At 58.7% G+C, this 42,204-nt stretch carries 41 protein-coding genes (1 of these 41 only partly in view); 19 read left to right on the forward strand and 22 right to left on the reverse strand.

Annotated elements, in window-relative coordinates; all coding sequences use genetic code 11:
- The 18 genes from prmA to IEX40_RS06935 form a co-directional block, all read left to right on the forward strand.
- A protein-coding gene (prmA, locus tag IEX40_RS06850) for a 50S ribosomal protein L11 methyltransferase (protein WP_188746568.1) crosses the window boundary here: on the forward strand, positions 1–598 show its 3' portion. The gene continues 311 nt to the left of window position 1, outside the view; 598 of the gene's 909 nt are visible here — the last part of the coding sequence; its start codon lies beyond the left edge, outside the window; the stop codon is at positions 596–598.
- Positions 595–1,566 carry a DUF3426 domain-containing protein gene (locus IEX40_RS06855; protein ID WP_188746569.1) on the forward strand — a complete coding sequence of 324 codons (972 nt, stop codon included), beginning with the start codon at positions 595–597 and terminating at the stop codon, positions 1,564–1,566. Before prmA ends, IEX40_RS06855 begins: the two co-directional genes overlap by 4 nt.
- Positions 1,567–1,748: 182 nt before the next feature.
- Positions 1,749–2,723 carry a tRNA dihydrouridine synthase DusB gene (dusB, locus tag IEX40_RS06860; protein ID WP_188746571.1) on the forward strand — a complete coding sequence of 325 codons (975 nt, stop codon included), beginning with the start codon at positions 1,749–1,751 and terminating at the stop codon, positions 2,721–2,723.
- Between the two features lie 16 nt (positions 2,724–2,739).
- Positions 2,740–3,036 (forward strand): DNA-binding transcriptional regulator Fis, encoded by a 297-nt coding sequence (gene fis, locus IEX40_RS06865; RefSeq protein ID WP_188746573.1) that lies wholly within the window; start codon positions 2,740–2,742, stop codon positions 3,034–3,036.
- A gap of 32 nt (positions 3,037–3,068) precedes the next feature.
- Positions 3,069–4,652: a bifunctional phosphoribosylaminoimidazolecarboxamide formyltransferase/IMP cyclohydrolase gene (purH, locus tag IEX40_RS06870; protein WP_188746575.1), complete on the forward strand. Its 1,584-nt coding sequence runs from the start codon at positions 3,069–3,071 to the stop codon at positions 4,650–4,652.
- 17 nt (positions 4,653–4,669) lie between these two features.
- Positions 4,670–5,959 carry a phosphoribosylamine--glycine ligase gene (purD, locus tag IEX40_RS06875; RefSeq protein WP_188746577.1) on the forward strand — a complete coding sequence of 430 codons (1,290 nt, stop codon included), beginning with the start codon at positions 4,670–4,672 and terminating at the stop codon, positions 5,957–5,959.
- A 75-nt stretch (positions 5,960–6,034) separates the two neighbouring features.
- Positions 6,035–6,649 (forward strand): LysE family transporter, encoded by a 615-nt coding sequence (locus IEX40_RS06880; RefSeq protein WP_188746579.1) that lies wholly within the window; start codon positions 6,035–6,037, stop codon positions 6,647–6,649.
- A gap of 34 nt (positions 6,650–6,683) precedes the next feature.
- Complete coding sequence (locus IEX40_RS06885; RefSeq protein ID WP_188746581.1) at positions 6,684–7,490, forward strand: tetratricopeptide repeat protein; 807 nt, start codon at positions 6,684–6,686, stop codon at positions 7,488–7,490.
- 273 nt (positions 7,491–7,763) lie between these two features.
- Positions 7,764–8,810: a Leu/Phe/Val dehydrogenase gene (locus IEX40_RS06890; protein ID WP_188746583.1), complete on the forward strand. Its 1,047-nt coding sequence runs from the start codon at positions 7,764–7,766 to the stop codon at positions 8,808–8,810.
- A 50-nt stretch (positions 8,811–8,860) separates the two neighbouring features.
- Positions 8,861–9,940, forward strand: coding sequence for a pyruvate dehydrogenase (acetyl-transferring) E1 component subunit alpha (gene pdhA, locus IEX40_RS06895; protein ID WP_188746585.1), 1,080 nt, complete (start codon positions 8,861–8,863; stop codon positions 9,938–9,940).
- Complete coding sequence (locus IEX40_RS06900; RefSeq protein ID WP_188746587.1) at positions 9,937–10,953, forward strand: alpha-ketoacid dehydrogenase subunit beta; 1,017 nt, start codon at positions 9,937–9,939, stop codon at positions 10,951–10,953. Before pdhA ends, IEX40_RS06900 begins: the two co-directional genes overlap by 4 nt.
- Positions 10,922–12,055, forward strand: coding sequence for a dihydrolipoamide acetyltransferase family protein (locus IEX40_RS06905; protein WP_188746589.1), 1,134 nt, complete (start codon positions 10,922–10,924; stop codon positions 12,053–12,055). The genes IEX40_RS06900 and IEX40_RS06905 overlap by 32 nt, the downstream gene beginning before the upstream one ends.
- Positions 12,056–12,212: 157 nt before the next feature.
- The gene (locus tag IEX40_RS06910) at positions 12,213–14,135 is read left to right on the forward strand and encodes a PrkA family serine protein kinase (RefSeq protein WP_188746591.1); all 1,923 of its coding nucleotides are present in this window, start codon (positions 12,213–12,215) and stop codon (positions 14,133–14,135) included.
- A 66-nt stretch (positions 14,136–14,201) separates the two neighbouring features.
- Positions 14,202–15,488, forward strand: coding sequence for a YeaH/YhbH family protein (locus tag IEX40_RS06915; protein ID WP_188746592.1), 1,287 nt, complete (start codon positions 14,202–14,204; stop codon positions 15,486–15,488).
- Positions 15,485–17,011 (forward strand): SpoVR family protein, encoded by a 1,527-nt coding sequence (locus tag IEX40_RS06920; RefSeq protein WP_188746594.1) that lies wholly within the window; start codon positions 15,485–15,487, stop codon positions 17,009–17,011. Before IEX40_RS06915 ends, IEX40_RS06920 begins: the two co-directional genes overlap by 4 nt.
- Positions 17,012–17,071: 60 nt before the next feature.
- On the forward strand, positions 17,072–17,437 hold the full coding sequence (locus IEX40_RS06925) for a histidine triad nucleotide-binding protein (RefSeq protein WP_188746595.1): 366 nt from the start codon (positions 17,072–17,074) through the stop codon (positions 17,435–17,437).
- A 123-nt stretch (positions 17,438–17,560) separates the two neighbouring features.
- A complete protein-coding gene (locus IEX40_RS06930) occupies positions 17,561–18,508 on the forward strand; it encodes a bifunctional enoyl-CoA hydratase/phosphate acetyltransferase (RefSeq protein ID WP_188746597.1) in 948 nt (315 codons plus the stop codon).
- Positions 18,509–18,512: 4 nt separating this feature from the next.
- The gene (locus tag IEX40_RS06935; RefSeq protein ID WP_188746599.1) at positions 18,513–19,697 is read left to right on the forward strand and encodes an acetate/propionate family kinase; all 1,185 of its coding nucleotides are present in this window, start codon (positions 18,513–18,515) and stop codon (positions 19,695–19,697) included.
- Here IEX40_RS06935 and IEX40_RS06940 read toward each other — a convergent pair.
- The 20 genes from IEX40_RS06940 to rpoE form a co-directional block, all read right to left on the reverse strand.
- A complete protein-coding gene (locus IEX40_RS06940) occupies positions 19,694–19,912 on the reverse strand; it encodes a hypothetical protein (protein ID WP_188746601.1) in 219 nt (72 codons plus the stop codon). The genes IEX40_RS06935 and IEX40_RS06940 overlap by 4 nt on opposite strands.
- 30 nt (positions 19,913–19,942) lie before the next feature.
- Positions 19,943–20,695 (reverse strand): 23S rRNA (guanosine(2251)-2'-O)-methyltransferase RlmB, encoded by a 753-nt coding sequence (gene rlmB / locus IEX40_RS06945; protein ID WP_188746603.1) that lies wholly within the window; start codon positions 20,693–20,695, stop codon positions 19,943–19,945.
- Positions 20,696–20,897: 202 nt separating this feature from the next.
- Positions 20,898–21,551 (reverse strand): adenylate kinase, encoded by a 654-nt coding sequence (gene adk, locus IEX40_RS06950; protein WP_188746605.1) that lies wholly within the window; start codon positions 21,549–21,551, stop codon positions 20,898–20,900.
- Positions 21,552–21,821: 270 nt separating this feature from the next.
- Positions 21,822–24,431, reverse strand: coding sequence for a phosphoenolpyruvate carboxylase (ppc, locus tag IEX40_RS06955; protein ID WP_188746607.1), 2,610 nt, complete (start codon positions 24,429–24,431; stop codon positions 21,822–21,824).
- Positions 24,432–24,508: 77 nt separating this feature from the next.
- Entirely contained in the window at positions 24,509–24,892 is a 384-nt protein-coding gene (locus IEX40_RS06960) for a hypothetical protein (RefSeq protein ID WP_188746609.1), read from the reverse strand.
- An 8-nt stretch (positions 24,893–24,900) separates the two neighbouring features.
- Positions 24,901–25,707 carry a nucleoside triphosphate pyrophosphohydrolase gene (gene mazG / locus IEX40_RS06965; protein WP_268235768.1) on the reverse strand — a complete coding sequence of 269 codons (807 nt, stop codon included), beginning with the start codon at positions 25,705–25,707 and terminating at the stop codon, positions 24,901–24,903.
- Positions 25,704–27,971, reverse strand: coding sequence for a GTP diphosphokinase (relA, locus tag IEX40_RS06970; protein WP_188746611.1), 2,268 nt, complete (start codon positions 27,969–27,971; stop codon positions 25,704–25,706). Before relA ends, mazG begins: the two co-directional genes overlap by 4 nt.
- A gap of 235 nt (positions 27,972–28,206) precedes the next feature.
- Entirely contained in the window at positions 28,207–29,103 is an 897-nt protein-coding gene (gene cysM / locus IEX40_RS06975) for a cysteine synthase CysM (RefSeq protein ID WP_188746613.1), read from the reverse strand.
- A 209-nt stretch (positions 29,104–29,312) separates the two neighbouring features.
- On the reverse strand, positions 29,313–29,693 hold the full coding sequence (gene acpS / locus IEX40_RS06980) for a holo-ACP synthase (protein WP_188746615.1): 381 nt from the start codon (positions 29,691–29,693) through the stop codon (positions 29,313–29,315).
- Positions 29,690–30,463, reverse strand: coding sequence for a pyridoxine 5'-phosphate synthase (gene pdxJ, locus IEX40_RS06985; RefSeq protein WP_188746617.1), 774 nt, complete (start codon positions 30,461–30,463; stop codon positions 29,690–29,692). Before pdxJ ends, acpS begins: the two co-directional genes overlap by 4 nt.
- Before the next feature lie 3 nt (positions 30,464–30,466).
- On the reverse strand, positions 30,467–31,150 hold the full coding sequence (gene recO / locus IEX40_RS06990) for a DNA repair protein RecO (protein WP_188746619.1): 684 nt from the start codon (positions 31,148–31,150) through the stop codon (positions 30,467–30,469).
- Positions 31,151–31,159: 9 nt separating this feature from the next.
- Positions 31,160–32,083, reverse strand: coding sequence for a GTPase Era (era, locus tag IEX40_RS06995; protein ID WP_188746622.1), 924 nt, complete (start codon positions 32,081–32,083; stop codon positions 31,160–31,162).
- A complete protein-coding gene (gene rnc / locus IEX40_RS07000; protein WP_188746623.1) occupies positions 32,080–32,769 on the reverse strand; it encodes a ribonuclease III in 690 nt (229 codons plus the stop codon). The genes era and rnc overlap by 4 nt, the downstream gene beginning before the upstream one ends.
- Entirely contained in the window at positions 32,766–33,143 is a 378-nt protein-coding gene (locus IEX40_RS07005; protein WP_188746626.1) for a DUF4845 domain-containing protein, read from the reverse strand. The genes rnc and IEX40_RS07005 overlap by 4 nt, the downstream gene beginning before the upstream one ends.
- Before the next feature lie 11 nt (positions 33,144–33,154).
- Positions 33,155–33,967: a signal peptidase I gene (gene lepB, locus IEX40_RS07010; protein WP_188746628.1), complete on the reverse strand. Its 813-nt coding sequence runs from the start codon at positions 33,965–33,967 to the stop codon at positions 33,155–33,157.
- 8 nt (positions 33,968–33,975) lie between these two features.
- On the reverse strand, positions 33,976–35,775 hold the full coding sequence (lepA, locus tag IEX40_RS07015) for a translation elongation factor 4 (RefSeq protein ID WP_188746630.1): 1,800 nt from the start codon (positions 35,773–35,775) through the stop codon (positions 33,976–33,978).
- 140 nt (positions 35,776–35,915) lie between these two features.
- Positions 35,916–37,283 (reverse strand): DegQ family serine endoprotease, encoded by a 1,368-nt coding sequence (locus tag IEX40_RS07020; protein ID WP_308421594.1) that lies wholly within the window; start codon positions 37,281–37,283, stop codon positions 35,916–35,918.
- 99 nt (positions 37,284–37,382) lie between these two features.
- Positions 37,383–37,820, reverse strand: a complete 438-nt coding sequence (locus IEX40_RS07025; protein WP_188746635.1) for a SoxR reducing system RseC family protein — start codon at positions 37,818–37,820, stop codon at positions 37,383–37,385.
- A 4-nt stretch (positions 37,821–37,824) separates the two neighbouring features.
- Positions 37,825–38,658 carry a MucB/RseB C-terminal domain-containing protein gene (locus IEX40_RS07030; RefSeq protein WP_188746636.1) on the reverse strand — a complete coding sequence of 278 codons (834 nt, stop codon included), beginning with the start codon at positions 38,656–38,658 and terminating at the stop codon, positions 37,825–37,827.
- Between the two features lie 67 nt (positions 38,659–38,725).
- Positions 38,726–39,313 carry an RNA polymerase sigma factor RpoE gene (rpoE, locus tag IEX40_RS07035; protein WP_188746638.1) on the reverse strand — a complete coding sequence of 196 codons (588 nt, stop codon included), beginning with the start codon at positions 39,311–39,313 and terminating at the stop codon, positions 38,726–38,728.
- 245 nt (positions 39,314–39,558) lie between these two features.
- Between rpoE and nadB the strand changes: the two genes are divergently transcribed.
- Positions 39,559–41,166 carry an L-aspartate oxidase gene (nadB, locus tag IEX40_RS07040; protein WP_188746640.1) on the forward strand — a complete coding sequence of 536 codons (1,608 nt, stop codon included), beginning with the start codon at positions 39,559–39,561 and terminating at the stop codon, positions 41,164–41,166.
- On the opposite strand, the gene IEX40_RS22260 is transcribed toward nadB, so the two are convergent.
- Together IEX40_RS22260 and IEX40_RS07045 are read right to left on the reverse strand one after the other, a co-directional pair.
- Positions 41,139–41,693, reverse strand: coding sequence for a protein YgfX (locus IEX40_RS22260; protein WP_373286475.1), 555 nt, complete (start codon positions 41,691–41,693; stop codon positions 41,139–41,141). The genes nadB and IEX40_RS22260 overlap by 28 nt on opposite strands.
- The gene (locus IEX40_RS07045; protein ID WP_188746641.1) at positions 41,581–41,835 is read right to left on the reverse strand and encodes an FAD assembly factor SdhE; all 255 of its coding nucleotides are present in this window, start codon (positions 41,833–41,835) and stop codon (positions 41,581–41,583) included. The genes IEX40_RS22260 and IEX40_RS07045 overlap by 113 nt, the downstream gene beginning before the upstream one ends.
- Positions 41,836–42,204: the final 369 nt, after the last annotated feature.

A 42,204-nucleotide genomic window follows, 5' to 3' on the forward strand; every position in this document is an offset into this window, starting at 1 on the left:
ATGGATGGAGAACTACCATCCGATGCAGTTTGGCAAGCGACTCTGGGTCTGCCCCAGTTGGCGCGAAGCCCCTGACCCCAATGCAGTCAACATGATGCTCGACCCAGGCCTCGCCTTTGGCACTGGCACACACCCGACCACCTCGCTCTGTCTGGAGTGGCTCGACAGCCAATCCCTCGACGACCAGCTGGTGGTGGATTACGGCTGTGGCAGCGGCATTCTGGGCATCGCCGCGCTATTGCTGGGGGCCAACAAGGTGGTGGCCGTCGATATCGATCCCCAGGCGCTGACCGCGACCCGCGACAACCTGGAGCGTAACCGGCTCGATTCGTCACGTCTCAGCGTCAGCCTGCCCAACGCGACACCTGCGGTTAAGGCCGATACCCTGGTCGCCAATATACTGGCCGGCCCGCTGGTTGAGCTGGCTCCGACCCTGGAAGCCCTGGTACGCCCCGGTGGACGTATACTGCTGTCCGGCCTGCTCGCGGACCAGGCGGACAGCGTTTCGACCGCCTACTCGCAGTGGTTCAAGATGGAGCCGGCCGTGGAAAAGGACGGCTGGATCAGACTCACCGGCACTAAATACCAGGACGCATGAACGAGCCGCTAATTACCGAGTGCCCCGGATGCCATTCACGCTTTCGCGTGACTGAGGGGCAGTTGAATCTCGCCCAGGGCCAGGTGCGCTGCGGCGCGTGCCTGATGGTGTTTGACGCCCGCGTCGAGGCACGTCGTCTCGAGCGTCATCAGCAAGAATTACATACTCAGCAGCAAAAGCCGGCTATCACCGAGCCCGACCATAAACTTGCACCTGCACCTGCACCTGCACCTGCACAGATTACCGCCAGCAAGGTTGCCGATACCGATGAGTTGGCCGAGCGCTTGCTCGCGGCCGCCGAAAAACTCAAGGCGAGACCCGTTGCCAAAGATCAGCCAGCAAAGCCAGCAAGCGCCCGCTCTGCCCTTGAGGATAAGGACGCTCCCTCCGTTAAGGAAGAGACCGCCAGCTCGGCTGTAGAGGCGTCAGCGGACAATATCCCCCATCTCTACGCCGAACCGATTCTGCTGGAGATAAGCCGGGAGCGAAACGATCCCTTTGCCGCCACCGGCTGGGCCCTGGCATCGCTGATTGCACTGCTGGTACTGGGCGGCCAGTACCTGTGGTTCGAGCGCGCAACGCTGGCACATAATGAAGATCTGCATCCGATCTACGCCCTCGCCTGCGATTCCCTGGCTTGTGAACTGGGACGCGGGGCCTACCGCTCGATCACCAACCAACGCATGGTCGTACGCCCTCACCCGGCGTTCGCCGACGCCCTCAGCGTGGATATACAGTTGCGCAACGATGCCGCGTTTGCCCAGCCCTTTCCGGCGTTGTCACTCACCTTTACCGACCTTAAGGGCCGGCTGGTGGCGAGCCGGGTCTTTCAGCCCCGAGAGTACATGCCGTCCAACCGCGTCGGCGAGTTGATGCAGCCGATGACGCCTGTGCAGCTGCAACTGGAGATTACCGACCCCGGCGTACGTGCCGTCAGCTACCAGCTGGAACTGCGCCCGGCGAGTTGAAATCCCGCTTCCAGGAAGCTCAAAAACACCCTTTGGTCAACCCCGAAATCGATCAAAAAATCAACAAAAACAGGTTGGAGCCCCCCTCCCGAAAGAGTATCATTGGCCGCCTTCCAATAACGAACCCGGACCTAAGCCGAACGGCTTGGGCCAGTATTTTTTTCCCTTTTGGCAGGTGTGTGATGTTCCAAATCGGCCCTTACACCATTGACAGTCAGGTTGTGCTGGCACCGATGGCTGGGGTCACGGATCGTCCCTTCCGCCAACTCTGCAGACGTCTGGGCGCCGGCCTGGTGGTCTCGGAGATGGTCACCTCCGATACCCGCCTGTGGAACTCACGCAAATCGGCCCTGCGCCTCGACCATACCGGTGAAGCCGAGCCACGCTCGGTACAGATCGCCGGTGGCGATCCGCAGATGATGGCCGATGCTGCACGGATGAACGCCGAGCGGGGCGCACAGATCATCGATATCAACATGGGCTGCCCGGCGAAGAAGGTCTGTAACAAGGCCGCCGGGTCCGCTCTGTTGCGCGATGAGGTGCTGGTCGGCGAGATCCTCGATGCCGTTGTCGACGCCGTCGAGATCCCGGTCACCCTGAAGATCCGTACCGGCTGGTCACCCGAACAGCGCAACGGTGAACGGATCGCCGAGATGGCGGAACAGGCCGGTATCGCCGCACTGGCCGTGCACGGCCGCACCCGCGCCGATCGCTATCAGGGCAACGCGGAGTACGACACCATCGCCCGTATCTGCCAGCAGGTTTCCATCCCGGTATTCGCCAATGGCGATATCGACTCGGCGCGCAGCGCGCGCGACGTGCTCGATTACACCGGTGCCGCCGCTGTGATGATCGGGCGTGCAGCTCAGGGCCGCCCCTGGCTGCTGCGTGAGATCGACCACTATCTGCGCACGGGAAAAGAGCTGGCGGAACCGGAGACAGACGAAGTTCTGCAGATTCTGACCGGCCACCTCGAAGCGCTATATGCCTTCTACGGTGACTATATGGGCGTGCGTATTGCGCGCAAGCATGTAGGCTGGTATCTGCAGCAACACGCGCAGGCTGCCGGGTTCAGGAAGCATTTCAATCAACTAGAAACAGCAAGCGATCAGGTTAATGCCGTTACTGCCTTGTTGGCAGGTTCGGCCGCCGCCTGAATCCAGGATTGGGTACATGAGTACAGTGGAAAGCAAAGATTTGGAACAGTATGCACACACCACCCAGCCGCAGTCTGGCATGCCGGCGCAGACCCTGCGCGACACCGTGCACCAGTCGCTGACCAGCTACTTCAAGCAGCTGGACGGTCAGCCGGTTACCGACGTGTACCAGATGGTCCTGTCAGAGATCGAAGCGCCGCTGTTTGAGAGCGTGATGGCCTATACCAAGGACAACCAGACCAAGGCGTCTGAGGTCCTGGGCCTCAATCGCGGCACCCTGCGCAAAAAACTGAAGCAGTACGGCCTGCTGTAATCGAGCGAACTGAGAGAAGCGAACCCGAGATTATGTCTGAGCAGAACACTACCCCGATTCGCCGCGCGCTGATCAGCGTGTCGGACAAAACCGGTATTGTAGACTTCGCCCGTGCGCTGAACGCACGCGGTGTCGAGATCCTCTCCACCGGCGGCACTTTCAAGCTGCTGCGCGAGAGCGATATCCCGGCCACCGAGGTTTCCGACTACACCGGTTTCCCGGAGATGATGGCAGGCCGTGTCAAGACGCTGCACCCGAAGGTTCACGGCGGCATCCTGGGACGTCGCGGCACCGACGATGCGGTGATGGCGGAGCACGGTATCGATCCGATCGATATGGTCGTGGTCAACCTCTACCCCTTCGCTCAGACCATCGCGCGTCCCGATTGTGACCTGCCGATGGCGATCGAGAACATCGATATCGGCGGCCCGACCATGGTCCGTTCAGCAGCGAAAAACCACAAGGACGTTGCCATCGTCGTCAATGCTTCAAGCTACGAGCCGATCCTGAAGGAGCTTGAGCGCGATGGTGGCCTGAGTCTGAAGACCCGGTTCGACCTCGCCGTGCAGGCGTTCGAACATACTGCCGCCTACGACGGCATGATCGCCAACTATCTCGGCGCCGTTATCGAAGGCGACGAAGAGGTACCGGCCGACTTCCCGCGTACATTCAACACCCAGTTCATCAAGGCGCAGGATATGCGCTACGGCGAGAACCCGCACCAGCGCGCAGCCTTCTATGTCGAAACCAACCCAGCCGAGCCCAGCGTCTCCACCGCGCGCCAGCTGCAGGGCAAGGCGCTGTCCTACAACAACGTGGCCGACACCGACGCCGCGCTGGAGTGCGTCAAGCCGTTCCAGGAACCCGCCTGCGTCATCGTCAAGCACGCCAACCCCTGTGGCGTTGCGATCGGCAGCGACATTCTGGAAGCCTATAACCGCGCCTTCCAGACCGACCCGACCTCTGCCTTCGGCGGCATCATCGCCTTCAACCGCGAGTTGGACGGCGAAACCGCCAAGGTGATCGTCGAGCGTCAGTTCGTCGAGGTGATCATCGCTCCGAAGGTGACCCAGGAAGCTTCCGATATCGTCGCCAGCAAACCCAATGTACGTCTGCTCGCCTGCGGTGAGTGGGATGCCCAGCGCGCCAAGGGCTTCGACTACAAGCGCGTCAATGGCGGCCTGCTGGTGCAGGATCGCGATCTGGGCATGGTCGACGCCTCCCAGCTCAAGATCGTCAGCAAGAAGCAGCCCAGCGAACAGGAGATCCGCGATCTGCTGTTCTGTTGGGAAGTGGCCAAGTTCGTCAAATCCAACGCCATCGTCTACGCCAAGAACGGCCAGACCATCGGTATCGGCGCCGGCCAGATGAGCCGAGTGTACTCGGCCAAGATCGCCGGTATCAAGGCCGCTGACGAAGGTCTTGAGGTGAAGGGCTCGGTGATGGCTTCCGACGCTTTCTTCCCGTTCCGTGACGGTATCGACGCTGCTGCCGAAGCCGGTATCAGCGCGGTAATCCAGCCGGGCGGGTCCATGCGTGACCAGGAGGTGATCGACGCCGCCGACGAGCATGGCCTGGCGATGGTCTTCACCGGCATGCGCCACTTCCGTCACTGATACAGGGATAGAGGCAGATGAAAATTCTCGTAATCGGCTCCGGCGGGCGCGAACACGCGCTGGCCTGGGCCGCCGCCCGTGACGAGGCGGTCGAAACCGTCTTCGTCGCCCCCGGCAACGCCGCCACTGCGCAGGAGAGCAAGCTGCAGAACGTCGATATCGATGTACTGGCGCTGGATCAGCTCGCCGCGTTCGCCAAGGAGAACGCCATCGACCTGACCATCGTCGGTCCGGAGGCGCCGCTCGTGGTCGGCATCGTCGACAAGTTCACCGAACAGGGGCTGCGCGTGTTCGGCCCCACCGCCGGTGCTGCTCAGCTGGAGGGATCCAAGGCGTTCACCAAGGACTTCCTGGCTCGCCATGCCATCCCCACCGCCGAGTACCAGAACTTCACCGAGGTGGAGCCTGCACTGGCCTATGTGCGTGAAAAAGGCGCTCCGATCGTGGTCAAGGCCGACGGTCTGGCCGCCGGCAAGGGCGTAATCGTGGCAATGACGCTCGCGGAAGCCGAAGACGCGATCCGCGATATGCTCGCTGGCAACGCCTTCGGTGATGCCGGTCACCGCGTGGTGGTCGAGGAGTTCCTCGATGGCGAGGAAGCCTCCTTCATCGTCATGGTCGATGGCGAACACGTGCTGCCGATGGCCACCAGCCAGGACCATAAGCGAGTCGGCAACGGCGACTCCGGCCCCAACACCGGCGGTATGGGGGCTTATTCACCGGCCCCGGTGGTCACCGCTGAGATCCATGACCGCATCATGGCCGAAGTGATCCTGCCCACCGTGCGCGGCATGGCCGCCGAAGGCAATGAGTACACCGGCTTTCTGTATGCCGGCCTGATGATCATGGCCGACGGTACCCCGAAAGTGATCGAGTACAACTGCCGCTTTGGCGATCCGGAAACGCAGCCGATCATGTTGCGCCTCAAGTCCAGCCTGGTCGAGCTGTGCAACGCCGCCCTCGACAAACGTCTGGACCAGGTGCAAGCGGACTGGGATCCGCGCCCGTCGGTGGGCGTGGTAATGGCCGCAGGCGGTTATCCCGGTGATTACGCCAAGGGCGACGCAATCAGTCTGCCAAGCGAAACGCCGGCCGACAGCAAGATCTTCCATGCCGGCACCAAACTGCAGGATGGCAAGGTGGTCACCGCTGGCGGTCGTGTGCTCTGCGCTACAGCCCTGGGAGACAGCGTCACCGAGGCACAGCAGCGTGCCTACGAGCTGGTCGACCTGATCAGCTGGAAGGATGCCTACTACCGCACCGATATCGCCTACCGCGCCATCGCACGCGAGCAGGCTGAGCAGTAAGACACACTCGGTCGATTGCACTACAACAACAGCCGCCTTTGGGCGGCTGTTCTGATTTTTGAAAGGAACTCATCAATGTCGATCGAGATCTGGCTGGCGCTGCTCAGCGCCGCCATTTTGATCAGCTTATCGCCTGGCGCAGGAGCAGCCACCGCGATGAGCTACGGACTCAACCACGGCGTGCGCGGCGCCGCGCCTGCGGTCGCAGGCCTGATCGCCGGTTACGGTACCCAGCTTCTGGTCGTCGCCGTGGGGCTGGGGGGACTGGTGGCGGCCTCTCCCAGGCTGTTCCTGACCATAAAATGGATAGGAGCGGGCTATCTGATCTGGCTTGGCCTCTCGCTCTGGCGCTCCGACACCGGACTCAGACTTGGCCTGAGCAACGCCCCAGGCGTGCGCCAGCGTTTCGTCAGCGCCTATCTGGTCAATATCACCAACCCCAAAGGGATCATCTTTCTGATCGCACTGGTTCCCCAGTTCATGGATCCGGCCCTGCCCCGGCTGCCCCAGCTGCTGGTGATCGCCACCACACTGCTGATCGTCGACTGGAGCGTGATGACCGGTTACAGCGGTCTCGCCTCGCGTCTGCGCTACCTGATGCAGAGTCCAAGGGCGGTGCGTTGGCAAAACCGGCTCTCCGGCAGTGCACTGATCCTCGCAGGTCTGGTACTCTCCACAGCTACACTCTGAGTCGCATCCGGTTAGGGAGAGGGAGATTCGCATCATGTGGTTTGGCCGCGGCTTTTCGGGACAGTTCGAGCGCCCCCTGTCCACTCTGTTCCTGGTCTCGATACTCAGCGGCTGTAGCGCGTTTCTGGACACCCCGAGCAAAACCGAAAACTTCTGTCTCAGTGCCGGTAAAGACCAGTCCTACGACTGCGATAATCCCCCTACTGAACCCTATACCGGCCCGTTGCGGATCCGTGACCTGCCAATCGACGATGAAACCCTGTACGCCCGGGTCGAAGAGATCAAGTTATGGCTCGCTCATCAGCGCGCCCTGCTCTCGGGCGAACCGGTGGCCCAACCACTGGAGGGCAGCGACTCGGCCCTGATACCGCCGGCGCCCGAGGCGCTGGTAACACCGAACGTCACCAGCGACCCCGAAGAAACCCTGGCGGCCGCTCTGGCGCTTATCGAACGCGGCGACTACGACACTGCGCTGTCATTGATCGACGAATATAAAGTGCTCAATCCGGACGATCTGTCCGCCTCATTGATCGAGTCCCGCATCCTGGTCCTGAGCGGGCAGCTGCAAAGCGCCGAGCAACTGCTGCGTTGGAAGATCAAGCAGAACCCGCACATCCCGGAGCTTTACAACAATCTGGCGGCGGTCCAGGCGGCGAACGGTAAGGTGGGGGAGGCGATCTCCACCCTGCAACAGGCCTTCACCACCGACCCGAGTTTTGCCCGCATCCAACAGAACCTCAAGACCCTCTACACCACCTCGGCCAATCAGGCGCTGATGCCCGATCTGGCACCCGTGCCGCCAAAACTGAATATGATCGACCTGGTTCCCGAACGGAACTAGGAATGTTGCCAAGGCGAAACATTTTTTCACTTTAGCTGCATTGCACAACTACAGCGATCCAAAATCTCGCCTCGGCCATATCAGCATCCGATACAGCACTTTTAACGCACCTGCACAACGGCAAAGCCATGCGCATAATTAGTGCGTCCGAGCCCTGAACTTTATCCAACTCTGTGCTATCCAGAAGATAAACGAGAACCCGGTTTACCTACCGGTCTCAGACACTTGGCTCAACCGTTTTCCCTGATCTAAACCGTAACGGAGGATCCCGTCATGTTCAGACAGCTGGAAGACGCAGGCCTGACCGACATCCATATCGGCCTGGACGCTGCGACCGGGATGCGCGCAATCGTCGCTATCCATTCCACTGCCCGCGGCCCCGCTATTGGTGGTTGCCGCTTTCTACAATATGCCAATGAGCAAGAGGCGATGACCGATGTCATCCGGCTCGCCCGCGGCATGAGCTACAAAGCCGCGCTGGCCGACCTGCCTCATGGTGGCGGCAAGGCGGTTTTGCTGCGCCCCGACCGCCCCTTCGACCGCAAGGCGCTGATGCAGGCGTTCGGTCGTTTCGTCGATACCCTGGGTGGACGCTACATCACGGCAGTGGATAGTGGCAGCGAAGTCAGCGATATGGATATCATCGCGCAGGAGACCCGTTGGGTCAGTTGCACCAGTCGCAGCGGTGATCCCTCGCCCTATACGGCGATCGGCGTGCTCAGCGGCATCCAGGCGTTCGTCAAGGTCGGCCTGGGACGCCAATCGCTCAGCGGCCTGCGCGTGGCCTTGCAGGGCCTGGGTCATGTCGGCATGGATCTCGCGCAGAAACTGCATGCAGCGGGGGCCCAACTGGTGGTTAGCGATCTGGAACAACCTCACCTGGACACCGCGGTACGCGATTTTAACGCCGAGGTCGTCGAGCCCGATGCGATCTACGCAGTCGACTGCGACCTCTTCTGCCCCTGTGGTCTCGGCGCCATCCTGAACGAAAACACCATCCCCCGCTTGCGTTGCAAAATTGTCGCCGGTAGCGCGAACAACCAATTGGCTCGGGAGGAGGACGGTGAGCGTTTACGTGAGCGCGGTATTCTCTATGCGCCGGACTACATCATCAACTCCGGCGGCTTGATTCAGGTGGCGATGCAGCACGCCGGCGCCCCGGACGGGGCGATCATCGACAAGATCGTCGGCATGGGTGCAACACTGGAGCGCCTGCTGGAGGATGCCCTGCGCCTGAATCTGCCGATCGAGAAGTTGGCGGACCGGCTGGCTGAGCAGCGCCTGCACGCACGCCATGCCTCGCAACACCATGCGGCCTGAACCCGCCCGCTTCCTGGACTTGATCGTCTTGTACTTAAGAGAGGTACACCATGCGTGAAGCCGTGTTCAAAACCGAGATCAGTCTGACCCGTTATCTACGCGCGGACGGCAAGCCGCTGGACGAGCTGCCAGGCTGGAGCCATGAACCGGAGCCGCTTACCAGCTACTACCGCTGGATGGTGCTGGCGCGTCAATTTGACCAGAAAGCGGTTGCGCTGCAGCGTACCGGTCAGCTTGGCACCTACCCCTCGTCGCTGGGCGCGGAGGCGATCGATGTCGTCACTGGGCACCTGATGAGCCATGAGGATATCCTGGTACCCTATTACCGTGACCATGTCCTGCAGATGATCCGCGGTACGCCGATGCGCGACGTGCTGCTCTACTGGGGTGGCGACGAACGCGGCAACGCCGGCGTTGGCATGGCGCGAGACCTGCCCAATGCGGTACCGATCGCGACCCAGACGTTGCATGCTGCCGGTGTCGCCGCATCGCTGAAATACCGCCACCAGCCCCATGCCGTGGTCTGCCTGTGCGGCGATGGTGCCACCTCCAAAGGCGACTTTGCCGAAGCATTGAACCTGGCCGGGGTCTGGCATCTGCCGCTGGTGATGATCGTCAACAACAACCAATGGGCGATCTCGGTACCGCGCCATATGCAGTGCGCGGCCCCCACTCTGGCGCAGAAGGCGCTGGCCGCCGGTATCCCAGCCGAGCAGGTCGACGGCAATGACCCGATCGCGCTGCATGAGGTGATCGGCCATGCCCTGCAGCGCGCACGCGCCGGCAAGGGGCCCTGCCTGATCGAGGCGCTCAGCTATCGCCTCAGCGATCACACCACCGCGGATGATGCCAGCCGCTACCGGGCCCCTGATCAGCTCAAGGAGGCCTGGCAGAACGATCCGCTACGGCGGTTGCGCCAGTATCTGGTCGATCTGGGTTATTGGGATGAGTCGCGCGAGCGCCAGTGCCTGGACGAAGCCCAACAACAGATACAGCAGGCAGTCGAGGACTACCTCGCAACACCACCGGAACCGGTAGAGAGCATGTTCGAGTACCTCTATGCCGAACTGCCTGAACAACTGCGCACTCAGATCGAAATGGCCCGCGTACGCGGGGGAGGTGACCTATGAACGAGCCGATCTGCCTGCTGGAAGCGGTGAATCTGGCACTGGCACGTGCGCTGGACGATGATCCGGAGGTGATCCTGTTCGGCGAGGATATAGGTCACAACGGCGGTGTATTTCGCGCCACCGACGGGCTGGCGAAACGTTTCGGCGCGCACCGCGTCGTCGATACCCCGCTGGCTGAAAACATGATCGCCGGTACTGCGGTCGGCATGGCCTCCCAGGGCATCCGCGCGGTAGTTGAGATCCAGTTCATGGGCTTCATCTTTCCGGCCCTTGAGCAACTGATCGCCCACGCTGCGCGCCTGCGTCACCGTACCCGTGGCCGGCTCAGCTGCCCCATGGTGCTGCGCGCGCCCTATGGTGGTGGCATCCATGCCCCGGAGCACCACTCGGAAAGTACCGAGGCGCTACTCGCCCACATCCCGGGTCTGCGCGTGGTGATCCCCTCCTCACCGGCACGGGCGTACGGGCTGCTGCTGGGCGCAATCCGTTGCGATGATCCGGTGATCTTTCTGGAGCCCAAGCGCATCTATCGCGCCAGCCGCACCCTGGTCGAAGACAGCGGCGCGGCGTTGCCGATCGATCGCTGCTTCACGTTACGTGAAGGGGCGGACCTGTCGCTGATCAGCTATGGCGCGATGATTCCAGAGTGCCTGGCGGCGGCAGACAACCTGGCCGAGCGTGGCATCGATAGCGAAGTGATCGATGTCGCCAGCCTCAACCCCATCGATTATGACACCCTGCTGGCCTCGGTAAGCAAAACCGGTCGTGCCGTCATCGTGCACGAAGCTCCGGGCAAGGGCGGCGTCGGCGCCGACATCTCGGCGGTGCTGAACGAACAGCTCTGGGGCCAGATGCGTGCCCCGGTCATGCGGGTCACCGGACTGGATACCGTGATGCCCTACTATCGCAATGAGCAGCACTACCTGCCGGGCGTCAGCGACATATTGGATGCCGTGGATAAATCACTGGAGGCTGGCCGCAATGAGATACTTCAAGCTACCGGATCTGGGTGAGGGTCTGCCCGAAGCGGAGATCCTCGAATGGCACGTCAATGAGGGTGATCAGGTCAAGGTTGATCAGATACTGCTGTCGGTAGAAACCGCAAAAGCGATCATCGAAGTCCCTTCGCCCCAAGACGGTACAATTGAGCACCTTTTCGGTGCACCCGGAGATACGATTCATACCGGTGAACCGCTGCTCGAATTCGCCGGCGAAAAGGAGCTGGACAGTGGTACCGTCGTTGGCGAGTTGAAACAGCAGACCACGGCGGTCAGTGCGGCCGGAGAGCAGTTTTTCATCGGCGCCTCACCCAGTAGCCGCCAATATCGGGACCGCCATATCAGCCCTGCAGCGAGGGCGTTGGCGCAACGTTTGGACATCGACGTCAACACGGTGCCGCACCGAGACGGTCGCGTCACGGCACAGGAGGTGGAAGCCGCCGCAGACAGGGTGCAACGCCTCGGACCGTTCGAGCCATTGCGTGGTGTGCGCAAACAGATGGCACGCACCCTGGCCAGCGCCTGGGAGCAGGTGGTTGCGGTCACCATTCACGACGATGCCGATATCGAGCACTGGCCTGCTGGTACCGATATCACGCTTAAACTGATCGATGCGCTGGCCTATGCCTGTCAGCACGAACCCTCACTGAACGCCTGGTTCGACGGCGAGCGCCTGGCGATTCGCCAGCATCCACAGTTGGATCTGGGCGTGGCGGTGGACACAGAGCAGGGCCTGTTCGTACCGGTGCTGCGTAATGTCAGTGGCCGCAGCTCAGAAGATCTACGTGCCGGACTTAACCGGCTGCGCGAGGATGTGCGCCGGCGTTCCATCCCGCCGTCAGAGATGCTTGGTGCAACCCTGACACTGAGTAATTTCGGCATGTTTGGTGGCCGCTACGCGACCCCCACCGTGGTTCCGCCCCAGGTCGCCATTCTTGGTGCCGGCAAGATCGTCACTGAAGCCGTTGTTTCTGAAGGTGTAATCGAACCACGGCGCCGACTGCCCCTGTCCCTGACTTTCGACCATCGTGCGGCAACCGGTGCGGAAGCGGCACATTTCATGCAGCTTGTCGTAACAAGGTTGCAAGATTCGTCCGTTTCAAGCCCGGCAACCTAAGCAGAAGGAGATTGTCAAAGAAGTTGTAAAACGGCCATTCCCAGGCACGAGCTTTGGACTACACTGAAACAGGAAGGCGGCGTAGTACGCAGCGACAACAACTTTTAAATCAGGTTGTTAAGCGAACATCCAGCGTCCGAGTACAGGAAGGTGAGCAATGAGTATCTTTGATCATTACAAAGCGCGTTATGAGTCGATCCAGCAGGAGGAGATGAGCCTGCAGGAGTTCCTTAGCCTGTGCAAGGAGGATCCTATCGCGTACGCCAACTCAGCCGAGCGCATGCTCAAGGCGATTGGCGAGCCGGAACTGGTCGATACCTCAATGGAACCGCGACTGAGCCGTATCTTCTCCAACAAGGTGATCAAACGCTACCCGGCCTTCAGCGAGTTCTACGGTATGGAGGAGGCGATCGAAGCGATCGTGTCCTACTTCCGCCACGCAGCACAAGGCCTGGAAGAGAAGAAACAGATCCTCTATCTGCTTGGTCCGGTCGGCGGGGGTAAATCCTCCCTGGCGGAACGCCTGAAAGCACTGATGCAACATATCCCCTTCTACGCGATCAAGGGCTCGCCGGTATTCGAATCCCCGTTGGGATTGTTCAACCCGAAAGAGGATGCCGAGATCCTCGAGCAGGAGTACGGCATTCCCGCTCGTTACCTGCGCGGCATCATGTCACCCTGGGCGGTCAAGCGCTTGCATGAGTATGGCGGTGATATCTCCCAGTTCCGTGTGGTCAAGCTTCATCCGTCGATCCTGAATCAGATCGCCATCGCCAAAACCGAACCGGGTGACGAGAACAACCAGGATATCTCCAGCCTGGTGGGTAAAGTGGATATCCGGAAACTGGAAGAGTATCCGCAGCACGACCCGGATGCCTACAGCTTCTCCGGTGCCCTGTGTCGGGCCAACCAGGGCCTGATGGAGTTCGTCGAGATGTTCAAGGCACCGATCAAGGTGCTGCACCCGCTGCTGACCGCGACCCAGGAGGGCAACTACAACAGTACCGAAGGGATGGGCGCGATCCCGTACGACGGCATCATCCTGGCGCACTCCAACGAGTCCGAGTGGCAGACATTCAAGAACAACAAGACCAACGAAGCGTTCATCGACCGTGTCTACATCGTCAAGGTGCCCTACTGCACCCGGGTCACCGAAGAGATCCACATCTACGAGAAGCTGCTCGAGAACAGCTCACTGAAAGAGGCGCCCTGTGCACCGGACACTCTCAACATGCTGGCACAGTTCACTGTGCTGTCACGCCTGAAGGTGCCGGAAAACTCCAACGTCTACTCCAAGATGCGTGTCTATGACGGTGAAAACCTGAAGGATACCGATCCCAAGGCGAAGTCGATGCAGGAGTATAAGGATGCCGCTGGCGTCGACGAGGGGATGGAGGGTCTATCCACCCGCTTCGCGTTCAAGATCCTGTCCAAGGTGTTCAACTTCGACGCCGCCGAGGTCGCCGCCAACCCGGTGCACCTGCTCTATGTACTGGAGCGTGAGATCGGTCAGCAGCAGTTCCAGACGGAGATTCAGGACCGTTACCTGGGCTACCTGAAGGAGTACATCGCGCCGAAGTATATCGACTTCCTCGGCAAGGAGATCCAGACCGCTTACCTGGAATCCTACTCCGAGTATGGCCAGAACATCTTCGACCGCTATGTCACCTACGCCGACTTCTGGATTCAGGATCAAGAGTACCGTGACCCCGAAACCGGCGACATTCTCGACCGCCAGGCAATCAATGAAGAGCTGGAGAAGATCGAGAAACCAGCCGGAATCAGCAACCCGAAAGACTTCCGCCACGAGATCGTCAACTTCGTACTGCGTGCCCGCGCCAGCAACATGGGCAAGAATCCGAAGTGGAACAGCTATGAGAAGATGCGCACCGTGATCGAGAAGAAGATGTTCGCTAACACCGAAGATCTGCTGCCGGTAATCTCCTTCAATCCGAAGGCTTCCTCCGACGAGCAGAAGAAACATGGCGAGTTTGTAAAACGGATGATCCAGCGCGGCTACACCGAGAAGCAGGTTCGCCTGCTCTCTGAATGGTATATCCGCGTACGTAAGTCCCAGTAAGCAGCAACATCGGTGTAAGCCGGGCTCAGGGCCCGGCTGGGTCACCGACTTTGGGAGTCTTTCGGTATGAGCTATATCATCGATCGCCGCCTGAACGCCAAGAAGAAGAGCACGGTCAATCGACAGCGCTTTCTTCGCCGCTACAAACAGCACATCAAGCGTGCTGTGGAGGAGGCTATCCATGACCGCTCGATCTCCGATATCGAGCGCGGCGGCGAGGTTACCATCCCACGCCGCGACATCTCGGAGCCCACCTTCCACCACGGCAAGGGCGGACGGAATACCCGTATCTATCCCGGCAATAAGGAGTTCGTTACCGGCGATGAGTTCCAGCGCCCGGAAGGCGGTGGCGGCAGCGGCTCAGGCCAGGGCAAGGCCAGCAATCAGGGTGAGGGGGAAGATAACTTCACCTTCACTATCAGTCAGGATGAGTTTCTCGACTTCATGTTCGAGGACCTGGAGCTGCCCTATCTGGTGCGTAAGCAGCTGAAGGATGCCACCTCGTTCGAAACCCGTCGCGCCGGTTTCAGCACCAGCGGCTCTCCGGAAAAACTGCACATCGTGCGCTCACTGCGCGCCGCCCACGCGCGCCGCATCGCGCTCGGCGGGGAGGAGCGAAAAGAGATCCGCGAACTGCGCAAGCAGCTGTGGGCACTTGAGGCACTGCCGGCAGCAGAGACCTCCAAAGAGGAGATGCAGGCACTGCGGGAGAAGATTGCGGAGCTGGATAAAAAGGCACGCCGCCTGCCCTTCATCGATGATTTCGACCTGCGTTACAACAACCTGATCCGGGTGCCCGTACCCTCGAGCAAGGCGGTCATGTTCTGCGTCATGGACGTGTCCGGATCGATGACCCAGACCATCAAGGATATTGCCAAGCGCTTCTTCATCCTGCTGTATCTGTTCCTGGAACGGAACTACAAACAGATCGAGCTGGTGTTTGTGCGCCACCACACCCACGCCAAAGAGGTCGACGAACAGGAGTTCTTCTACTCCCGGGAAACCGGCGGCACCATCGTCTCCAGCGCCCTGCAGCTCACCGCCGACATCATCGACGCCCGCTACTCACCGGCGGACTGGAACATCTATGTCGCCCAGGCCTCCGATGGCGACAACTGGGATGGCGATTCCGCCACCTGCTCTGACCTGCTGATGAAACGCATATTGAAGAAGGTGCAGTATTTCGCATACGTGGAGATCACCACCGGGCCGCACCAGAATCTCTGGTACGAGTACGAGCAGGTACATCAAGCCTTCCCGGATGAGTTCGCCATGCAGCATATAGCCGATGCCGGCGAGATCTATCCTGTTTTCCGCAAGCTGTTCGAGAAGCGAACGGAGGGTGCCGCATGAGCGCGACCAAGAAACGCAGTCCGATCTCCACAGGGTCCGAATGGACCTTCGATCTGATCGAAGAGTACGACCGCGAGATTGGTCGCGTCGCCAAAAACTTCGGCCTGGATACCTACCCCAACCAGATCGAGGTGATCACCTCTGAACAGATGATGGACGCCTACGCCTCCATCGGCATGCCGCTGAACTACAGCCACTGGTCGTTCGGCAAGCAGTTCGTCGAGACCGAGCAGAACTACAAGCGCGGCCGTATGGGACTGGCCTACGAGATCGTCATCAACTCCAACCCCTGCATCGCTTACTTGATGGAGGAGAACACCATCACCATGCAGGCGCTGGTGATTGCACACGCCTGTTACGGACACAACTCCTTCTTCAAGGGCAACTATCTGTTTCAGACCTGGACCGATGCCTCGGCGATCATCGATTACCTGCTGTTCGCGAAGAACTACATCAGCCAGTGCGAAGAGCGTTATGGTGTCGACGAGGTCGAGTCTCTGCTCGACTCCTGCCATGCATTGATGAACTACGGCGTCAACCGCTACAAACGCCCTCGGCCGTTAACCGCATCCGAAGAGCGCGAGCGGCAGATGGCCCGGGAGGAGTACATTCAGCGCCATCTGAACGACCTCTGGAACACCATTCCGCGCAAGGAGATTTCGCCGGAGGAGAAGGTGATTCACTATCCGAAAGAACCGGAAGAGAACCTGCTCTACTTCATCGAAAAGAATGCGCCTCTGCTCGAACCCTGGCAGCGCGAAATCATCCGCATCGTGCGCAAGATCGCCCAGTATTTTTATCCACAGAAGCAGACCCAGGTGATGAACGAGGGGTGGGCGACCTTCTGGCACTATACGCTGCTGCACCAGTTATACGATGAGGGCCTGGTTACCGACGGCTTCATGATGGAGTTTCTGCACTCCCACTCCAGCGTCATCTACCAGCCACCGTTCGACAGCCCCTACTTCAGCGGTATCAACCCCTATACCCTGGGCTTCCACATGATGAGCGATATCCGTCGTATCTGCGAAAAGCCGACGGCTGAAGACCGCGAGTGGTTCCCCGACATCGCTGGCAGCAACTGGATCGAGACCCTCGACACCGCGATGCGCAACTACAAGGATGAAAGCTTTATCATGCAGTACCTGTCGCCACGCCTTATGCGCGAGCTGCGCCTGTTCGCCATCCTCGATGATGCCGAGCGCCCCACCCTTCGCGTCGATGCCATCCACGACGAGATGGGTTACCGCGCGCTGCGCGAGCAACTCTCGGCACAGTACAACCTGGGTAACCGTGAACCCAACATCCAGGTATACAACGTCAATGTCCGCGGTGACCGCAGTCTGACGCTGCGCCACTACATGCACAACCACCAACCGCTGGGCGAATCCACCGAAGAGGTGCTGAAGCATGTACATCGTCTCTGGGGCTTCGACGTGCTGCTGGAGTCGGTGACGCCGGATAACAAGGTGAGTCAGGCCTATCACTGCCCGCCCAAGGAGATCTCGATCGAGCTTGCTTGAGCTGGCGCAACGGCGCTGGCTATACTGGACCCTTTCAAATCAGCAACCCGAGAGATAACGATGGACTGCTTGTTCTGCAAAATCGTCGATGGAGAGATCCCGGCCGAGATCCTGTATCAGGATGACCAGGTAATCGCCTTCCGGGACATCAACCCTCAGGCCCCCTTCCACGCCTTGGTCATACCGCGTAAACATATTGCCACGGTCAACGACATTGCCGACAACGACCGCGAGCTGGTCGGCCACCTGGTGCAGGCGGCGGGCAAGATCGCCCAGCAAGAGGGTTTTTCTGAGGATGGATTCCGTACCGTACTGAACTGCAACAGCCATGGCGGACAAACCGTCTTCCATCTGCACCTTCATCTTCTGGGTGGCAAACCGATGGGCTGGCCGCCCTATCAGGAGACGCTCAAGACTCCGGTTTGACCCTCCTACCCTGACCCGGGGATCTCACACCCGGGTTCCGTCTGCCCTTTGCTGCATCGCACTATAATTCAGTAATATCGTACGACTACACTAGCGCTCAGCACTGATCAGGGAGAGCACCGCATGGCGACCATCACCACCGGCCAACCACCGGCACATGACCAGCTGGAGTTTTACATCGAGCAGGCCCGGCGCGCCCGTCCGATCCGTACCGCCGTGGTGCATCCGGTCGATCACAACAGCCTGCGTGGCGCCATTGAAGCGGCCGAGCAGGGTCTGATCGAGCCGCTATTGGTGGGTCCCGCACACAAGATACAAGCCGCCGCCGACGCCGAAGGGATTGACCTTTCACCGTACCGGATCATTGCCACCGAACACAGCCATATGGCGGCCGAACGCGCCTGCGAGCTGGTACGCATGGGCGAAGCCGAAGCGCTGATGAAGGGCAGCCTGGGTACGTCGGAGCTACTCGGCGCGGTGGTACACAAGACCCGGGGCATACGCACGGAACGCCGCTTGAGCCATGTATTCGTGTTCGATGTACCCAACTATCACAAACCACTGGTCATTACCGACGCCGCGATTAATGTGGAGCCGGACCTGATAACCAAGCGTGATATCGTGCAGAACGCGATAGAGTTTTGCCGCTCGCTTGGCAATACCGAGCCGAAAGTCGCGGTACTCGCTGCGGTGGAAAAGGTGAAACCCAACATGCCCAGCACCATCGATGCCGCCGCCCTGTGCAAAATGGCCGATCGCGGCCAGATCACCGGCGGTATCATCGATGGCCCGCTGGCCTTTGATAACGCTATCTCCCGCCAGGCAGCCCTCGACAAGCATATTAACTCCCCGGTCTCCGGCGAGGCCGATATCCTGCTGGCCCCCGACCTGGAATCGGCCAACATGATCGCCAAACAGCTGATCTACCTGGCCAATGCCAAGTCAGCCGGTATCGCCGTGGGAGCGCGGGTCCCGATCATCCTGACCAGCCGTGCAGAGGGAACCCTGGGGCGCTTGGCATCCTGCGCACTGGCGTCCCATATGGTACTGCACTTAGAGCGGGAGGTCTGAACCGATGGATACCATCCTGACCGTGAACGGGGGCTCCTCGAGTCTTAAGTGTGGCCTTTACACCCTCAAGCACGATGGCCTGCACTGCCTCTACCATCTGAAGCTGGGTAACCTGCTCGGCGACGCGGCGCGTTTCGACATCATGGACGAGGTCGATGCACCACTGGAGCATCAGGATCTGGACTTCAGCACCATCGATCTGGAACAGCGCCACCAGGCGGCACTCAAGCATGTATTGAACTGGCTCGATCAGCACTTGAGCGAAGTGCGCCTGATCGCCACCGGCCACCGCATCGTGCATGGCGGCGACCAGTACAGCGCGCCGATCGAGATCGGCGACGCCGAGCTGGAACAGCTGCGCCGCTATATTCCGTTGGCCCCGTTGCACCAACCCTATAATCTGCGACTGCTGGAGGCCTGTGGTTCACTGGCACCGGATATACCGCGGATCGGCTGTTTCGACACCATGTTCCACAGCCGGCAGCCCCGGCTCGAGCGCCTTTATGCCATCCCGCGTGAGTTGAGCGACGCCGGTGTGCACAAGTATGGCTTCCACGGCCTCTCCTACGACTACATCCAGCATCAGTTGCAGACTCGCGGCTGCGGCCAACTGAACACCGTGGTCTGCCATCTCGGTGCCGGCGCCAGCATGTGCGCGATCAAGGAGGGGCGCTCCATTGCCAGCTCCATGGGTTTCACCGCCGTGGACGGACTGCCGATGGGCAGTCGCTGCGGCAATCTGGATCCCGGTGTGCTGCTCTACCTGATGCGCGAGCAGCAGATGGATCTGGACCAGATCGAAACCCTGATCTACAAGCAGAGCGGCTGGCTCGGTGTGTCTGGAATCAGCTCCGACATGATCGCTCTGCATCAGTCCGACTCACCGGCCGCAGAGGAGGCGATCGACCTGTTCTGCTACCGTGCCGCACTGGAAATCGGCCGGTTGAGTGCGGCGCTGGAGGGGCTGGAACAACTCGTTTTCACCGGCGGTGTCGGCGAAAACGATGCCGATGTCCGCGCGCGTATTCTTGCTCGCTGCAGCTGGCTAGGTGTGGCTATAGACTCCGCAGCCAATGCGGCCCACGCCGAGCGTATTGACGCGAGGGGATCACAGGTACAGGTAAGGGTGATACCCACCAATGAGGAGGCGATGATCGCCCAGCGTGTCGCCGAACTGCTGAACAGCTAATCCATCGAACCGGGCGGCACGGCCTGACCATGAACATTGAGGCTCCAGCCGGAACGGCTGTCAGCGGGCGCGGTAGCAAATGCACCGCAGTGGCGACAGCGATAGAGCCAGCCCCCCTCCAACTCAAGCATCGGTCGCAGACCGCTGTGCGCAGGCAGCGGCTGCGCCCTTGCACTCAAGCTGCGGCACTGGTCACAGAGAAATCGGCTGGGCATATCTGACATCCTGTCGATTGATAAGGCATCCTAGAGTGACGTTCGCCTTCTGCGAACAATCTCGAATAAGCACACGCCGGTCGCAACGGAAACGTTCAGGCTACTGACATCGCCCGCCATCGGTATGCGGATCAGCTGGTCGCAGTGCTCTCGAGTCAGCCGGCGCATCCCCTTGCCCTCCGCGCCCATCACCAGCGCCAGCGGTCCGGTCAGATCCGCTTCATACAAGTCTGCATCGGCCTCGCCCGCAGTACCGGTTATCCAGACACCGTATTGCTGCAGCAGCTGCAGGGTACGGGCCAGATTGGTCACCTGGATATAGGGCACCGATTCCGCTGCCCCGCAGGCCACCTTGATCGCGGTGGCGTTGAGTGGTGCCGACTTGTCGCGCGGTGCGATTACCGCCTGCACACCGGCAGCATCGGCGGTACGCAGGCAGGCGCCCAGGTTATGCGGGTCCGTAACTCCATCCAGCACCAATAGCAGAACCGGTTTGCCCAACCCTTCCAGCCCGTCGAGCAGCCGCTCCAGATCCTGCTCATTGCCGGCCTGCAGCGCAGAGGTTTCCGCGACCACCCCCTGATGCACACCCTGGGCAAGTTCGTCGAGCTTGGCGCGAGGAACCTGCTTAATCGGGATTCCCGCCTGCTCCGCATCGCTCACCAACGATTGCAGTCGCTTATCGAGCCGGCCCTGCACCAGCAATAAGCGACGCACCCGTCCTGGATCCTGTTTGAGCAGTGCGCTGACGGCGTGGATGCCGAAGGTGATATCCGCTTTCATGACAACCCCGTGACGGTCGGTGAGCCCAAAATAAAGGCGCACATTATCACTAAAATGACATCGAAATCCCAGCGCCCTATCTACCTGTCGGTAGCCGACAGGCTTAGGCGCGGTTTGTCACACCAGAGGCTGAAATAGCCCGAAACGAAAACAGGCCGTCGTTGCGGCCTGTTTAACTGAGAAAGGTTTAAACGACTGAGCGTTAAGCCAGACCGTCAAATACCTTGTCGCGGATATCGTCAACACTACCGACACCCGGCACATAGATATACTTGGGTGCGCTGGCCGGATCCTCTTCGGTCCAACCACGGTAGTAGCTGATCAGCGGCTCGGTCTGGTCATGGTAGACCTTCAGACGCGCGCGTACAGTATCTTCCTGATCGTCATCACGCTGTACCAGATCATCGCCGGTGACATCATCCTTGCCTTCCACCTTGGGCGGATTGTAGATGACGTGATAGGTACGTCCGGAACCGGGGTGAACACGACGGCCGCTCATGCGCTTGATGATCTCTTCATCAGCAACATCGATCTCGACCACGGCGTCGATGATCACGCCGGCGTCCTTCAGCGCATCTGCCTGAGGGATGGTGCGCGGGAAGCCGTCGAACAGAAAGCCCTTGGCGCAATCCGCTTGCGCAATCCGCTCCTTCACCAATCCGATGATGATGTCGTCGGAGACCAACCCACCCTCATCCATCACCTTTTTAGCCTGCAGACCCAGAGGGGTGCCCGCCTTGACGGCAGCGCGCAGCATGTCACCGGTAGAGATCTGTGGAATGCCGAACTTTTCGGTGATGTACTGAGCCTGAGTCCCCTTACCGGCACCTGGAGCGCCAAGAAGAATAATACGCATGAGAGGGTTTTCTCCTGATAATTGCTGTAAGCCTGTGAAACTGAATTCGTGAACCTGACTGTGTTGCCCAGAGCCGCCCGTCGCCCGGCCACAGATGCGGTTGCTATATTGTTATTGTCTCAGTCTTTCTTTTAGATAGAGACCTTAGCCCGACCCTAAGCCTGCCACAATTCGACATTAGCACTAACAATCCGGCTGCGTTGGTCAGGCCGAAACGACCAGAGTACGCCATCAAGCACTAGCAGTTCAACTTATCCTGTCCGCCCGCCTCTATCCGGTGTTTCGCATGCCGGCGGAAATCCCCGCCATCGTCACCATCAGCGCCTGTTCCAACCGCTGATCCGGCTGATTACGGTCACGGTACAGAAGCTCAGCCTGCAGGAAGTGCAGCGGATCGATATAGGGGTTACGTACATCAATCGACTGACGAATAACCGGGTTTTGATCGAGCAGCTGCTTGACACTCTTGACCTGCTTAACCTGCTCTACCGCGTTAAGCAGGCGCGACCTCAGGTTTGACCCCAACGTGGCCAGTTCAGGGGAAACCAGGCGATGTTCATAGTATGCCGAGATGCTGATATCGCTTTTCGCCAACACCATTTCCAGCATATCGATATAGGTGCGGAAAAAGGGCCAGTTGCGATACATATTCTGCAAGCGGGGCAGCTCCCCCTTGTCGATAGCCGCGCCCAGGGCGCTATCCGATCCTAACCAAGCCGGCAACATCAGCCGAATCTGGGTCCAGGCGAAGATCCAGGGTATCGCACGCAGCGACTCGACTCCGCCATCGGCCCGTCGCTTGGCCGGACGGGAACCCAGCGGCAGCTTGGCCAGCTCCTGCTCCGGGGTCGCACTGCGGAAGTAGGGAACAAATTGGGGATCCTCCCTGACCACGGCACGATAGGAGGTCAGTCCTGCGGCGGCCAGACTGTCCATCTCCTCCCGCCACTCGCCATCCGGCGCGGGATCGGGCGCCAGCGTTGCCTGCAGCACAGCGCCGGTGTACAGCTCCAAGTTGCGAATCGCCAACTCCGGTACGCCAAACTTGAACCTTATCATCTCGCCCTGCTCGGTCACGCGCAGGCTGCCGGCAACCGAACCCGGCGGCTGCGCCAGGATTGCGGTATGGCTGGGACCGCCGCCACGCCCCACCGTACCGCCGCGACCGTGGAACAGGGTTAGCTTTACCTGGTATTTGGCACAGACAGCGGTCAACGCTTCCTGCGCACGGAACTGCCCCCAGGCTGCTGCCAACTGGCCGGCATCCTTGGACGAGTCGGAGTAGCCGATCATCACCTCCTGCTCGCCATTGGCATAGCTGCGGTACCAATCGATTTCAAACAGCGCTTCCATGCAGGTGCTGGCGTTGTCCAGGTCATCCAACGTTTCGAACAGCGGCACCACCTTTAGATTATGGTCTATACCCTGCTCTCTAAGCAGTAGTATCACCGACAGTACATCCGATGGCTGACTGGCCATGGAGATGACGTATGAACCCAACGCCAACGGATCGGTGTCAGCGACGACACGGCAGGTGTCCAACACCTCCTGTACCTCCGCGCTGGGGTCCCACTGCCTCGGCAGCAACGGCCGTCGGGAGTTCAGCTCACGCAGCAGGAACGCCTGCTTGTCGGCTTCACTCCATTGGGTATATCGGCCCAGGCCGTAAAATCCGGTGAGTTCATCCATCACCGCCGCATGGCGCTCGGCGTTCTGGCGGATGTCCAGACGCACCATGGTCAATCCGAAGCAGGCTACCCGGCGGATCAGGTCTTCCAGTTTACCGGCGGCGATGCTGGCCATGCCGCACTCGATCAAGGAGCGGTGGCACAGCTGGAGAGGCGCCAACAGTTGCTCCCGCCGCATGATTGGCAGAGGCGACTCAGGGACATAACCGTCCAGTTGCGACTCCATCCCCTCCCGGGTGATCAGCAGATCATGCTTGAGAGAGCCAAGCAGTGTGCGGTAGGGCTCATCCACCTCGCCGACCACCGCCTTCATCTCGGCACTGGCCCTGAACATCGACAGCTCGCTGCGCAGTTCGTCGACGGAGCGGATATACAGATCAAGCGCCTCCCAGCGCGCCAGCAACAGCACTTCCCGGGTCACCTCGGCGGTGACATTAGGATTGCCGTCACGATCGCCGCCCATCCAGGAGGAGAAACGCACCGGGCAGCAGTCCAGCGGCAGCCCCCGGCCAAGGGAGGCACGAAGCTCGGTATCCAAGCGTCTGAGGAAACGGGGAACCGCCGACCAGAGCGAGTTTTCGAGCACCGCGAAGCCCCACTTGGCCTCATCGACCGGCGTCGGCCGCTGTTTACGAATCTCGTCGGTATGCCAGATCTGGTTGATCAACTCATCGACACGGGTCTGACAGGGCGCGCCACGGTCAAGCTGCTTCAGGCACTCCGTAATGCCGTCATATTTCTGGATCAGGGTACGACGATTGACCTCGGTGGGGTGGGCGGTCAGGACCAGATCGATATTGAGCGCCTTCAGCGTCTCGATCAAATGATCGGCGCTATAACCCTGCTTTTGCAGACGGGTAAGGAGATCCTGCAACTCATCGGGAGTTTCCTGAATGGCGGCATTGTCCAGGCGACGGCGTACCCGGTGGTGCTCCTCGGCGATATTGGCCAGGTTCAGAAACTGAGTGAACGCACGCGCCACCGGCAGCACCTCATCCTCATGCAGCTCACCGAGCGCGTCGAGCAGTTGCTGGTGCTCAGGCCGCTCCTGATTACGACCAGCCTTGGCCAACTGGCGTATGTGCTCTACCTGTTCGAGAAATTTCGGCCCCAAGTCGCTGGAGATGGTTCGCCCCAGACTCTCACCGAGCATGCGTACGTCATCACGCAGGTCTTCGTGCAGATCACTCATGGATGGCTCCCTTCATCAAGAGGTTTCCTGCCATCCTACCCCAAAGAAGCGCGCTGCCAACCCCTGCTATAGTTCCGTCACGGGGCGTTCACAATGCGCTGCAACCTTTCCAGCGCCTGCCGCGCTTCCCACTCGGAGCCGAATTTTACCTGCCGCAGGCGGCTTTCGCGCAACATAAGCTCGATACGGAAGTTGTCCTCGGTCTCGCGATGGGCATCGAAACCGAGCTCGGTACTGTGGAGCTCACTGAAAGGGAACTCTTCGTATCCCCCGGGACCGACCAGTGCCAGTCGTCTGCCCTTGCCATCAATCAGCAACTGCGGACTGCCGCCCAGCCTCTCGGAGATATGGAAACCGTTTTGTTCCAGTTTCGCGGTCTGCTCACCGATACGCTGCCAACTCAGCGCTGCCAGTGCCAGAATCAGTGACAGCGCGACTGTGAAGATCAGCTTACGCGACACGGCAATCCTTAGAGTCCCCTCGCCTTAGCCTCGTCCCACCAGCTGTCTAGCTGCTCGAGACTGAAACCAGACCAGTCACCGCCGGCGTTGTTGACCTGCTGTTCGATGTAGCGAAAACGGCGTTCGAACTTGGCGTTGGTGGCACGGATCGCCTGTTCGGGATCCACATTAAGGTGGCGGGCCAGGTTGACCTGCACGAACAGCAGATCGCCCATCTCGGAGGCGATCTCCTGCTGTTTACCGGCCAGAATCGCCTCGCGCAGCTCGGCGATCTCCTCCTCGATCTTATCCAGTACCGGCAGCGCTTCACGCCAGTCAAAGCCGACCTTGGAGGCGCGCTTCTGTAGCTTGGCGGCACGGCTCAAGCCCGGCAGCCCCAGGGGGATCTCATCGAGCACACCCGGGCGAGCCTTGGCATCACGCTCCTGCTGCTTGATCGACTCCCAGCGCTCACCGATCTCCGCCGTGGCGATCTCCCCCTGTCGCCGCCCGCCACGCAACGTCCCATCCGGAAACACATGCGGGTGACGACGCAGGAGCTTGGCCACCAGCTGGTCGACGATGGCATGAAAATCGAAGCGCTGCTCCTCCTCGGCCAGGCGGGCGTAGAAGATCACCTGGAACAGCAGATCACCGAGTTCATCCTGCAGGTGGGGCCAGTCCTCGCGCTCGATGGTGTCGGCCACCTCGTACGCCTCTTCCAGTGTATGCGGCACGATCGACGCATAGCTCTGTTCGAGATCCCAGGGACAGCCCGACTGGGGATCACGCAGACGCTGCATCAGAAAGATCAGGTCGTCGAGGCTGTAACTCACGAGCGGCTACCCCGCCGCTCCCTATGTACATCCATCACGTTCTGGATCTGGTTGATCTTGTCCATCACCCGCCCGAGCAGATCGAGACGGGCGATCTCGATCGTCAACGACAGCCGGGCCACATTACTCTTGCGGTCGGTGGCAGTATTGGCCGCCAGCACGTTGATATGCTCATTGGCCAGCACCATCATCACGTCGCGCAGCAAACCGGAGCGATCGAACGCCTCAATCGAGATATCGACCGGGTATTTCGTACTCTCTTCATCGCCCCAGTCCACACCGATAACCCGGTCTGGCTCCTGGTCGCGCAGGGCCAGCAGATTGCTGCAATCCTCGCGATGGATCGACACGCCACGACCCTGGGTGATATAGCCCATGATCGGATCTCCCGGCACGGGTTTACAGCAGGACGCGACGGTGGTCAGCAGGTTGCCGACACCCTGTATCCGCACGCCGCTACCGCCCTTGCGCGGTTCATCCGAAACTCCGCTGGGCAGTGCCAGGTCCAGCTGTTCCTCGGGTTCATCGGCTTCCACCTGCCGCTGGGCTTCATTGACGATCTGCGATAGCCGCAGATCCCCCGCCCCGACAGCAGCGTACATATCCTCGCCCTGTTTGAAATGGAGGTTATGGGCAACCGTCTGCATGTCGACCTGGTGCGCATCGATCGCCAGTCGGCGAAACTCGCGCAGCACCATATCCCGCCCGGCATCGGCGTTCTGGTCCTTGGCCTGGAGCTTGAACCAGTGCGCCACCTTGGCACGAGCCCGTGAGGTGGTGACATAGCCCAGGTTGGAGTTGAGCCAGTCGCGCCGCGGCCGCTCTTCGCCGGTCAGGACCTCGACCTGATCACCGGTCTTCAACTGCCGGTTCAACGGCACTATACGCCCATTGATGCGGGCGCCACGGCAGCGATGGCCGATCTCGGTATGCACGCGATAGGCAAAGTCCACCGGAGTCGCGCCGTTGGGCAGGTCGACCACGTGGCCATCGGGAGTAAAGACGTAGACCCTATCCTGTACCGCATCGCCACGCAGCATCTCACCGAAGGTTTCGCTATCGCCCAGTTCGTCATGCCACTCCAGTACCTGACGCAACCAGGAGATCTTCTCCTCATAGCCGTCCCGGCGCGAGCGGGTGTCGGTGCCCTTGTAGAGGTGATGGGCACACACGCCCAGCTCGGCCTCTTCATGCATGGTGAAGGTGCGGATCTGTACCTCAAGCACCTTGCCCTCGGGTCCGAATACGGCGGTGTGCAGGGAACGGTAGCCGTTGGGTTTGGGCGAGGCGATATAGTCGTCAAATTCGTGCGCAATGTTGCGCCACAAGCCGTGCACGATACCCAGCACGGTGTAACAGTCGCGAATCTCGGGCACCAGGATGCGCACCGCGCGCACGTCGTAGACCTGGCTGAACTCGATGTTCTTGCGCTGCATTTTGCGCCAGATACTGTAGATGTGTTTGGCCCGCCCCATGACCTGGCCGTCGATACTGGCGTCCTTGAGACGCGAGCGCAGCAGTTCTACCGCCTCATTGATATACAACTGGCGATCGAGCCGACGCTCATCGAGCAGGCGCGCTATATGCTTGTAGTCGTTCGGCTTGAGGTAGCGGAAGGAGAGATCTTCAAGCTCCCATTTGATGTGACCGATGCCAAGCCGGTGCGCCAGTGGCGCGTAGATATCGAACACCTCCCGCGCGACCAGGTAGCGTTTCTTGCGCGAGCCATCCTTGACGCCACGGATGGCACAGGTGCGTTCGGCGATCTTGATCAGCGCCACGCGCACATCGTCGATCATCGCCACCAGCATCTTGCGCAGGTTATCCACCTGCGTGGCACCGGTACCCAGGACATTCGCTTCGCTGCGGGGATTTTTCAGTGAACCGATAGCGGCCATCTGCAGCACACCGTCGATCAGTTGGGCGATGGTCGCACCGAACTCCTTGCGCACGCGCTCCAGCGCAAGTTTATGTTCACGCACGGCACGATAGAGAATCGCGGCAACCAGGGTTTCCTGATCCTGCTGCAGCTCAGCGAGGATCTGGGCCATCTCCAGACCGGTCAGGAAACTGCCCAGCGTATTAGAACCCCAGGAGTCCTCCTCGGGGGGCACATCGGCTTGCGCCTGACGCGCTACTTCACAAGCTTTACACACCTGTGCGGGGTCGACCAGCTTAACCTGTTCCTGCAGACGTTCCAGCCAGAGATCCAGATCTACGCTACCATCTTCCCGAATCGGGTGGTCTTCTCGAACTTTTACCATGGAGTCATACCACTCCTGTCTCGCGCTTCTGCCGTCGCCATAACTACCACAACAGACCCATATTCAAACCGCGCTCGCGCACCGCCACAAAGCAGCAACCAGAGCGCCACGGGATCTGCCCGCCGTTCACCTCCCTGGCTGCCGGCGGCTTATTCTAATCTCTATGACTCTGCCAAGCGAGTAAGTTCACCTCTTTATCAGCTTAGAGCCTTTGCTCCACAGCTGCCACGGAGGGTCAAGCGTTGAAAACACCTGTCGACAGGTAACGATCTCCTCGGTCGCAAATAATGCATACGATGGTGGCCCCGCTCACCTCTTCGGCAAGACGCAAAGCGCCGGCCACGGCGCCACCGGAACTCACGCCACAGAAGATCCCTTCGCGCCGTGCCAGCTCACGCATGCAGTTTTCGGCATCCTGTTGGGTGATATCGATCACCCGGTCGACCCGCGCAGCGTCATATATGCTGGGTAGATAAGCCTCAGGCCAGCGCCGGATCCCCGGTATCTGGGAGCCCTCCTTCGGCTGCAGGCCGACAATCTCTATCTCCGGGTTCATCTCTTTCAGGTAACGGGAGGTGCCCATGATGGTCCCCGTGGTGCCCATGGAACTGACAAAATGGGTCAGCGTGCCCTGGGTCTGCTGCCAGATCTCCGGCCCTGTCGTACGGTAGTGCGCTTCCGGATTGTCGGGGTTGGAGAACTGGTCCAATACACGCCCCTCTCCTGCTGCCTGCATCTCCAGCGCAAGATCCCGCGCACGCTCCATCCCTTCGGCCTGGGTCACGGTGATCAACTCCGCCCCATAGGCCGTCATCGCAGCCTTGCGCTCCTCACTCATGTTATCGGGCATGATCAACTTCATGCGATAGCCCTTGATTGCAGCAGCCATCGCCAATGCGATACCGGTATTGCCCGAGGTCGCCTCGATCAAGGTGTCGCCCGGCTTGATCTCGCCGCGCTCCTCGGCCAGGGTAATCATGCTCAGCGCGGGCCGATCCTTGACCGAGCCTGCCGGGTTATTACCTTCCAACTTGCAGAGGACAATGTTGTCGTTCGCAGCTTGGATCCGCTGCAAACGAACCAGCGGCGTATGACCGACACAGTCGGCGATGGTCGGATAATGCACAGACATCGTTATGACTCATGAAGAGGTTTAAATAACAATATGGAATATAAAAAAGTGATTTTATACCCATATATGAGGATCACGATCATAGCAGTCAGCCTTAAACGCCACAACCGACCCGGCCTGGTGGCAACGGCCCTGTTCATTGTCGCAACTTCTACAGGCAAGAGGTTAATAGCCCCCTGCTCAGGGGTAATTAGCAAACCGCTTGCCAGTTAGGAGAAGGCTTCTGCGATAACGGTGGCGACCACGTAATGCTGTTCATCGCTATAGGAAAGGTGCCAGCCGGAAATATTGAGGGTGTCGGCGATCTCGGCGGCTCGTCCACTGAGTTCCAGCAAGGGTCTGCCGCTATCGGCATGGTAAATGCTGAGCTGATGCCAACCGACCCCCTTTGCGATGCCGGTACCCAGAGCTTTAACCGCTGCTTCTTTCGCCGCAAAACGTTTGGCCAGAAAGCGAGCCGGCATGTTCGACTGCTCGAAATATACCAATTCAGCCTCGGTCAGTATTCGCTGCGCCAACCGAGGCGTACGCTCCAACGCCGCCTCGATACGCGCGATCTCCACAATGTCGGTGCCCAGGCCTGCGATCATCGCCGTACGGCATCCCGCTGTGCCTGTACCCGCTGCTGAGCGCGATCCATCAGGTCACGCATCTCTACGACGGCCTGCTTGATCCCGACAAAGAGGGCATGCGCGATCAGGGCATGGCCGATATTGAGCTCATGCAACTCGGGAATCTCCGCGACGGCCTCCACATTGTGATAGTGCAGGCCATGCCCGGCATTGACGATCAGACCAAGCTCCCGTGCCCTGCGTGCCGCCAGCTTCAGCCGTTCGAGCTCAGCTCGTTGACGATCCGGCGTTTCGGCGTCGGCGTAGGCGCCGGTGTGAAGCTCAATGACCGGCGCCTGGCAGCGCGCTGCCGCCTCAATCTGACTCGGCTCCGGATCGATAAACAGCGACACTTCGCTACCCGCGGCACTCAATCGGCGGCAAGCAGCAGCGACCTCGTCAAAATGACCGCTGACATCGAGGCCGCCCTCGGTCGTTAGCTCCTCGCGCTTTTCCGGCACCAGGCAGACATGAGCGGGGCGGATCTCCTCGGCAAAGGCGAGCATCTCCTCGGTGACAGCCATCTCCAGATTCATCCGCGTATTGAGTACCTCGGCCAGCACGCGCACATCCCGCTCCTGGATATGACGGCGATCTTCCCGCAGATGGACGGTTATGCCATCGGCGCCAGCCTCTTCTGCCAGCAGCGCACCGTGTACCGGATCGGGATAACGGGTGCCACGCGCCTGACGCAGTGTGGCGATATGGTCGATATTGACGCCCAGCAGAAGGCGGTTGGGGTCTACCACGGGTTACTCCTTTATTCTTGTGAATAATAGACGGCTGTTCAACGGACGCTCTCCGAGCAGTTCCGCAAGTGCTTCACGCATCAAGCGCTTGGCGCTGCGACGTACCTCCACGTCCTCATATCTGTCTTCGGCGATGGCCAGTAGATGTTGTCCCGAATAGCGATACATGCCCTCTACTGCGGGCACCAGCCCGCGCTGCGGCAGGAAGCTATAGGTCATTCGGGCATCCAGCCCCGCCAGCCCCAGCCCGAAACCTAGCTCATCCAGCAACTGATGTTCGAAGGTACGCAAGGCACCCTCGATATCCTGGCCCAGTTGCAGCTCGTTGAGCACGTATCGGTAGTATAGGAAAAGCCGCGGGCAGGGCTCCTCAGGCTGCAAAAGACGCTGCAGAAGCTCGTTGACATAGAGGCCGCACAGCAGCGCCGTGCCACCAAGTGGCGGTTGTACCTCCACACCTTCGACTGCGCCCAGATTCTTCAGTTCATGACGCCCGTGCCAGCCCAGTTGCAGCGCCTGAAAGGGCTGAAGCGATGAACGCAAACGGGAACGCGGCCGACGCGCACCGCGCGCGACCACACTTATGCGGCCATGCTCAAGGGTCAACAGGTCAACCAGCAGACTGCTTTCGAGGTAGGGCCGGCTATGCAGTACGTAACCCGCCGATGACTCGACCCTTTGACTCATGGATCAAACTCACTCGTGTCGGTAACCCAGGCTGTGCAGCGCACGCTCATTGTCCGCCCAGCCTCGCTTTACCTTTACCCAGAGATTGAGCATGACCTTGCAATCAAACATGCGCTCCATATCCTGGCGCGCATCACGCCCTATCCCTTTCAACACTTCGCCCTTGTTGCCGATAACGATCCGCTTTTGCCCTTCACGTTCGACCAGGATCAACGCACTGATCGTCAGCAGCCCCCCCTCATGGCGGAACTCCTCGATCTCGACGGTGGTGCCATAGGGCACTTCGTCGCCGAGATTACGCATCAGCTTCTCTCGAACCAGCTCCGCCGCGACGAAGCGCGAGCTACGATCGGTAATCTGGTCCTCAGGGTAGAGATGGACGCCCTGCGGAATGTAACGCTCGACTACCTCTTCAAGGTGAGTGACGTTATGCCCTTTTTCGGCCGAAACAGGCACGATTTCAGCAAATTCAAGCTTTGCTGAAAGTTGCTCCAGCTGGGGTAGCAGGACCCCCTTATCCTTGAGCAGGTCCACCTTGTTGACCGCCAGAATCACCGGGCAGCGAGCAAACTTCAGCTTCTCGAGAACCGCCTCGTCCTCCTCCGTCCAGGCGGTACGGTCGACGATAAACACGATCACATCAACGTGACGCAACGCCTCGGATGCCGTCTGGTTCATGTAGCGGTTCAGCGCCCGCCCCTTATCATCGATATGCAGTCCCGGGGTATCGACATAGATAACCTGCAAGTCATCTTCGGTCTTGATACCCAGTATCTGATGCCGGGTGGTCTGCGGCTTTTTCGAGGTAATACTGAGCTTCTGTCCGAGAATCCGGTTCATCAGAGTGGACTTACCCACATTCGGACGTCCGACGATGGTGACATAACCGCAGCGCTGTTCACCGCCCAGCTCATTGTCGAGGTGCTCACTCATGCTTTGCCTCCACTAATTTCCAAGGCGGTCAATGCGGCGCGTGCAGCTTCCTGCTCAGCCTGCCGACGACTGCTCCCCACACCCTCAGTCGGGCTTTCGAGTAGCGACACCTCACAACGGATACGGAAGGTCTGCGCATGAGCTTCGCCCTCGACCGACAGCAACTCGTAATTGGGCAGCGCTTCGCGACGGGACTGGAGAAACTCCTGCAGACGTGTCTTTGAATCCTTCAGCGTCTCGTTCAGATCCAGCTCCTGCAAACGGGACTCGAACCATTTCAGTATAAACTCACGCACGCAGGACAGATCGGTGTCGAGGTAAATAGCGCCAATAATCGCTTCAACAGCGTCCGCTAATATCGAGTCACGGCGAAATCCGCCACTTTTCAACTCGCCCGAACCCAGGCGCAGATAGTCGCCGATATTCAGTTCGCGCGCGATTTCGGACAGGGTTTCGCCCTTCACCAGACGCGCGCGCAACCGGCTCATCTGGCCTTCACGCGCGGCTGGAAACTTGTGGTACAGCGCCTCCGCAATAACGAAGTTCAGGATAGAGTCGCCAAGAAACTCGAGACGCTCGTTGTTGCGTTTGCCGCAACTACGGTGGGTCAACGCTAGCTCGAACAGGCCGGGATCTGAAAAATCGTGTCCCAACCGACGTGCCAGCTCATCTATAGGTTTTATCAAGGTTTCGTAACTTCAAAGTGCTCTTTAAATACCACCACGGCATCGACGTTATAAAACATCGGCACACGTGTCTCGTAATCCAGATCGAAGTGGAGCACCCCCTCTTCGAGCTTGATCTTCAGTGATTCACGCTCGGGCAGGCGCACCTGGTTGATCCCGAAGCGACGATCCAGATCGCGCTTAATTTCAGGTATAGGTTTTTTGAGTTCATCCTGATCAAGCGTCACGTTCTCCACAATCGATTTGATCGTCCAATGGTCCATGTAGGGCGTATAAAGCTTGAAACCGACGGTAAAAAACACGCCTGCTACCATAATCACGATCAATGTCGCCAGTATGGAAGCACCCTGTTCTCCGCACCTGTATCCGCGCATCCTGTTCTCCTTTACTTGATTGAACGAACTGCACCGAAGTCCGGCAAGCTCAGCAGCTCTGACCAATGCATCCAGACCGCTACCGCCTTGCCAACCAAAAGCTCATCCGGTACGAAGCCCCAGTAACGGCTATCGTTGCTGTTATCACGGTTATCGCCCATAACAAAATAGTGCCCGGCCGGCACCGTCCACTGAGCATTCAGCGTGGGTCGCCCAATGTCGCGATAGATCTCGTGCTCCGCTTCGCCGAGCGTCTCCTTGACCAGCAGCCGCTCCGGACTTAACGGGGGTAGCTGAGCCAGTAATGACTGACTCTGTGCCTCGCCATTTATATAGACCACCTTGTCACTATAGGTCACGACATCCCCGGGCAATCCAACCACACGCTTGATGTAATTGATGCTCGGCTGCTCCGGATACTTGAAGACAACCACATCCCCGCGCTGGGGCTCATCAAGCGGCAGGAACTTGGTATTCAACACTGGTAGACGCAGCCCGTAGTGATATTTATTGACCAGGATATAGTCACCCACCTGCAATGTGGGCAGCATCGAGCCGGAAGGGATCTGGAAGGGCTCATAGAGAAACGAACGCAGCAACAACACGAGCCCGAGAACCGGGAACATGGAACGCGACAGGTCAGCCCAGCCACTCGGTTGTATCAGTTGCTTGCGCGCCTCTTCCGGCAGGGCGCCCCCCGCCTTTAGTTCGGCTTCCGCCAATCGCAGCCGCCGCCGGGGCACGAACACCAACATATCTAACAACCAGAGCACACCGGTAACGAACGTTGCCAGCACCAGAATCAGGGCAAAATCGAAATTCATCCTTAGCCTCAGCTATCCACTTTCAGTACAGCGAGGAAGGCATCCTGGGGTATTTCGACCCGACCCACCTGCTTCATCCGTTTCTTACCCTCTTTCTGCTTCGCGAGCAGCTTCTTCTTGCGGCTGACATCACCGCCATAACACTTGGCCAACACGTTCTTGCGTAGCGCCTTAACCGTGGTCCGCGCGATGATCTTACCGCCCAACGCGGCCTGGATCGCAACGTCGAACATCTGCCGTGGAATAAGCTCTTTCATCTTCTCACACAGGATACGACCGCGGTACAGCGCGTTATCCCGGTGCAGGATCACAGCCAAAGCATCCACCTTTTCGCCGTTGATCAGTATATCCATGCGCACCAGCTTGGCCGGATCGAAGCGTTTAAAACTGTACTCAAGAGAGGCATAACCGCGACTGACCGATTTCAGTCGATCGAAGAAATCGAGCACCACTTCAGCCATCGGCAGCTCATAGCTCAGCTGAACCTGACTACCGACAAACTGCATGTTTTTCTGCATCCCGCGTTTTTCGACACAGAGACCGATCACAGAACCGAGGTGGTCCTGGGGAACGAGAATATTGGCCTCGACGATGGGCTCACGCATCTCTTTGATTGCGCCGGGATCCGGTAATTTGGACGGACTGTCGATATAGACGACCTCACCATTCCCCATCTCGACCTCGTACACTACCGTCGGCGCAGTGGTGATCAGATCCAGATCGTACTCACGCTCAAGCCGCTCCTGGATGATCTCCATGTGCAACATGCCGAGGAAGCCGCAGCGGAAACCAAAGCCCAAGGCATCAGATGTCTCCGGCTCGAAGAACAGCGAGGCATCGTTCAACGTCAACTTATCCAACGCGTCACGAAAATCCTCGTAGTCATCCGCACTGGTCGGGAACAGACCAGCGTAAACCTGAGGCTGTATACGTTTAAAGCCGGGCAAACTGGCCACATCCGGCGTTTTCGCATGCGTAAGCGTATCGCCGACCGGCGCGCCATGAATATCCTTGACACCGGCGACGACAAAACCCACCTCGCCCGCACGCAGCATACCGGTCTCTGTCTGCTTCGGTGTGAAGATCCCCACCAGTTCAGCCTGGTGAGTCTGACCGGTGGACTTCACCAGGATCTTGTCTTTCTTCTTCAGCGTGCCCTGCTTGACGCGCACCAGGGAGACCACGCCCAGATAATTGTCGAACCAGGAATCGATAATCAGCGCCTGCAGCGGTGCGTCCACGTCGCCTTCCGGAGCCGGAATCACCTTGATCAGCGCTTCCAGCACATCCTCGATACCCATACCGGTCTTCGCCGAGCAGGCGATAGCGTCGGTGGCGTCGATGCCGATCACCTCCTCTATCTCATGCCGAACACGCTCGGGTTCAGCCTGAGGGAGATCCATCTTATTCAGGACTGGCAGCACCTCCAGCCCCTGCTCGATCGCGGTGTAGCAGTTCGCAACGGACTGCGCCTCAACCCCCTGCGCCGCATCGACAATTAGCAGGGCCCCCTCGCATGCCGACAGCGACCGCGATACCTCGTAGGAGAAATCGACGTGCCCCGGGGTATCGATGAAATTGAGCTGGTAGGTGCTGCCGTTGTTCGCGGTGTAGTTAAGGGTGACGCTCTGGGCCTTGATTGTGATACCGCGCTCACGCTCGATATCCATGGAATCGAGGACCTGCGCGGCCATCTCCCGCTCCGACAGCCCGCCACAGATCTGTATCAGACGATCGGCCAAGGTCGATTTACCATGATCGATATGGGCGATAATTGAGAAATTACGTATATGGTCCAGCTTGCTCACAATAGGGCTACTCGGTTCGAACTGACGACGGAGAACGGCGTTACAAGAAGCGCAGCAGTTTACCGTATTTCCCTTTACACAGCACGTAATGTGAACTTCACTGCAATGAAAAAGGGGACTCTCGCCCCCCTTTTACGCTCTTAGTTTTGAGCCAGCTTCAGCGGTATAAACAGAGGACTGCCGCGACGCACGATTCTCATCGGCACCGAGCGATCCGTTGGCAGCTCGTCCACCACTTCGCCGAACTGTTCGGCGGTTTCAATCTGAATGCCGTTGAGCATGGTAATCACGTCACCGGCTACCACTCCCGCACGTGCTCCAGCGCCATCTGCCACCTCGGTGACCATGACGCCTGAGCGGACATTCCACTTCTCACGATAAGGCTCGGCAAGAGGTTCAACCTTAAGACCCAGACGGTTCACTGTCGCCGGCTCTACCGGCGATAGATTAGCCAACTCCTGGCCTTCATCAGGCAACAGACCGACCACCACTTTGATCGACTTCCGCTGCCCATCCCTGATCACATCCATCTCGGCCTCGGTACCCGGCTTTACTCTACCAACCAGGTGCGGCAGATCTGAAGATAGCGCAATACTGCGTCCGTTGAATGCAGTGATCACATCCCCTTCGAGCAGCCCTGCTGCCTGAGCCGGGCTGTCCGGTAACACCTTGGCGACCAGCGCACCGGCGGGCTTGTCGAGCCCGAACGACTCGGCCAGATCACGGTTGACCTCCTGAATAATCACGCCCAGCCAACCACGGCTGACATGCCCCTGACTTTTGAGCTGCTCCGCGACATCCATTGCCACATCGATGGGGATGGCGAAGGACAGGCCCATAAACCCTCCTGAACGGGTGTAGATCTGGGAGTTGATACCCACGACCTCACCGTCCAGGTTAAACAGGGGACCACCGGAGTTACCGGGGTTGATCGCCACATCGGTCTGAATAAATGGCACATAGGTCTCGTTTGCCAGGGCACGCTCCTTGGCACTGACAATTCCCGCTGTGACAGTATGATCGAAACCGAAGGGTGAGCCGATAGCGAGCACCCACTCACCAACCTTGAGATCACGGGCCTTACCCACCTTAACAACGGGAAGATCTTCAGCCTCTATTTTCAGCAGTGCTACGTCCGAACGCTCATCGGTGCCGACAATTCTGGCCTCCAACTCGCGCCGGTCATTTAACCGGACCAGAACCCGCTCCGCGCCCTGCACAACATGATTGTTGGTCAGCACATAACCATCGCCGGAAATGATGAATCCCGACCCCAGCGACTGCGGGGCACGCTTCGGCCGGGGCTCCATCTCAGGCAAGTTCCGGAAGAAATGACGGAATATTTCAGGGATATCCTCGGCATCCGGCGCACCAAACTGACCTAGCGGAGAGTTACGCTCAGACTCCGTCGCCTGCACGGTACTGATATTGACGACTGCCGGTGAAGACTCCTCGACCAACTCCGTAAAATCCGGCAGCGACGAGGATGCCTGAACCAAAGGCGTCATCAGCAGTATCAAATAGGATAGCGAAAGAATTCCGAGACTCTTAATCTTCAATTTTGAGTTCATTGCGCTCTCGAATATCTCTATGAACATACATCAGCGTCAGGCAAGTCGCAGAAGTACTGGCTGATAACAACTGCCATCCTCAACAGGACGAGAGGTATACCAGTTAACCCCCACAAAGCCCGCAACCAACCCTGCAACAGCAGCCAAAATTTGGAAGCCCTCCCCCGCCCCGAAAGCTCGGGCAATCAGCGCTACCACGACAAGCAAGATGAGTGGCACCAAGTATATCAACATCGAGGCCTTGATCAGGCTCCCCTCCTCCAAACCAACCACTACGGACTGACCGACACTCGGCTTCAGGCCGTTCGGATTGATAACGGAGAGTTCTACCGAGCTGCCGGACATCCAGTCGGCCAATGCGCCTTGCCCACAACTTTTTTTCGCGCTACAGGCTGCACAAGCACTCTGCCGGCTGGCTTCGATCCAGACCTCACCTCCCTCTATACGAGAGACATGAACAAGCTCTTCAATCATGACACTACCTAATCGGCCTCACATTCGAGGCGATACGATCTGCAATCATCAGCGGAATATCACCAACCACCGTAACAAAATTATCACCCTGTCGCCGTCCCACCGCGACCACGCCATCAGCTTGCGCCACACCTTCGGTCGAGCGTTGATATCGGCGAGGCTCAACTGTCACGGAAAACGAGCCCTCTCCGCTGGAGTACATCATCACCTCTCCGTGCGGCAGCATGTCATGCCTGACAGCTTTATAGCCATCAGGAATCCACGCTGTCTGCCATTTAGGTTGACCCAGATTGAGTAACTGATGGTGTTGATCGATATAACTCTTCAAGCCCTGAGAAAGCCGAATGACATCCGACTGCTGGCTCGATGATGGGCTAACCCGTGCCATATCACCAAACTGAGCACGCACCAGATCGTTGGATATGGGTATGGCGGGCGCCAGTTGGGTGGTACTGGAAGCCTGTGAGGAAGCAGGCACATTATCACTGGTACCAAAGTTATTGGCGCCCAAAATAATGATTGCGGTTACTGACGCCGCCACTGCCATACTGGCAACCGAACGCCATACGCCGCTCATTCCATGGCCAGCATCACGTTTGGCTGCCAAGGAGACCTGAAGCGGCGGCTCTGTCTCCAAGGCGGACGCAAGCCTTGAGCTCAGATCATCTCGACACAACCCCAACGCTTCGCCTCTAAGTACCGACCTAACGACCTGATAGCGGCGCCAAGTCTGACCAAGGTCCTCATCCTCGCCAACCTGCTGTAGTAGCCGCCGGGTCTCAAAGTCATTGGCCTGACCATCCATCAGGGCCGACAGCCCTTCCTTACACTCACTCATGGCTCATTCCTCAACATGCAAGGGCATAGTAGCGGTTGAATCACACACATTCTTTATTTGTTCCGGCTCAAGGCTCAAGCAGCGGCTTTATCTCTCGGTCGATTGCTTCTCGAGCGCGAAATATACGTGAACGCACGGTACCGATCGGACAGTCCATAATGCTGGCGATATCCTCGTAACTCATGCCCTCAAACTCTCTCAACGTCAGTGCAACCCGTAAATCCTCGGGCAGCTGATCTAACGTCTGCTTAACCACCCGTTCCAACTCATCGCGATACAAACTGTTTTCGGGTGTTTCGATCTCCTTCAGCTCATTGTCTCCCTCTAGGTAATGAGCATCGGATACATCCACATCGCTATCCGGAGGACGCCGACTCCTCGCCACCAGATAGTTTTTTGCCGTGTTGATCGCTATACGGTACAACCAAGTATAAAAAGCGCTCTCACCACGAAAATTCGGCAGTGCCCGATAGGCCTTGATAAAGGCCTCCTGAGCGACATCCAGAGCTTCGCTATGATCGTAAACATAGCGACCTACCAAACCGATTATTTTGTGCTGATACTGTTTAACCAACAGATCGAAGGCGCGTTTGTCACCTGCCTGTACTCGTTTTACAAGTTTCTGGTCAGCAGCGGCCTGACTCTCATTCGACACAGGGATTCCTTCACATCACGCTCACAATACACTGCCCAAAAGTTCGGGCGCTTAGCCAAAGAGTATGTCGTCCACAACTAATGCATTGCAATAAGAATCCTGCACTGACCCTATCCACAACGTAAGAGCAATCGACCTTGCTTAAGTTCCCCGCCAGAGAGAATATTTTCCCTGCACGCTGCCCCACCACGCGAACAGCGTGCATAATAAAACTTTGGTACTGGATATAAGGAACTGACGGGTAGATGAGTGTGCATGAATATGATGTCCTGATCGTAGGCAGTGGAGCGGCGGGACTCACTCTGGCGCTTAACCTCCCGACCACTGCGCGCATCTGTGTCCTCAGCAAAAGCGAGCTAGAAAACGGCTCAACCTGGTTTGCCCAGGGAGGCATAGCGGCCGTATTGGACGACGGAGACAGTATTGACGCCCATATCCAGGACACGCTCGTAGCAGGCGTCGAATTAAGCAGACCCGAGTCCGTTAATCACACTGTTTCGGGCAGCCGCGACGGTATCCAGTGGCTGATCGATCAAGGCGTACCCTTTACCCAGGAACAGGAAAGCTACCACCTCACCAAAGAGGGCGGACATTCACACCGGCGTATCATCCATGCCAGTGATGCCACCGGGCGGGCGGTTGAGGAAACCCTGATAGAAAGAACCAGCCGGGCAACCAATATCGACCTGCGCGAGCATCATATTGCCGTAGACCTGATAACAAGGCGCAAGCTGCACCTGCCAAGTAACGCCTGTATCGGAGCCTATGTTCTGAATTCGATGACCGGCCATGTCGACGTATTCAAAGCACGCCACGTAGTGCTCGCCACAGGCGGTGCCTCCAAAGCCTACCTGTATACCAGTAACCCTGACGGATCTACTGGTGATGGCATCGCCATGGCGTGGCGCGCCGGTTGCCGGGTGGCCAACATGGAGTTTAATCAGTTTCACCCCACATGCCTCTTTCATCCCCAGGCCAAGTCCTTTTTGATTTCCGAGGCCGTTAGAGGTGAGGGAGGGATACTGCGGTTACCGGACGGTACACGTTTTATGCCGGCTTTTGATCAAAGAGCGGAGCTGGCCCCTCGAGATATCGTCGCGCGCACTATAGACCATGAGATGAAACGCCTGGGTTGCGAGTACGTCTATCTCGACATCTCGCACAGGCCTGCCAACTTTATTCGCAACCACTTCCCGACGATATACGAACGCTGCCTAAGCTATGGCATCGACATTACGCGCGAAGCCATTCCGGTGGTACCCGCCGCGCACTACACATGTGGCGGTGTAATGACTGACCAGGCCGGCCGCACTGATCTGAAAGGCTTGTACGCTATAGGCGAAACAGCATTTACCGGTTTGCATGGTGCCAACCGTCTGGCATCCAATTCGCTGCTGGAATGCGTCGTCTACGGACGTTCTGCCGCAACAGTAATCAGCGAAGCATTGTGCGGCGAGCAGCAACAACTGCCAGACGTGCCCAGCTGGGATGAATCCCAGGTAACCAATTCCGATGAGGATGTCATCATCGCCCATAACTGGGATGAACTGCGGCGCTTCATGTGGGACTACGTGGGCATTGTCAGAACCAACAAGCGCTTACAGCGAGCCCAGCATCGCATAGAACTGCTGCAGCAGGAGATCACCGAGTATTACAGTAACTACAAAGTCAGTCGGGATCTGATTGAGCTGCGTAACCTTGCTACGGTTTCTGAACTCATCATCCGTAGCGCCATGTTGCGCAAGGAGAGTAGAGGATTGCACTATACCCTGGACTACCCGGATCTCGCACCGGAGCGCAGAGATACAATACTCGCGCCTATCAATTACCCATGGCCGGAGGCATCTCGCTGAGGCGGAGGAGCCCACCTGATCGCAATTGCCAGGCGCCGCCACTCCTCAGCGCTCACCTGATCGGAGGTCAGGATTAACCATACCGGCAAAAACCGGCCTCGCGGAATCAGACTAAGCACCGTCGCACCCGGCATGACCAACTTCTGACGTATTTCATCGACCGGCAGCCGTTCACCATTGGCCAGCTCAAGCAACAGCTGCTTATGATCTGGGAACCAACTCAGGCCGATTACATGTTCGCTCGGGTCTGGCCGGATAAAACTCCTAGCAGAGAGAACGGCCGAGAATAGCACTAACATCGCGCATATTGAGCGCGAGAATGGCGGCAAACCAGCATAGGATATCGAGGCTAGCGCTACGAGATGAGCGCTAGCGACGGCTATCGGCAGCCTGAACGAGGGACGAAACCTTAACTCAAGCGGGCTGAACGCGCTCGAGTATGATCTTGACGATCCTTGCAAGATCCGGGTCCTCCGGAACTGCCCGCTGCATAAACCAGAGAAAGAGATCCTGATCCTCGCAGGCAAGAAGCTTCACAAAACGATCCTGGTCGTCTGAGGCCAAACTGCGAAACGCCTCCTCCACAAAAGGAACGAACAGCACATCCAGCTCCAGCATGCCGCGCCGACTCTGCCAGGCCAGGCGTCTAATATCTTCTTCGGTGTACATTTCACATCTCGCAATTCGGGCTAGTCATAAGCTGCTATTTAACCCACTTTCGACACGGGCCGCCATAACCAAAGTCAAAATCATAAAAGCAAAAAACCCCGACACCTTTCGGTACCGGGGTTCTTCACTCCCTTTCGGGATCATTAGGTGCCTGGCGATGATTCCACGTCTCTATTGTCACCAGGCAAAACTGGAACAAATCGAGATCTAAAAGATTCTTGTCAGCAGTGTTGTTGTACTGCCCTGTCTTGTCGTTCGCTACAAGCTTCAACCGGTGCCACCTTGCTTCTTCAGCAGGGGCTCATCGATCTACATATTCAACTTTCAAACGCCTTGGGCGTTATATGGTCAAGCCTCACGAGCAATTAG

It is taken from the genome of Marinobacterium zhoushanense (assembly GCF_014641945.1).
In the GTDB taxonomy this organism is placed as follows: Bacteria; Pseudomonadota; Gammaproteobacteria; order Pseudomonadales; family Balneatricaceae; genus Marinobacterium_D; species Marinobacterium_D zhoushanense.

Excerpts from the sequence above, each read along its gene's own strand:
- IEX40_RS06855 (WP_188746569.1), top strand. The coding sequence starts at position 595 with ATGAACGAGCCGCTAATTACCGAGTGCCCCGGATGCCATTCACGCTTT.
- dusB (WP_188746571.1), top strand. The coding sequence starts at position 1,749 with ATGTTCCAAATCGGCCCTTACACCATTGACAGTCAGGTTGTGCTGGCA.
- fis (WP_188746573.1), top strand. The coding sequence starts at position 2,740 with ATGAGTACAGTGGAAAGCAAAGATTTGGAACAGTATGCACACACCACC.
- purH (WP_188746575.1), top strand. The coding sequence starts at position 3,069 with ATGTCTGAGCAGAACACTACCCCGATTCGCCGCGCGCTGATCAGCGTG.
- purD (WP_188746577.1), top strand. The coding sequence starts at position 4,670 with ATGAAAATTCTCGTAATCGGCTCCGGCGGGCGCGAACACGCGCTGGCC.
- IEX40_RS06880 (WP_188746579.1), top strand. The coding sequence starts at position 6,035 with ATGTCGATCGAGATCTGGCTGGCGCTGCTCAGCGCCGCCATTTTGATC.
- IEX40_RS06885 (WP_188746581.1), top strand. The coding sequence starts at position 6,684 with ATGTGGTTTGGCCGCGGCTTTTCGGGACAGTTCGAGCGCCCCCTGTCC.
- IEX40_RS06890 (WP_188746583.1), top strand. The coding sequence starts at position 7,764 with ATGTTCAGACAGCTGGAAGACGCAGGCCTGACCGACATCCATATCGGC.
- pdhA (WP_188746585.1), top strand. The coding sequence starts at position 8,861 with ATGCGTGAAGCCGTGTTCAAAACCGAGATCAGTCTGACCCGTTATCTA.
- IEX40_RS06900 (WP_188746587.1), top strand. The coding sequence starts at position 9,937 with ATGAACGAGCCGATCTGCCTGCTGGAAGCGGTGAATCTGGCACTGGCA.
- IEX40_RS06905 (WP_188746589.1), top strand. The coding sequence starts at position 10,922 with ATGAGATACTTCAAGCTACCGGATCTGGGTGAGGGTCTGCCCGAAGCG.
- IEX40_RS06910 (WP_188746591.1), top strand. The coding sequence starts at position 12,213 with ATGAGTATCTTTGATCATTACAAAGCGCGTTATGAGTCGATCCAGCAG.
- IEX40_RS06915 (WP_188746592.1), top strand. The coding sequence starts at position 14,202 with ATGAGCTATATCATCGATCGCCGCCTGAACGCCAAGAAGAAGAGCACG.
- IEX40_RS06920 (WP_188746594.1), top strand. The coding sequence starts at position 15,485 with ATGAGCGCGACCAAGAAACGCAGTCCGATCTCCACAGGGTCCGAATGG.
- IEX40_RS06925 (WP_188746595.1), top strand. The coding sequence starts at position 17,072 with ATGGACTGCTTGTTCTGCAAAATCGTCGATGGAGAGATCCCGGCCGAG.
- IEX40_RS06930 (WP_188746597.1), top strand. The coding sequence starts at position 17,561 with ATGGCGACCATCACCACCGGCCAACCACCGGCACATGACCAGCTGGAG.
- IEX40_RS06935 (WP_188746599.1), top strand. The coding sequence starts at position 18,513 with ATGGATACCATCCTGACCGTGAACGGGGGCTCCTCGAGTCTTAAGTGT.
- IEX40_RS06940 (WP_188746601.1), bottom strand. The coding sequence starts at position 19,912 with ATGCCCAGCCGATTTCTCTGTGACCAGTGCCGCAGCTTGAGTGCAAGG.
- rlmB (WP_188746603.1), bottom strand. The coding sequence starts at position 20,695 with ATGAAAGCGGATATCACCTTCGGCATCCACGCCGTCAGCGCACTGCTC.
- adk (WP_188746605.1), bottom strand. The coding sequence starts at position 21,551 with ATGCGTATTATTCTTCTTGGCGCTCCAGGTGCCGGTAAGGGGACTCAG.
- ppc (WP_188746607.1), bottom strand. The coding sequence starts at position 24,431 with ATGAGTGATCTGCACGAAGACCTGCGTGATGACGTACGCATGCTCGGT.
- relA (WP_188746611.1), bottom strand. The coding sequence starts at position 27,971 with ATGGTAAAAGTTCGAGAAGACCACCCGATTCGGGAAGATGGTAGCGTA.
- cysM (WP_188746613.1), bottom strand. The coding sequence starts at position 29,103 with ATGTCTGTGCATTATCCGACCATCGCCGACTGTGTCGGTCATACGCCG.
- acpS (WP_188746615.1), bottom strand. The coding sequence starts at position 29,693 with ATGATCGCAGGCCTGGGCACCGACATTGTGGAGATCGCGCGTATCGAG.
- recO (WP_188746619.1), bottom strand. The coding sequence starts at position 31,150 with ATGAGTCAAAGGGTCGAGTCATCGGCGGGTTACGTACTGCATAGCCGG.
- era (WP_188746622.1), bottom strand. The coding sequence starts at position 32,083 with ATGAGTGAGCACCTCGACAATGAGCTGGGCGGTGAACAGCGCTGCGGT.
- IEX40_RS07005 (WP_188746626.1), bottom strand. The coding sequence starts at position 33,143 with ATGCGCGGATACAGGTGCGGAGAACAGGGTGCTTCCATACTGGCGACA.
- lepB (WP_188746628.1), bottom strand. The coding sequence starts at position 33,967 with ATGAATTTCGATTTTGCCCTGATTCTGGTGCTGGCAACGTTCGTTACC.
- IEX40_RS07020 (WP_308421594.1), bottom strand. The coding sequence starts at position 37,283 with ATGACGCCTTTGGTTCAGGCATCCTCGTCGCTGCCGGATTTTACGGAG.
- IEX40_RS07025 (WP_188746635.1), bottom strand. The coding sequence starts at position 37,820 with ATGATTGAAGAGCTTGTTCATGTCTCTCGTATAGAGGGAGGTGAGGTC.
- IEX40_RS07030 (WP_188746636.1), bottom strand. The coding sequence starts at position 38,658 with ATGAGTGAGTGTAAGGAAGGGCTGTCGGCCCTGATGGATGGTCAGGCC.
- nadB (WP_188746640.1), top strand. The coding sequence starts at position 39,559 with ATGAGTGTGCATGAATATGATGTCCTGATCGTAGGCAGTGGAGCGGCG.
- IEX40_RS07045 (WP_188746641.1), bottom strand. The coding sequence starts at position 41,835 with ATGTACACCGAAGAAGATATTAGACGCCTGGCCTGGCAGAGTCGGCGC.